This is a genomic window from Citrobacter sp. Cpo015, assembly GCF_030333035.1.
GTDB classification, from domain to species: domain Bacteria; phylum Pseudomonadota; class Gammaproteobacteria; order Enterobacterales; family Enterobacteriaceae; genus Citrobacter; species Citrobacter portucalensis.
This window is the reverse complement of the sequence record NZ_JAOWGS010000032.1, coordinates 1-57,671: the sequence shown is the minus strand read 5'-3', so window position 1 is coordinate 57,671 and position 57,671 is coordinate 1. Positions and strand designations below refer to the sequence as shown.

The window sequence follows — 57,671 nt, the reverse complement described above, 5'->3', positions numbered from 1 at the left end:
TATTTAAGCTATGCAACCGGTTTTATGTTCCTGGTATGTGGTTTCTATTCTATTTATAGCCTGTTTAGCTCAGGTAAAAAGCAATTGAAAGCCAAATTTACCTATGCCTTTTTTGCTATCGCGTGGTTACTGCTGGGTTACTGTTTCCTCGTGAATCCTGTGATAGGCATGAATTCACTGGCAATGGTATTTTGCTGCCTGTTTATTCTGGGGGGGATTTTTCGTATCGCCTCTGGGGTCAAGCTGTTCCGTAGTCCGGGTTATGGATGGAACATTTTTATTGGTATTTTTGACCTGCTTATTGCCGGCGTATGGCTGAATATGGATCCCGACAGATCGTATGTATTTACCTCAATTTTTATTGGTGTCGAGATGATCTTTAGTTCTTTAGCTTTTATCAGTCTGCGTAGAAATGCGACGCTGGTTAAAACTGATAAGCTCGCCGATAAAAATTAATGCTAACTCTGGAGCGCATAGTGAATATTAAAATGATGGTTTCTGCGGCTATTCTTGTGACCTCTGTTATGGCACCAATGACCCGTGCTTTGGCTACTCAGGCAACGGAAGCTGCGCCACAAGATATGACCTGTAAAGAATTTGTTGATATGAGTCAGCAATACAAGACGGCAATTGCCTTTGTGATTGTTAATAAAAATTCTGACTTTAAAGGCGATGATTATGTTCCCCTGCATGAGGTGGAAACGGAAGCTGTACCGAAAATGGTTAAAATGTGTCATCAGCATCCGAATACTAAACTGGGTGAACTGGCTGTAAATCTGAAAGGTTCCGGTCTGCACTATTGATTAACCGTTTTGATAGCCTGGCTTTTGTTAGAATTGACAACCTCTGTTCCTACCCTCAGTCGTTCCTTATAAAAAATCCGCGTAATTTACCCTGCTATCCACGAGAAACTCGCTGGATAGCCGTGCCCGCTAATAACCGTAGACCTGACAAACGAAGCCCCATCCCTGGAAATTTAATAATCTAAACCCAGGGATAGGGCAGGGGATCAGCGTCGAGCTTTAAATCGCGCTAACGTATTTTCAACGAGGACAAAGAACACGGGAACAAAATAGATTGCCAGTACCGTCGCGGCCAGCATCCCACCGATAACCCCCGTACCGACGGCATTTTGCGCACCAGAGCCCGCGCCGTTGCTTATTGCCAGTGGAATAACCCCCAGGATGAAGGCCAGTGAGGTCATCAGAATTGGACGTAAGCGCATTTGCGCGGCTTCCACCGCAGCCTCAAGCGGCGTTTTCCCTTCTTTCTGCATAATCTCGACGGCAAACTCGACGATCAGAATGGCGTTTTTAGCCGACAGCCCCATGGTGGTGAGCAGGCCGACCTGGAAATAAACATCATTGCTCAGGCCGCGCAGATCGGTAGCCAGCAAAGCGCCGACCACCCCGATTGGCACAACCAGCATCACCGAGAACGGGATCGACCAGCTTTCATACAGTGCCGCCAGCGCCAGAAACACGACGATCAGCGAAATGCCGTACAGCATTGGTGCCTGGTTTGTGGATAGCGCCTCCTGATAAGACAGACCGGTCCAGGCATAGCCGACGCCTGCGGGCAGTTTATTAATCAGCGATGCCATAAATTTCATCGCATCACCGCTGCTTTTCCCTTCAACCGGCTGGCCCAGAATTTCCATTGCTGGTTGGCCGTTGTAGCGTTCAAGGCGAGGAGAACCGTAGGTCCACTCGGTGGATGAGTAGGCGGAGAGCGGCGTCATGGAACCGGAGGCGTTACGTACGTACCAGTGGTTGATATTGTCCGGCAACATACGGAACGGCGTATCGGCCTGGACATACACTTTTTTTACGCGCCCCTGGTTCAGGAAATCATTGACATAGCGACTACCAAACGCGGTGGAGATGGTCTGATTAATATCCGATAACGCAACGCCCATAGCTTCAGCCTTTTTGGCGTTGACGTGAATGCGGAACATCGGTGTATCTTCCAGACCGTTCGGACGCACCCCGTCGACCTCACCGGATGACTGGTTGGCCAAAGCCAGAAGCTGGTTCCGCGCCTGCATCATTTTTTCATGCCCAAGATTACCGTTATCCAGCAGCTCCATATCAAACCCTGATGCGGTGCCCAATTCTGCGACCGCCGGTAAATTGAACGGATAAACGACGGCATTATTGATGGCGCTTAAGGCCATCATGGCCCGTCGAATAATGGCGGTAACCGAGTTTTCTTCGCCAACGCGTTCTGACCAGGGCTTCAGGCTGATAAACGCCAGACCGTTGTTTTGTCCCTGGCCGCTGAAACCAAATCCGCCGACGGTGAAAACAGAAGCAACGTTTTTCTGCTCTTTCGTCAGGTAGTAGTCGGTTATTTCCCCGAGCACTTTGCTGGTGTTCACCATCGTTGAACCCGAAGGCAATTGTGCCGTGGTCATGAATACCCCCTGATCTTCTTCAGGCAGAAACGAGGTCGGAGTGCGTAAAAACAGCACAATCATGCCCGCGCCAATGACTAAATAGACGACCATATAACGGCCTGTGCGACGTAGCAGTCTACGGGTGCTGTCCGTGTAGTGCTGAGTGCATTTCTCCATGAAGTGATTGAAACGGGTAAACAAAAAATGTGTGTTTTCCTTTTCTCCTTCGTGGGATTTCAACAACATAGCGCAAAGTGCAGGCGTCAGGCTCATTGCCACAAATACCGACAGCAGCATGGAGGAGATCAAGGTGATGGAAAACTGACGGAAAATTTCACCCGTTGCCCCGCTCATAAACGCCATCGGCATAAATACGGCGGATAACACGACGGCAATACCAACCAGCGCCCTCTGGAGCTGGCCCATTGCTTTATGCGTTGCCGCTTTTGGAGACAAGTGCTCTTCAGCAATAATACGTTCTACGTTCTCAACCACCACGATGGCATCATCGACCAACAGCCCTATCGCCAGCACCATGCCAAACATCGTGAGCGTGTTAATCGAAAAACCGGCGACGTCGAGTATTGCAAAGGTTCCGAGGATAACCACCGGAACGGCGATAGTGGGGATAAGCGTCGCACGGAAACTCTGCAAAAACAGATACATGACGAGGAATACCAGAATGATTGCCTCGATCAAAGTATGAAAAACACCCTGAATCGAAATCTCGATAAACGGCGTGGTGTCATAGGGATAAACGGTTTTCATACTGGCCGGAAACCAGGCCGATAATCTGTTCAGCTCTTGTTTGACCGCCTGGGACGTTGCCAGGGCATTGGCACCAGCGGCAAGTTTAATCGCAATCCCGGCGGCGGGTTTGCCGTTGTAACGTGCAACCGTTGCATAATTTTCCGCACCCAGCTCAATGCGCGCGACATCGCGCAGCAGAACCTGAGAACCATCTTGCTGAACTTTAAGGAAGATCTTGCCAAATTCATCGGTCGTTTGCAGACGCGTCTGGACGATTATCGACGCATTTAACTGCTGATCGGCTGACTGAGGCATACCCCCCAACTGCCCGCCAGATATCTGATTATTCTGCACTTTGAGCTGGGTAATGACGTCCTCGGGAGTGAGGTTATACTTGTCGAGCTTTTGTGGATCCAACCAGATGCGCATGGCGTATTGCGAACCGAATAACTGTACGCTCCCCACCCCGGCAGTGCGGCTTAGCGGATCTTTAATGTTCGAGGCTACATAGTCGGCAATATCATATTGGCTCAGGCTGTTATTATCAGAGATAAAACCGGCAACCATTAAGATATTGCTGCTGGATTTATCAACGCTGATCCCTTGCTGTTGTACTTCCTGTGGCAAGGAAGGCATCGCCAGCTGTAGTTTATTCTGTACCTGAACCTGCGCAATATCGGGTGACGTACCCGTTTTGAAGGTCAGGATAATCGAGGCATTACCTGCCGCATCGCTGGTGGATGACATATACATCAGGCCATCAAGACCATTCATATTCTGTTCAATCACCTGGGTGACGGAGTCTTCAACGGTCTTTGCGTCAGCCCCTGGGTAGGCAGCGCTGATGGTAATGGTTGGGGGCGCAATTTGTGGATATTGGGCGACAGGCAGGTTCATTATCGCGATACCGCCCGTAAACATCATGATAATAGCGAGCACCCAGGCGAAAACCGGGCGCTCAATAAAAAAGTTGGCCATGAAGAAAGTGTCCTTAATGCCTGAAATATTACTGTTCAGCTACCGTGTCAGGTGTGTTCAGTTTTGAAGGGAGGACCCGGGCTTTGATTCCCGGACGAATTCTTTGTAATCCGGACACAATGACCCGATCGCCAGGATGTAATCCCGCGGTCACTAACCATTGATTACCAACGGCCTTCACTGCGTTTATTTCACGCAGTTGCACTACGTTTTCCTGGTCAAGGATCAGCGCGGTGGCTTTTCCTTGCTCGTTATGCGTAATTCCTTGCTGGGGGACCATCAACACGTTTTGTTGACTACCTTCATCCAGCAACGCCGTGACATACATACCGGGTAAAATTTCACCTTCAGGATTGGGAAATACGGCGCGCAGGGTTACCGAACCGGTGGTCTCATCAACAGCGGGATCGGAAAACTCAAGCGTACCGGTATGGCGATAGGGCTTGCCGTTTTCCAGCATTAGCTCAACCGGAATTTTGCCTTGTTGCTGGGCGATTTGGCCGTTGGCTTTCTCTTCTTTCAGGCGTAAGAAGTCCTGTACTGACTGGGTTAAATCAACATAAATCGGATCTAATCTCTGAACGGTGACCAGCGCGTTTTCCTGATTGGCAGTAACCAGGGCACCCACGGTCACGGAAGATTTGCCGCTAATGCCATCAATGGGCGAGGTAACATTGGCGTATCGAAGATTGATGGTGGCTTGTTCAAGATCCGCTTTAGCGACGGCAACATTGGCTTGTGCTTCATTAAGCTGTGAACGCGTCGTGTCATAGTCCTGGCGGCTGACGTAATTAGATTTTATTAACGCTGACTGCCGATTGAGTGTCAGACGAACATTATTGGCGGTAGCCTGTGCCTTTGCCAACGCGCCTTTGGCTGAGTCCAGTCGTGCCTGCAGCGGGGCAGGATCAATTTGATACAGTGATTCTCCTTTGCTGACTTTATCGCCTTCAACAAAGTTGCGTTTTATGATGATCCCACCAACCTGAGGACGGATTTCGGCGATCTCGAACGCAAGCGCGCGACCCGGAAGTTCACTTTTAATATTTACTGAGGAGGGCGCTAAGGTAACAACGCCGACCTCGGGCTCCATGGCGGTTTTTACTGCAGGTTTATTATCGCAGGCGGTGATGATGACGCTACTAAAGAATAATGGTATCAACAGTAAGCATTTTCTGTTCATAGTAATCCCTGAATAATGTATAAACACAAATGTTCTTTTATTGCATGCAGGGTGGGGGAGTTGTCGGTAAATAACAAAAGATGGTCAGGCATGAGAAGGGTAAAGCCCATTTCTTCGCTAACAAATTAGCGGTTAAAAATTATATGTAACAGGAAGAATGCATGTTAAGCGAAGGATCTCATGAAGCAGGATGGCGCAATAAGATAAACGCGGGGTGATGAGAAGGGTTGTTTGCCAACACTTGACTCCGGAATATAGTCGCGCCATCTTACCTCTGGGATTATTTCACTAGTTCCGGAGTTACCTGAGTGACTGTATTGGCGTAGTAAGGCGCTCCCCACATCGGCTCAGGCCAGAATGCGCCGTAACCATAATCCCACATGTTATAGGTGGTGTTGACAGACTCAGTTAAATGCCAAACCTGGATTCCTTGTAAATCAACTTTAACAAAGTTGTACGGGACTTTGTTGATGAATCCTGACTCATCTCCTTGAATTGTTCCCAAAATGGTCACGAAATGGTTTCTGTAGTTTACCGGATCGAGGAAACCTTTCTGCTGGGCAAGAATACGTCCCTGATAGCTCGCGTCTATTTGTGGCTTAGCAGAGTCGTTCAGTGGCAAAACGGCGATTTCCAGCAACGTATCATTTTTGGTGTTAATCACATTGATGACTTTACCACCAAAGCGAGCCTGTTGACCGGTATATAAACCGGGCTGGTTATGCACGGAGATAAAGTTTTTTTGGATATCGGGTTGATTATTACCTTTGATATTCTCAGGAATGGAAGCACATGATGCCAGGGTGAAAGCAAGGGCAATAATCATCAACCCTTTTGTATTTTTCATTTTACTTTCCTGCTTAAAAAAGACAGGTCTATAGTAAACCTTTGCGTATTATTGTCAGCATGCGCATTGTTGATTATCTAATATTAATATAATTGTAGCTTATGGTAATAACGGATTGTATTTTATCTGGTCGCTGAATGAGGGCGATATTTTCAACGACCATAAAAGTAACGGCTGGCATCACGGTTTCACGTCACGCTGGCGGGAATGTAATAAAACAGATCGTCAATTTTTGCGGTGCTCATCACCCGACAGAATGACCGTTTTCATTACTCCCGTCACCCAGACGGTAAGCCAGCGCCACCACTAGCGACTGCACAAGGCACAGCGTCGCAGACTGGGATCGAAACGCGTCAACCTGCGCCTCTTTCACCACAAAGCAGAGATCGCTGAACGTGGCCAGCGGGCTTATCTGGCTGTCGGTAATCACGATCTGGCGCGCGCCGGCATTGGCCGCAGTTTCGCTGACCATCAGCGTTTCTTCCGCATAAGGCGAGAAGCTAATCGACACCACGATATCGTGCGCTTTGATGCGGTTAATCTGCTCGCGCAGCATTCCGCCCATTCCGTCGAGCAAAATAGGACGACACTCAAGATGGCTCAGGGCGTAGGTGAGATAGGCCGCTACGCTAAACGAACGACGCAGACCTGCAATGTAAATGGTGTCGGCTTCTGCCAGCAATTGTACGGCGCGTTCCAGCATTTCAGGTTCGGCACGGGCTGCCAGCTGCTGGAGCGCCTGGGTATTCGAACGGGCGAACTCCTGCAGGATATCGAGCGGGGTTTCCGGTACGGCTTCGCTTTCCATCTCACGGAACATGCGCGCGCGGTCGCTGTAGCTGGCGGTTTCCTCTACCAGGTTCATACGAAACAGCTGTTTCATTTCGTTGAAGCCGGTGAAGTCAAAGGCGTTGGCGAAGCGGATAAGCGTAGAGGGTGGCACTCCGGCACGTTCAGCAATGACGGCAACCGTATCAAAGGCCACGCTATTGGTATTATCCAGCACATAGCGGGACACCTGCTGCAGCCTCTTACTCAGGCTATCGTAGCGATCGCGGATTTGCTGCTGCAGCTCGTTCAGGCTGGTTGCTGTTGTCATTTTACCTCCTGGTACATAGTTTTATGATTCTAAACGCAAAACCGCGTCTTTGAAATGTCACTCATTCATCTGGCTGTAAAAACGAAACAAAAGCTTCAGGCTTGTCGTCCGCTGAAACGTTATGCCAGTGCACGCTAATCATGCGATTCCGCTTGTTAACATAAAAACCCATCCTTGATCACATTAATCATTATTTATTTTATTTCAACTTAAAATGGAATGTTTGTTTCATATATAGTACACAGATAACAGTGTTCAGGTAACAGTCACGTATCAACAGCGAGAGGTTAAGGATGGAGACAGTAGCGAATTTTATCCACGGCGAATGTGTCACCGGTTCAGGCCAGCGCGTTCAGGCAATCTTCAACCCGGCCACCGGCGAGCAGATCCGCCAGGTGGTGATGAGTACGACACAGGAAACCGAGCAGGCCATTGCGGCAGCGCACGACGCATTCCCCGGTTGGGCGCGCCATTCTCCGTTAAAACGTGCGCGAGTGATGTTCCGCTTTAAGGCGCTGTTGGAAGAAAACATGGAGAGGCTGGCTCGCATCATCAGCGAAGAGCATGGCAAGGTATTCTCTGACGCAGTTGGTGAACTGACCCGCGGCCTGGAAGTGGTGGAGTTTGCCTGTGGCATCCCACATCTGCAAAAGGGCGAACACTCAGCCAACGTAGGTACCGGCGTCGATAGCCATTCGCTGATGCAACCGCTCGGGGTTTGCGTCGGGATCACGCCGTTTAACTTTCCGGCAATGGTACCGATGTGGATGTTCCCCATCGCGCTGGCAACCGGGAATACTTTCGTGCTGAAACCCTCAGAAAAAGACCCTTCTCTCGCCCTGGCACTGGCGAAACTGCTGCAAGAAGCCGGATTGCCGGACGGCGTGTTCAACGTCGTGCAGGGGGACAAAGAGTCCGTTGACGTGCTGTTAACTGACCCGCGCGTGCAGGCCGTGAGTTTTGTCGGCTCTACGCCGATTGCGGAATACATTTATCAGACGGCATCCGCCCACGGTAAGCGTTGCCAGGCGTTAGGTGGCGCTAAAAATCACTGCATTTTAATGCCGGATGCCGACATGGATATGGCAACCAACGCCATTATGGGGGCCGCTTACGGCGCGGCGGGTGAACGCTGCATGGCGCTTTCGGTCGTGTTGGCGGTAGGAGACAAAACGGCAGATGAGCTGTGCTCGCGACTGGAAAAACAGATTGCGGCGCTGCGTGTCGGGCCTGGTCTTGACCAGACACCGGAAAATGAAATGGGGCCGCTTATCTCCTCTGTACATCGTAATAAAGTGCTCGGTTATATCGACAGTGGGGAATCGCAGGGGGCCAGCCTGCGCGTGGATGGTCGACGTTTTAGCGTTAAAGGCCATGAGCAGGGTTATTTTGTCGGGCCGACCCTGTTTGATAACGTCACGCCGGAGATGACCATCTATAAAGAAGAGATTTTTGGACCGGTGCTTTCTGTGGTGCGCGTAGCAGATTACAGCAGCGCGGTGGAACTGATTAACCGTCATGAATATGGTAATGGCACGGCAATTTTCACACGTGACGGCGGCTGTGCGCGTCGCTTCTGCGAAGAAGTGCAGGCGGGCATGGTGGGCGTAAACGTGCCAATTCCGGTGCCGATGGCGTTCCACAGTTTTGGCGGCTGGAAGCGGTCTATTTTTGGTGCGCTGAACGTTCATGGTAACGATGGCGTGCGCTTCTACACCCGGATGAAAACCGTCACCGCACGCTGGCCGGAGATGCTGCAGGACACAGGGGCCGCGTTCTCCATGCCAACGCTGGGCTGACAGGAGGGTTTATGAAAACCGAACGTATGACCATGGCTCAGGCGCTGGTCAAATTCCTTAATCAACAATATATCTGTGTCGATGGCGTGGAAACGCCCTTTGTCGAGGGCGTCGCCACCATCTTTGGTCACGGTAACGTGCTTGGCATTGGCCAGGCGCTGGAGCAGGCACCCGGTCATTTGCAGGTGATGCAGGGATGTAATGAACAGGGAATTGCGCACATGGCGACCGGGTTCGCCAAACAGCATCGGCGCCAGCGTATTTTTGCCGTGACGTCATCGGTTGGGCCGGGAGCGGCAAACATGGTGACCGCAGCGGCAACCGCGACGGCGAATCGTATTCCGCTGCTGCTGTTGCCTGGCGATGTCTACGCCAGTCGTCAGCCGGACCCGGTATTGCAGCAAATTGAGCAATACCATGATCTTGGCATCAGTACCAACGACTGCTTCTGCCCGGTCTCGCGTTACTGGGACCGGATTAACCGCCCGGAGCAGTTAATGAGCGCGATGCTAAACGCGATGCGAACGCTTACTGACCCCGCAGATACTGGTGCCGTAACTATTTGCCTGCCACAGGATGTGCAGGGGGAAGCCTGGGACTATCCGCAGAGCTTCTTTGCGCGCCGCGTTCATTTGATCGAACGTCGACCACCCGACCCGCAGCGTCTGGCAATGGCGCGGGCGCTGATTGCCCGCAAACGCCGTCCGCTGGTGGTATGCGGCGGCGGGGTACGATATTCCGGCGCGCATGAGGCGTTTCGTACGTTTGTTGAAACGCTGCAACTGCCGTTTGCCGAAACTCAGGCCGGAAAGGGATCGCTGGTTAGTGACCACCCACTTAACCTCGGAGGCATTGGGGTAACTGGAGGGATGGCAGCTAATCAGCTCGCACCGCAAGCCGATCTGGTGATCGGCATTGGTACGCGCCTCACCGACTTTACCACCGGTTCGAAAGCGCTGTTTTCTCATCCGGAGGTTGAGTTCCTGCTGCTGAACGTGGCGGAGTTTGACGCACTGAAGCTTGATGCCACTGCGCTTATCGCCGACGCCCGTACCGGGCTTACGGCATTAACTGAAACACTGAAAGACTACCGCAGCGATTGGGGGAAGGAGGTCGCGCAGGCGCAAGAGGCCTGGCGCGATGAGTGCCAACGTTTATGGGAGCGCGACTGGCGTCCCGATGACAAACCCGAAGTGGCTGGGCATCTTGACGCTCAGCTGGCTGAATATGGCGACACGCTAAACACCCGGTTGACCCAGACGAAGGTGCTGGGGCTTATCAATCAGCACATTGAAGATAACGCTATCGTCGTAGGGGCCGCCGGATCGCTACCTGGCGATTTACAGCGTATCTGGCAGGTCAAAACCCCGGACAGCTATCACCTGGAATACGGTTACTCCTGTATGGGCTATGAGATTGCGGCTGCTATTGGAGCCAGGCTGGCGAAGCCGCAGCAGCCGGTATATGCCATGGTGGGGGATGGCTCGTACATGATGCTGCATTCCGAGCTACAAACCGCCGTCCAGGAGGGGATAAAAGTCACTATCCTGCTGTTTGATAACGCCAGCTTCGGGTGTATTAACAACCTGCAGATGGGGCATGGGATGGGGAGCTTCGGTACGGAAAACCGTCACCGTAATCCGCAAACCGGACGGTTGGATGGGCCATTGGTGAAGGTCGATTTTGCTAAAAACGCGGAAAGCTACGGCTGTCGGGCATGGCGTGTACATGACGAGCAAAGCCTGCTGTCGGCGCTGGAAGCCTCGCGTGCGCATTCGGGGCCTGTGCTGCTGGATATCAAAGTTCTGCCGAAAACCATGACCCACGACTATGCCTCCTGGTGGCGCACTGGCGATGCGCAGGTGGCAGAATCTCCGTCGGTGCGAAAAGCGGCTGAGCAGACGTTTGAGCAGGTGAAAAACGCACGTCAGTACTAAAAGCGATTAATGCCGGATGGCGCTGCGCTTATTCGGCCTACAGCGGATTCTACCCCCAGTCCGGATAAGTCGTTAGCGCTGTCATCCGGTAACCTGCGACAACGAAATTTTCATTTCATTTTTCCTTTCTCTTCATCCATCGCCTCCTTCCTGAACGGAAGGGGGCCAATTCCTGCATCTTTCCTGTTGTTATGTTGTGATATTGATAACAGATTTTATCTCACTCATCTCAAAAGTGTTAACTTGAACCCAAAAACATAATTTTCACTATTTATAAAAATGAAATAAATGTTTTATTTAAAGGGTCGTTAGTTCATCGCATTCACCAACACCGGGAGCCGTTATGTTTAACATTGCTTTACTGGGCGCTGGCCGAATTGGCCAGGTACATGCAGCTAACATTGCCAGTCACAGTGCCACTACCCTCTGGTCCGTCGTCGACCCGAATCAGGAATTTGCCACCCGTCTTGCCACACAGTACCAGGCTCGTTTGCAAAGCCTGGATGAGGCGATGACGGACCCTAACGTTCACGCCGTGCTGATTGCCTCCGCGACCGATACCCACGCGGATCTGATTGAAATGGCCGCCCGCCACGGCAAAGCCATCTTCTGTGAAAAGCCGGTCCACCTGGATCTGGCCCGTGTACGCGACTGCCTGAAAGTAGTCAAAGAGTACGACGTACCGTTGTTTATCGGTTTCAACCGCCGCTTCGATCCACAGTTTCGCCGTGTGAAAACTGACGCACTGGCCGGGCGTATCGGAAAGCCGGAATCGCTGCTGATCATCTCCCGCGACCCGTCGCCGCCGCCTGCGGAATACGTGCGTGTGTCCGGCGGTATGTTCCGTGATATGACCATCCACGATTTTGATATGGCGCGCTTTATCATGGGCGAAGAGCCGGTTTCGGTGTATGCCCAGGGCAGCAATCTGGTGGATCCGGCGATTGGTGAAGCGGGCGATATCGATACCGCGTTCATCGTACTGAAATATGCCTCCGGCGCGATGGCGACCATCGTCAACAGCCGCCGTTCTTCTTACGGATACGATCAGCGCCTTGAGCTGCACGGCTCTGAAGGGCTGCTGTGCGCGGGCAACATTCTCGAAAATCAGGTGCAACACTACGCGAAGACCGGCAGCACCAGCGCGTTACCTGAACATTTCTTCCTGCAGCGTTATAAATCGGCCTATGCCGCGGAATGGGAACACTTTGTTGCGGTACTGCGCGGCGAAGCGGTCCCTGATTGCAGCGGGGATGATGGCGAGCGTGCGCTGTATCTGGCGGATAAAGCGCTGGAGTCACTGCATAGCCAACGTGAAGTTCTCCTCTGATTGTCACCACAACCTACCCTACACAGAGAGGCATAATAATGAAAAAACTGATCTTAGCTGTCCTCATCGCCATGACATCCGGGGCAGCCATTGCTGAAAATGAGCAAATTGTTTTCAGTACGCCAAACCTGGCGATGCCATTTGAAGTTCACATGCAGCGCACGGCGGTGAAAGCCGCAAAAGAGATGGGCGTGAATTTACAGGTCCTGGACGGGCAGGGTAGCTCGCCAAAACAGGTCGCTGACCTGGAAAACGCCATAACTCGTGGCGCACAGGGCTTTATTGTTTCACCGAACGATGTCAACGCGGTGTCCAGCGCGGTAGATGAAATTCAGGATGCGAAACTGCCCGTTGTTACCCTCGACCGCTCCGTTGACAGCCAGAAAAAAGTGCCGCACTTCGGCGCGAACAACTACAAGGGCGGTCAGGCGATTGGCGACTTTGTCAAAACCAAATTCCCTGACGGGGCAGACATTATTCTGCTGACCGGCCAGCCAGGCTCCTCCTCCAACATTGAACGTACTAAAGGCATTCGCGACAGCCTGAAGGCGGGTGGTGAAAAGTACAAGATCGTTGCCGATCAGACCGGTAACTGGATGCGTTCTGAAGGGATGCGCATTGTCGAAAGCGTTCTGCCTTCGTTGCCGAAGCGTCCGCAGGTGATCCTCTCCGCTAACGACGATATGGCGTTGGGCGCGATTGAAGCGTTACAGGGACAAGGACTGAAACCGGGTGAAGTTCTGGTCACGGGCTTCGATGCCGTGCCGGAAGCACTGGCGCGTGTGCGCGACGGCTGGCTGGCAGTGACGGCGGATCAGCGTCCTGGCTTTGCGGTGAAAACGGCCATGAGCCAGTTGGTGAATAACGTCCGTGAGAAGACTGCGATCACCGGGGCTGACTACCCGCCAACGCTTATCACCAAAGAGAACCTGCAGCAGGCCGAGCGTATTAGTGAGGCCGGTAACTGATATGTCCGCAGCCGCCGCGCAAGTGGCGGCTCTCTATGAGGAGGAGCAGACCGATGTCGCAACCCTTACTGAAAGTGACCGACCTGGCGAAAAGCTTTTCCGGCGTTTGGGCGCTGAGCAGCGCACAGCTGACCGTCGGAGCAGGCGAAATTCATGCGCTGTTAGGTGAGAACGGTGCCGGAAAATCGACCCTGCTGAAAGCGCTGGCGGGCGCACAGCCGCAAACACGCGGGGATATTTGGTTCAACGGCGAAACATTGCCGGTAGAAGACTCTCCGGTTGAGCGGCAGAACAAGGGCATTATCACGATTTATCAGGAATTTAATCTGCTGCCCAATATGACCGTCGCCGAGAATATGTTTCTCGGACGCGAACCGCGTAAACGCAATCTGATTGTTGACGAAAAGGCGGTAAATCAGGAAGCGCAGGTGATTCTGGATTACCTGCAACTGAACGTTGCGCCAACCACGGCCGTGGCCCGACTGAGCGTGGCGCAGCAGCAAATGGTGGAAATTGCGCGGGCGCTGACGCTGAACGCAAAGCTGATCATTATGGATGAACCTTCCGCCGCGCTGAGCGACAGCGAAGTAGAAAGCCTGCATCGTGTGGTGCGGGAACTTAAAGGGCGTGGCGTGAGCATTATCTACGTCACCCATCGCCTGCATGAAGTTTTTCAACTCTGCGATCAGTTCACCGTTTTCCAGGATGGACGATTCACCGGGAATGGCGCGGTTGCACAGACCACCGTAGAACAGCTGATCCGCCTGATGGTGGGGCGCGATGTGGCCTTTAATCGCCGTCCGGCCAGCGAAACTCACCATGAAGATAAACCTGTGCGTCTGGCGGTGAAGGGGCTTAGTCGCGAAAAACCGCCGCTGGATCCGCACGGTATCGCGCTGCACGACATTAGCTTCCACGTGCATGCTGGCGAAGTGTTAGGCATTGCCGGACTGGTGGGGGCCGGGCGCACCGAAGTGGCCCGCTGCCTGTTTGGCGCCGACGGTTTTACTTCCGGTAGCTTTGAACTTGATGGCGTGCCATATCAGCCGCGCGATCCGCTGTTTGCGCTGGATCAGGGGCTGGCGCTGGTACCGGAAGATCGTAAAAAAGAGGGCGCGGTGCTTGGGCTGTCGATCCGCGACAACCTGTCGCTCTCCAGCCTCTCGTCACTGCTGCACTGGCGCTGGTTCGTGAATACCCGCAAAGAGGATGCCCTTATCGAGTCATACCGCCAGGCGCTGCAGATCAAAATGGTCAACAGCGCGCAGGAGGTGCGCAAGCTCTCCGGTGGGAACCAGCAAAAAGTGATCCTCGCGCGCTGCATGGCGCTTAATCCTCGGGTGTTGATCGTGGATGAACCAACGCGCGGCATCGATGTTGGCACCAAATCAGAAGTCCATCAGGTGCTGTTTGATATGGCGAAAAAGGGCGTGGCGGTGATCGTGATCTCCTCCGATCTGCCGGAAGTCATGGCGGTTTCCGATCGGATCATCACGTTAAGTGAAGGCCGGGTGACTGGCGAGATCCACGGCGACGACGCTAATGAAGAGCGGCTAATGACGATGATGGCCATCAACCATAACGCCCTGAATGCGGCATAACGGAGTGATTCATGACGCAGATTATTTCTAAAACGCAGGTTCCTGCCAAACGCGGCGGACGTCTTGATCCCATTGCCTTTTTTGAGCGCTTTGGGGTACTGATTTTCATGATCCTGCTGCTGATTTTCTTTCAGTTGCAGAACAGCAATTTTCTTTCTGAACGCAATATTTTCAACATTCTGACCGAAGTCTCCATCTACGGGATCATGGCGGTGGGGATGACGTTTGTCATTCTGACCGCCGGGATCGATCTGTCGGTGGGCTCCATCCTGGCGGTCTGCGCCATGACCGCCGCGTATGTGATTAAGGGCGACAACTTCACCACCGTCGACCCGAATGCCTGGGGTGGCATGAGCTGGCTGATTGGCCTTGGTATCTGTATGGCGATGGGCACCGCGATTGGTTTTCTGCATGGCCTCGGCGTGACCCGCCTGCGTCTGCCGCCGTTTATCGTCACCCTCGGCGGGATGACGATCTGGCGCGGCCTGACGCTGGTGATTAACGACGGCGCACCAATTGCCGGTTTCGACGCGGGATACCGCTGGTGGGGACGCGGCGAACTGCTCGGTATCTCCATTCCAATCTGGATATTCGCGCTGGTGGCGGTAGGCGGTTATCTGGCGCTGCATAAAACCCGCTGGGGGCGCTTCGTGTACGCCATCGGCGGCAACCCGGAGGCGGCGCGTCTGGCTGGGGTTAACGTGAAGCGCGTGCTGGTGAGCGTCTACGTGTTAATTGGCTGTCTGGCAGGGCTGGCGGGCTTCATTCTCAGCGCGCGGTTGGGCAGTGCAGAAGCGGTTGCCGGGATCTCGTTTGAGCTGCGCGTTATCGCCTCGGTGGTCATTGGCGGTACCTCACTGATGGGCGGCTACGGGCGTATTGGCGGCACCATTATCGGCTCGATCATCATGGGCATCCTGATTAACGGTCTAGTGCTGATGAACGTCTCGGCTTACTACCAACAAATTATTACCGGCTTAATTATCGTTCTGGCGGTGGCGTTCGATACCTACGCCAAGAGCCGTCGCGGCGCATTGTGAGGATCATGATGAAAGAAGTTCGTATTGGATTGATTGGCACCGGGTATATCGGCAAGGCGCATGCCATCGCCTATGCCCAGGCCCCGACGGTGTTTAACCTGCGCGGCAAGCTGGTGCGCGAAATGGTGGCGGAAGTCTCTCCAGAGCTGGCCGCCGAGCGGGCGCAGGCGTTTGGCTTCAATCGCTCAACCGGAGACTGGCGTGCGCTGGTGGCTGACCCGGCCATTGATGTCGTGGATATCTGTTCTCCTAATCATCTGCACAAAGAGATGGCGCTGGAAGCGATTCGCCATGGCAAGCATGTGTATTCAGAAAAGCCGTTGGCGCTGAACGCCCACGACGCACGTGAAATGGTTGAGGCTGCACAGCGGGCAGGAGTGAAAACGCTGGTGGGGTTCAACTATATGAAGAACCCAACGGCGCAGCTGGCGAAAGAGATCATTGAGCGCGGAGAAATTGGTGAGGTGATCCATTTCTACGGCACCCACAACGAAGACTACATGGCCGATCCGCTTGCGCCGATCCACTGGCATTGTTTTAAAGAGACCGCCGGACTTGGTGCGCTTGGCGATCTGGCGGCGCATATCGTCAATATGGCGCAGTACCTGGTTGGGGATATTAAGCAGGTCTGCGGCGACCTGAAGATCGTGGTGCCACAGCGTCCGGCGAAAGTCGGTTCCTCGCAAATGGTGACGGTAGAAAACGAAGATCAGGCCCACGCGATGGTGCGCTTTGCGGGCGGTGCGCAAGGGGTGATTGAAACCTCGCGCGTTGCCTGTGGCCGCAAGATGGGGTTGTCGTATGTGATTACCGGGACCAAAGGAACCATCAGTTTTACTCAGGAGCGCATGGCTGAGCTGAAGCTCTATCTGCATGACGATCCGGTCAACCGCCAGGGGTTTCGCACTTTACTGGTTGGCCCGGCGCACCCGGACTACGGCGCGTTTTGCATGGGAGCCGGGCATGGTATCGGCTTTAACGACCAGAAAACAGTAGAAGTACGCGACCTGGTGGACGGCATTGCCGCCGATGCACCGATGTGGCCGGACTTTGAAGAGGGCTGGAAGGTGTCGCGCGTGCTTGACGCTATCGCACTCTCGCACCAGGAAGGCCGCTGGCTGAACGTGAACGACATTGTCTGAAGAGGTATCAACGTGGAAAAGCAGTTTGATGTGATATGCATGGGCCGCGTGGCGGTTGACCTCTACAGTCAGCAAATTGGCGCGCGCCTGGAAGATGTGTCGAGCTTTGCCAAATATCTTGGTGGTTCGTCCGGCAACGTGGCTTACGGCACGGCACGCCAGGGACTGCGTTCTTCAATGCTGGCGCGGGTTGGCGACGAACATATGGGCCGTTTCCTGCGTGAAGAATTAAACCAGGTAGGCTGCGATACCAGCCATCTGATCACTGATAAAGACCGCCTGACGGCGCTGGTGCTACTCGGCATTAAAGACCGGGACACCTTCCCACTGATTTTTTACCGTGATAACTGCGCGGATATGGCGATTACCGCCAGCGATGTTGATGAACAGTACATCGCTTCTGCTCGTTGTCTTGCCATCACCGGGACGCATCTTTCTCATCCGCAAACCCGCGAGGCGGTGTTGACGGCGCTCACTTACGCCCGGCGTCACGGCGTGCGTACGGCGCTGGATATCGACTATCGCCCGGTGCTGTGGGGACTTACTTCCTTAGGCGACGGCGAAACACGTTTTATCGCCGCCGATCAGGTCACCCGCCAGTTGCAGGAGGTGCTGCATCTTTTTGATGTAATTGTCGGCACTGAGGAGGAATTTCATATCGCGGGCGGCAGTACCGATACGCTGCAGGCGCTGTCGCAGGTTCGCGGCGTGAGTCACGCGACGCTGGTCTGCAAGCGCGGTGCGCTTGGCAGTTCGGTGTATACCGACGCGATCCCGGCCCGGCTGGACGATGGCCTGACGGTCACCGGCGTACGCGTAGAGGTGCTGAACGTGCTGGGGGCGGGGGATGCGTTTATGTCCGGCCTGCTGCGCGGCTATCTTAACGATGAAGGGTGGGAACAGGCGTGCCGCTATGCAAATGCCTGCGGCGCGCTGGTGGTATCACGTCACGGCTGTGCGCCGGCGATGCCGAGCAAAGTTGAGCTTGATGATTATCTTTCCCGCGCTGCAGAGGTTCCACGTCCGGATCTCGATCCGCATCTCAACCATTTACATCGCGTGACGACTCGCCGCCGCACATGGCCGGAACTGTGCGTGATGGCCTTTGATCACCGTAGCCAACTGGAAGAGATGGCGTTGCAGTGCGGCGCGTCTTTGAAGCGTATTCCGGCATTGAAACAGCTTATTTTGCAGGCCAGCCGTGAAGCGGCCAACAGCGCCGGGCTGGAGGGCAAGGCCGGGCTGCTGTGCGATGGTACGTTTGGTCAGGATGCGCTGAATGCGATAACCGGAGAGGGCTGGTGGATAGGTCGCCCTATCGAACTGCCGGGGTCGCGCCCGCTGGAGATGGAACACGGCAATATAGGCTCGCAGCTCATTAGTTGGCCGCAGGAACATGTGGTGAAGTGTCTGGTCTTTTTCCATCCGGAAGATGCCCACGCGTTGCGTCTGGAACAAGAACAAAAAATCGCTGAGGTGTACCGCGCCTGTTGCCAGTCCGGTCATGAGCTGCTGCTGGAGGTGATTTTACCGGCCAGTATGCCGCGCAGTGATGAACTGTATTTGCGCGCCATTTCCCGTTTCTACAACTTAGGGATCTACCCCGACTGGTGGAAACTCCCACCGCTGACTTCTGCTGGCTGGACGGCGTTGAGTGACATTATCGAACGGCGCGATCCGCACTGCCGTGGCGTGGTGATCCTGGGCCTGGACGCTCCGGCAGAGCAACTGCGTGCTGATTTTAAAGCGGCTGCGGGTCATGGGGTGGTGAAAGGTTTTGCCGTGGGACGCACGCTGTTCGGCGACGCTTCCCGCGCGTGGTTGAAACACGATATTGACGATGCGCAGCTGGTGGCGCGCATTAAAGATAACTACCTGCAGCTTATCGCCTGGTGGCGCGAGCGCGGACAAGCATAATTCAGGAGAAGATGATGACGGTACAATTAGGTATTAATCCACTGACATGGACGAATGACGATCTTCCTTCACTGGGCGCTGAGACGTCGCTTGATACGTGTCTGAGCGAGGGCAAAGAGGCTGGATTTGCTGGTTTCGAACTGGGCAACAAATTCCCGCGTGAGGCGCGACTGCTCGGCCCCATTTTGCAGCGCCACGACCTGCAACTGGTTTCCGGCTGGTACTCCGGACGTCTGCTGGAACGCAGCGTGGAGGAGGAGATTGCCGCTGTGCAATCGCACCTGACGTTACTGCGCGAACTGGGAGCGAAGGTGCTGGTCTTTGCCGAAGTCAGTGGCTGCATTCACGGCGAGCAGCAGACGCCGGTACATCTGCGTCCGCGCTTCCCGCAAGAGCGCTGGCAAGAGTACGGTGAAAAACTCACCGAGTTTGCGCGCTACACCCAGCAGCAGGGGGTACAGATTGCCTATCACCACCACATGGGAACGGTGATTGAATCTGCTGAAGATGTGGATAATCTGATGACGAATACCGGTGATGAAGTTGGCTTGTTGCTCGACACCGGGCATTTGACCTTTGCGGGTGCCGATCCGTTGGCTGTGGCGCAGCGCTGGGCATCACGTATCAACCATGTTCACTGCAAAGACGTACGTGCCGACGTGCTGGCGGATGTCAAAAACCGCAAAACCAGCTTCCTTGATGCGGTGCTGAGCGGCGTCTTTACCGTGCCGGGAGATGGCTGCGTTGACTATCCGCCAATCATGGCATTGCTGAAGGCGAACCAGTATCAGGGGTGGCTGGTGGTGGAGGCGGAGCAGGATCCAGCCATCGCGCATCCGCTGACGTATGCGCGTCTGGGCTATAACAACCTTAGCCGTCTGGCGCGGGATGCCGGGCTTATCTGAGGAGGTGATATGTCACGTTTATTATCACGCTGGCAGCAGCCGGACGAGCAAGGGTGTACGCAGTCAGTAACGCCGGAAAGCGCCGGTTGGGGATATGTTGGCTTTAGAGCGTATGAACTGGAGGAAGGGCAGCAGCTTACGCTGCCCGCCGTCAGCGAAGAACGTTGTCTGGTATTGGTTGCCGGACGCGCGACCGTCACCACGCCGGGCGCAACTTTTACGGATATCGGTGAGCGGATGAGCCCGTTTGAACGCATCAAACCGTGGGCGGTTTATGTCACTGCTGGTGAAACCATACAGGTTCAGGCGGTGACCAGACTGGAGCTGGCGGTCTGCGCTGCACCGGGGAAAGGCACGCACCCAACACGGCTGATCGCACCTAAGGATATCGACGGGGAAGCGCGCGGCAAAGGTCACAACCAGCGCTACGTGCACAACATCTTACCGGAAGATAAACCCGCAGATAGCCTGCTGGTGGTGGAGGTGTGGACCAACGAAGGTTGTACCAGTTCTTACCCAAGCCATAAGCATGACACCGATAATCCCCCGCAGGAAACCTATCTGGAGGAGACTTACTACCATCGCCTCAACCCGCCGCAGGGATTCTGTATGCAACGGGTGTACACCGACGACCGGTCGCTTGACGAGTGTATGGCAGTCTATAACCGCGACGTGGTGATGGTGCCGAAAGGGTATCACCCGGTGGCAACCCTGGCGGGATATGACAGTTACTACCTTAACGTGATGGCCGGCCCGGTTCGCAAATGGATGTTTACCTGGGAAGATGAACATGCGTGGATTAACAGGGATTATCCGGTTGATAAGTAAGGTCATGAATGGCTTTGTTAAAAGTGAGTCGTTTTTTTCCCTCCTTTTGATGAGTAAAAGGGGGAGGAATGGGATGACGGTTGGCGCTATTTAAGTGCTCATTATTCTCATAGCTCGCCTGGCCATGAGAATAATGCAAGCGTCGATATATTTGAGGTTATGGCAGTAGCCGGGGTGCTCTCGAAAACACCCCGGCTATCTTTTACTGAGGGCTAATTAGAAATGATATTTCAGTCCTAACGTTGCCGAGCTGTTGTTATAACCGTTGTCTCCCATCTGGACGCCCACATTACCCCACAGATTTAAATCTGGTGTAATCTGGCCTTCGACACCCAGTTTAATCTCTCCCAGATTGCGTGCACCTTCCTGGCTGATGCTAACGTCGTCCATTTTAGTGCTAAAACTGCGTGTATTATGGAGCCAGTTAGCTTCAATAAATGGCTGGAATTCGCGGCCTTTGCCCTCATCCATTTTATTAAAGCTTTTCAGGTAGGCTCTGGCTCCAAGACGGGTTTGAATATTACCGTTACCATTCATCTCGATACGCGTTCCGTTAGCTTCCCGATGGTCATCAGATTTGACCCCCATCCAGGTAACCTGCGCTTGCGGTTGAACATACCACTCATTAACGGTTCCTTTGCTGCCAGAGAATTCGCCAACTTTAAAGGTATATCCCGTTTCAACAGAAGCTGTCAGACCTTTGGATTTATAGGACTCAGAAGCCAGTCCTTCACCTTTGACATGGTTGTCAAACCATCCATATTGTGCCCAACCGTCGAGGTACAGGCCTTTATGGTCGGTGTTATCGGCAAACCATGTTGCATAAAGGCCAGTGCTATAGCCATTGACGCTACCTCGCGAGGTGTAACCCGTTGCTGATGAGCGGGTCTGATTATTGTCATGACCATACCCGGCCATGATCCCGAGACGCCAGCTATCATGCCCGTTGGTTGAGCCCTGCGCGATATCGCTGCCGAGCTGCATCACATAGCGATTACTTTGAGTACGTAATTGGCTGCTACCGTCATACCAACTTTGGTGGCCACCTGCCTGACGCATCCACATACCGGTGGTTTTCATCTCTCCGGTTGACACATCTGTGTACTGAGCTTTGCCCGAGCGATCGTGTAACTGCATGTTAAACATGGTGTTTACGGCAGCATGGTTCGCGGTATAGGTCCCTCCTTCCGGGCGAAGCATATGCTCTGTGGGCGAAACCGGTTTTTCGGGTTTTTCAGGCTTATTCAACTGACTGGTCAGATACCAGTGATTATTGTTAGCCCCCTGACCTCGAACCAATGAATAATCATACGCGCCCGCAGTGATACGCCCGCTCTGAGTAAAATCACCATCAGAACGGCCATCAACATGAATAAGCTCAATCCCCTCCAGAGTTTGTGAACCCTGGCCTCCTGCATTGGTGACACTTACTTGAGTATTGCCAGTGGTATCACCTTTTACAATAAGCTTATCGGTGACCGAACGGTCGTCCCCCAGAACCGTATCAAAATTAATAACACCATTGCCGCCGTGGTAATTTCCTTCAACAATCAGCTGATTGCCTGCGGACTGTCCAATATTCCCTAAAGATATCGCACCCTGGTTGGTGAGATCTCCGCCAACAGTAAAGTGGCCTGATGCTCCATTTCCGGCAACAAACAGTCCGGCATTATGGATACTGCCTAGTACCGTTCCCGCACCTGAAAGCATACCGGCAGAAGATATATTGACCTGCTGGCTCGCTAAGGTAACAGGTGCATCCTCCTGACCCAGCATCAGACCCCCTTGTTGAATATCAGTGGTGCCGGTATAGGTGGAATCTGCAGTCAGAGTGATAGTGCCCTGACCCTGCTTGATGACATTACCGCTGCCATCGACCTGGTTTTGCATGGTCCAGTCATCCAAGCTGTTAAGGATCATGTCACCCTGATTATGAATGGTCGCCTCCCCCAGATGTTCGGCGGCTGACGCCACTAATTGTGTGTTTTTATCCAGGTTAAGCTGGCCGCTAAATCCACTGTTATCCCCCTCAAGAGCGACGTTAGATTCGCTGAATGAAACTTCACCCTTACCGCTAAGGTTGTTGGACAAGTGTCCCTCAACGGCATTGAGATTGAGGTGGCCATCGGAAATAATCTCCCCGGTCCCCAATCCCTGAACATTATCCAGAGTGACCTCTGCGCCGGAAGCGATGGTCGTTGTTGCGCTTAAGGACGCATTATTGCCCTTCACGCTAAAGACACCGTTATCTATATTCAGATTACCGCTGCCGACCAATGCTCCTGCGGATGTTCCGCCGTTAGAAATCGTCAGGCTACCGCCATTAATATTCAGAACTGATCCCACCGCGCTGGTTAGCTGCCCAATCGTCTGGCTATGCCCATTCATATCCAAAACGGTCTCTTCTGCCATCTGCAGACCAGCTGTATGGCCCAGTACATTATCATTGAGCATCAGTAGATTACCGCTGCGCAAATCGGTCAGACCGGTGTAATCATTATTCAAACCTGACAGTGAAACTGTGTGGCCTTTCTGGCTGTCGAGCGCCAGATCCCCGGAGCCGGTCAGGCGGGAACTCAATTCCGCAGCCGCTCCGGTTTTTCCGTTGGCGTTCAGGATCAATGCATTCTGACCCTGTCCTTGTAATTCAATCTGTGTCAGACCGTAGCCCACATAAAGGCCGTCATGATTTTGCCCACTGGTCAGGCGATAGTCATACGTTCCCTTTGCTACAACCTGTCCGTCCTGGCTGATGTCATGCTGAACAGCATCTGTTATCGCGTTACCGTTCAGATCCTGTAGTTGCAGGTTTCCGGCATCTCCTGTTACAACGGTTGCTGAATTGGTGGAAACCAGCTTAATTTCCGCATTGGCGTCTTCCTGCTCCATTAAGGAGAGACCGGTATCAATACCCTGAGATATGGCGTCCACTACGCCCACAGGATTCACCTGGACAGCACCAGACCCAGTCAGGTCTAACTGATCTTTAACATTCACCATTTTGTCGGTTTGGTGTATGCCGGGGGTAATGTTACAAAACTCAATGGTACCGCCAGAAAAGGCCAGGCTTCCAATGGACTGTGTGCCAGTGCCCAGTGAAATTTCACTTCCTTTTCCTGCAATCAGCCCTGCTTTTGCAAGAGCATCGGTGTTGGTTCCCTGCAGGTTGAATGTCGTATTCTGTAACGCCAGTGCACCAGTGAACCCAGAGGTCGCTGTGCTATTTTTAAAAGAGAAAGCGTGATTTCCCGTATCGACACTCAGGATGCCGGACCCAGAAATCTTGTGGTTAAACAACCAGTCGCTGGTGCTATTGAGCTGCAGTTTCCCGGCAACGGATAACCCGGCAGAGCCCAGGTTTTTCTGATCGGACACGGTCGCAACGGCACCCGATTCAACATTGATCTTGCCTTTAAAGGCGCTGTTATCACCCATTAACGCCACATTTCCGGCGCCGACGGAGATAATACCGTTCCCCGTAATCTTATTGGTGAACTCCATGTCATCTTGAGCGTTCAGCAAGAGTTTGCCGCTATTGCTAATATCAGCGGTTCCCAGGTTCTGCGTAACCCCAAGGGTGGCATTCTTGGCAATTTTTACTTTGCCGCTAAATTTTGAGTTATCTCCGGACAAAAACGTTGTGCCATTAAGCGCATTGATATTACCCAGCCCCTCACTGCCGCTTGATATATCAGCTGTTATATTGGCGTTATCACTGGTGTGGTTCAGTGTTATTTTTTTATTGTCCGTACTAGCCCAAACGAATTCTATTTTCTTGGCGTCAATAATCCCAGCAGCTTTAGCTTTCTCTCCTTCTTGAGCGCCTAATGCTAATTCTGAGTTCGTACTCAAACTAATTTCTGGAGCAGAGATTTTACCCATATCAGATACCACTAAAGTGGTATTTGAGTCTTGGTTAAAATACCCCAGACTTAATTTCTCACTGGCGTTAATTTCTCCCTTGTTATTAACCGACAGGAATTGATCGCCACCGTAGCTCTTGAAAACACCCATGAAGAATGTTTGAGTATTTACCTGGCTACCTTCGCCGCTAATGTTTCCCCTTTCATAGGTAAGACGACTGGTCCCTTTAACATGAATCTTACCGCCATCAGACACGTTAAAATAACCGCCAGTTCGCCAGTTGTCTGATGCGCTGTCATATAAGTCGTCAGCATAGAGTTCGCTGCCTGCATTGGACACGTTAAGATAACCCGTACCTCTCAGCAGAACGTTTAGCTCACCATTGATACGCACTGTTCCTTGGGTAATATCCAGCCCACCACCTGATGTGAAGGTCAGGCGGGGGCGAGAGTCCGGCGCATTAATCACCAGGTTGGCGTTATCTTTTACATTGATATGGTAATTAATGGAGTGACTGTTTTGGCCAAAATCAATGGTGTTATCTGTGATGACATCAATATCATCAGCAAAAGCCATTGATGAGCATAGCGCTACAGCACCGGCTAATAACGCCCTGGACTTTTTTTTCGTGTTCTTCCTTCCCAGTTCGGAGCACACACACCAGCAATTACGGACTTTACTCCATTTTATTTGATATATTTTGTTCATAAACTCTCCGCAAAATAATCATAATAAAAATTTAACACTTTTGGGGTGAAATATTTATCGGGATACATTTTTGAGAGTGAAAATGTAGATCTCCGAATTGATGAGATATGTCACGTGTCATTAATGTGATGTAAACATCGATACCGGATACTCGATTCAAGTCTCCCTACGTAATTTGTCACGTGATAAATTAATTTTGATAATATAGCCATCTGGTTGGAAATATTTTACCTGAGGTTTTGTCGATATTTCCAGCCCCTTTATTATATTGCTGCTTGTTTTCAAATCAACGGGGGAAGGGGAGTCATCGAGAGTGAACTTAGCTTTGCTAAAGCTATTACAGTTCTGAGTCTTAGTGGGTAGAGGACGCGTGGACAATATATAGAAAGGGAGATAGCCGCCACGCTGCGGCTATCTCCTGTTTATATCCCGATCAGGAATTTGGTTGATGGTTCTCAACTACCCAGACGGTGAGTACTTTTTCCAACGTTTTATCTCCCGTCGTTGCCTTCGCTCTTACCCAACTTACACCGGCCGTATCCGTTCTCAGTTCAGAGTAAGCATTCCCTAACTTAAAGTTGGTTTTATCCGGCGTCATCGTAAAGGTTCCGCTGCCGGGTTTGGCTTTGCTGCCTGCGCTAAATTCGACACTGCCGTTTAACGGGTTACCGAATTTATCCTGCAACCGGGCCATAAAGCCTACCGGCTCAAGGTTGGCAACGGCATAGCCAGGATCCTGCTCCAGAGTGAGTACTGGATTCTGGGCATCGGCATTCAGCGTTATCGAAGCATTTGCCGAGACATTGCTACCGTGTTCAGCCAATGTGGCGGTCAGCGTGTAACGACCCGCCTTATTACCGTGGACATTTACAGTCGCAGTACCGGAACCATTGGTGGTGACAAGCGTATTGTCAATCACCAGAGGATCGCGTGGCGATGGGCCTGTAGCCGTAATTTTCAGCTTACGATTGCTGACGCTGTTCCCTGATGTATCGGTCAGATGCAGGGTAAACGCCACGTTATCCACATCACTGACTACGGCGGATGTAGTTGACGGTTCGATCGTCAACGCGGCATTTTGCAGATCTGATACCACCTCAATCGCCTTACTCGCCGTAACGCGTTTACCCTCTTTGATGAAGGTTGCCTGCAATTGATAGTGCCCAGCTTCTGCGGCAATAAAGGTTGTTGATGCCATTCCTTTCTCATCCAATGTCAGTTCGGACTGGCCCAGTTTTAATCCACTGGCAGGGGAACTGGTCAGGTGCACGTCACCACTAAATGGGTTGTTTTCACCGTCGACAACCTGTACCTGAATTTCATGTGCCGCTGATGCGTTTGCCACAATGCTCTCAGACGGTGCGGTCAAATTCAGCACTGCGCTGTTAATATCAGGTACGAATTCCAGGCCAACGCTTGAGGACTCAACGCTGTGCTGCCCATCTGTAACCCTGGCATTAACGGTGTAATGACCTGCCTTAACCGTAGTTAACGTTACCGTCGCGTAACCGTCTTTATTGGTGGTGATTTTGTCCGGGTACACGAGCCCTTGTGGCGTTACGATAAGCTCCACTTTCTGTCCTTCAACCGACGCGGCGGTATTGTTGAGCATGATCTCAAGCGTGGCACCATCGCGACCGTTTGCTGCAATATTGGTGATTGCGCCATTGTCTTTGGCCGTCAGAGACAATGTTGCCCCCTCCATTGCAGAGGCAAATGTTACGCTTAGCGATGAGCTGATGTTCCCCGCGCTTAGCGTAATATCATAAGTTCCCGGCGTTGAACTGGTCAGTGAGAATCTTGCTTCACCTTTGGCATCGGTCTTCACAACGTTCTCCCCATTCGCGATCTTAACCTGTGGCGGTAACGCCAGAGTGACCGTGTATCCGGACAGCGGGTTCCCATAACGGTCGGTCAGGGTAACGACCGCGACATTACTCTGTTTGCCATCCGCCAGCGCATTGTCCCTGGTCAGGTTAAAAGCCTGCACCACCGGCTGCGTTTTGTCGGCAATCCAGTTGGCTTGTTTTTCCAGTCCGGAGAAATCATGTTTTTGTGACGTCACACCAATGCGTGTCGCTTGAGCCAGTTCAGACGTTGCCTTAGCGCTGTACACGCCGTCTTTCTCTTCTACGGCAGTAAAACGGACTTCGCCGCTGGCTGAAACTGCATAAAAACGTAAGCTGTCGTCGCCGGTGATGGCATTCCCGTCTTTATCTTTTGCTTCTAACGCCAGGCTAATCGGGTGTCCAACGACCTGCTCCATGGGCATTACCGTGAATGTCGATTTTGCCGCCTCTGCGGAAACCGCTTTTAGTTTCACCGTCAGGGTTTCTGTTTTACCCAGGACTTTAGCGGTGATGCGTGCCGTCCCCGCCGTTAAACCCGGCGTCAGCGTGGCGGTATACACCCCGGAGCGGGTTTCCTGCACTTCACCAAGTTTTGGAGCCTGTGCTGAACGCTCACGATTTCTCTGTGCGTCAGGCGTAAACGCTAAAGACAACTCAATGTCATGTGCAAGCCCTGTTAACGGATTACCATTGGTATCTTTAAGCACCAGCGTAACCGGATGCTGTGACTTCCCGTCAGCCGCGATGATCGGTTGCTGCTCGCCGTTCAATGTAAAATCCATTGTGCCGACAGAGGCTGAACTCCCCGTCACCGTCACGTTCATCACCGCATAGTTAGAGACATTTCCTTTAACATCTCGCGCCGTTGCACCGATTTGCCAATGATTAGTGCCGCCTGGTGTATAAGCGGGTAACGTCAGTTGCCATGATGTGCCGCTACCGGAAATGCGTCCGCCAGCGGCGGTAAATGCGCTATCGTTCCACTCTACCGACTGAATGCCCCAGTGGGATTTATCCAGCGAAATAGTCACCGGAATAACGGCGCCACCTTCCCCCTGTACGCTTTCAGGCAGGCGGATTTTCAGAACCGATTTTTTGCGGTATTCCAGAACAATATTGTTATTTCGTTCGACAAAATCGTAGCGTCCGTGCTGAACTTCGCGCATTAACGCAACATTGTCGCTGTCCAACTGCTTCGCCAGCGGGATGCCGGGGCGATAGTTAATCTCTATGCCGAAGCGTGAATCATGAGTATTGCTCTGCCCCTGCTTGTGTTCAGCGGAAAGCGTAACTAGAGGAACCGGCGTATAGCTGATCCCGCCTGTAAAGGCGTACGGATTTTCCTGAAGATGATCGCTGCCAAAGAGGCCGACATTCTTGCCGTAATACTTTTCATATTTAAGCGATGCGCCCAGTTGCGGATACGATGGCAACCAACCTTGGGTATAGATATCCCAGCCATCCGCCGGACGTTCCTGATAATCATCCAGATCGTGGGAATCCTTCCATTTTGATAATCTTAAATAAGCATTTGCGCCTGCGCGTAAATAATCTCGCCAATACTCAACGCCTGCACCCATACGTGCGTGATGACGACTTAAATCGTAGTCATAAAATAAGTTTGCGCCCAGCATTGAATTATCCGCCGTGAAATAGCGATAACCCATGCCGATATTAGTTTGGGTTCTGTCATCGGTACGGTGAAGCGATGTCTGGCTAAATAAAACATGCTGCTTTGTATCAACCCACGGATAAAGGAAATCGAACGCCGAATCTTTCAACGAGAAAGCGTCATCGACGTTGAGTTGAATACGCGCATTACCGTACTTCTGTAGCCACTCTACCACCTCCTTCGTTGCCTGTGCTGAGACGGTATTGGCAGCAAAACTGCCCGCATGGCCGTTTTTAATACTTCTGCCAGCCTGCGCGGCGAGAGAAGACAGGCCGCGCAGTTCTTGCTGTTCTGCGGCGGCCTGCGATGCCTTAACGGCTGACGCATGGCTGATGGTTGGCGTGAAGCTAAGAAGGGCAGGATACAGAGCCTGCAAAGCGATTGTTGACCATGCGACAACCTTATTAACGGGGCCTGTTGCCCCATTGCTCCGCGAAATTTTCTTATTTGACATTTGTAACTCCAATATCAATTAAAAAAATCAAAGGTTATTCCATGTACTGAACGGGATGCGTAATATATGTATTTAGTAGGAAAATTCAAGAGTTATTCATGGAGAAGTTAACTGGATATTTTTACACTATGGGGCATTGTGGGCTGGCTAACGATGTCGAACGTTTAAATGACGAATGTATTTAAAAAATACATTTATTTTTATCGTGACGATTTTAAGCTTGTAGGGATATTATTTAACCATGGTCGTTCACTGTTAAATAAAAAGAGTTATCAGGAAATTAATCTGCCTGTTCGTATTCAGCTATCATCACGTTCTCCGGATCTAAGTCTGGAACGTGTCAACACTTTCAGGACGGGGCAATAGACACAAAAAAGCCCTCAGCTTGCGCTGAGGGCTTTCACCGGTGTTTGGTGGGCTGGCGGAGTCTGAATAAATTTCTTAATATATTAAATGTAAAGGATTTTTCCGTATTCAACTTTCAGTTGTGTACCTAAACGTGTACCAATTATGAAATGTCATAGTAATACGATCCCTCTTTAGAAATGTGCCACCTTTTTCATGTGGTCTTTTTTTCTTAAACAATGAGCATTGAAAAAAAGTTTTTTTGCATTTAACTGTTCACACTGTTCACCTCGTTATTTTTCTTTTTAATATCATAGTGATAAGTGGTGAATGGTTGGTGAAGAGTGAACAGTCGACTCTTCACCTTTGTGATTTTTTCTCGCTCTGGATGCGCCCGGTCAGGCGATGTGGTGGGGGGATAAAAAGTTTTTTTAGGTTTTACTGTTCACACTGTTCACCTTTTGTTTTTTTCCAATTATTTCATGGTGATAACGGGTGAATATACGGTGAAGGGTGAACAGTGGATTGTTCACCTTGCGGTAATAGTCAGAAAGAAAAAGACCGGCTCTTGCCGGTCTGAGGTTGGTTATGTCGCTGCGGGTTCGTCGCACTTCGGCAGCCAGTCGCCGTTGCTTTCATCCTTAAGCGTCAGGTTGGTCTGTGTACCCTGCTTGGTATGCCGCTTCTCATAATTCATCCCGTACTCTTTGAGCATCATCGGCAGCCCCAGCCCGAACATTTTCAGGCTGAGTACGTTCCTGTATCCGTTGGCCTCCATATAGACCAGATAGGCATGATAGAGATAGTTACGGGGCTGGCGCGGAATAATATTGGCATTCCCCATAAACATCCCGTTCGTCTGCGGCAGCGCCTCCAGATAGCCACAAAAATCAAATGCCGGGTCAGCGTCGCGTTTGATGCTGAGTGCCTCGTCGGAGTTCTGCTGCGACTGGAGCAGTGCGCGGGCGCTCATTGGATCGCTGAACTTCTGCATAAGCTGACGCACAATGACGGCCAGTTCGCGCGCAATTTTATCCCTGAGCTGCGGGTCGCGCTCCTCCGGCGCAATCTGCTCCGGGAAGTGAATAATCACCCGGCGACGTGACACGCCACCGCTGCGGTCGGTGAAGCGCATCGGGTTATTGTTCACGGCCAGAATCACCGCCGGAATATGCGTTGAATACGGGTTCTGATATTTCGGGTCAACCGATACCGCATCGCCGCCGGTGATGGCTTTAAGCCCGGCACCGTCGCCGCTCCATTTCTCCTGGTCAGGCAGGCGTATCAACGAGAAGCCAATCAGGGATGCACGTTTGCGGGGGTCTTCCAGCGTGTCGATGTCGGCCGACGTGGCGTTATCCTCCCCGGCGAGCAGGGTCGCAATTTCGGCGAGAATACTTTTCCCGCTGCCACCCGGCCCGGTCACTTCGAGAAAGAGCTGCCAGTCGTAACGGTTCGCCAGCACCATAAACAGGGCGGCCAGAATCACGTCGCGCTTTTCGGCATTACCGCTGGCTGCCCGGTCGAGCCAGCGCCAGAAGTTTGGCGCGTGTGTCTCCAGCGTTTCCCCCTCCACCGGTGGTGTAAAGTCGACATCGCACAGCGTACGCAACCAGTACGATTTATGGTGTGGACTGAATATGCCGGTGCTGGTATCAAGCACACCGTTACGGAAGCCAATCAGACGGCGTGCCGGTGTATCCTGCTGCGGAATAATCAGTTTCAGGGTCTCCACCACGGAGGCGATCCTCCCCGACGAGAACGGGGCACGCAGACGCTGGAACAGTCCGGCCACATCACGGGCAAAATCGGACGGCGGTATCACCTTCCAGATGCCATTTTCATAGCGGGACAGGAGCTGACCGTTCGCGTCCACAGCCAGCGCTTCGCCGTAATGATCATGCACCCGCATCGCCTTTTCGCTGGCGCTCATGGCGGTAAATTCAGCCTCGCTCATGGTATCGAACGGACTTTGCGCCGGTGGCCGGATAGCGTCATAAATGGCTTTGCGTGTCGCATCCTCGCCTTTTTGTTCAAATGCGTCATTCCAGTCACCGAACACCGGCGGCAGGGCAACCATGCCCTCACAGGCGTCTGCGGCCGCTGCGGCTTTGGTCTGGCCGTCGCCGTTCAGGTCGCGGTCGGCAGCAAGGACAATCTGACAGGCTGGATGTTTTTGACGGGCAAGGCTCGCCAGAGAAAGGAGGTTCACGGACGACAGCGCCACCATGACGGTTTCGCCGGTCAGGTGATGCACGGTGAGCGCGGTAGCATAACCCTCCGCGATCCACAGGCGTTTTCCCGCCTGTTTTTGCCCTTCGATGATATGGCATGCCCCTTTGACCTGACCTCCTTTCAGGGTGCGTTTGAGACCGTCTGAATTGATAAGCTGAAGGTTAACCAGCACGCCGCTATCATCATACAGCGGGACAACCAAATCACCGGCGCGGAACGTCACACCGCCAGTTTTATGCATGGTCGTCAGCGTCAGACATTCCCGACCGGGAAAGCCCTTGCCAGTCAGATAAGCGTTGCCAGTGGTCGTGTGGGTTTTCTCCATCAGTTTTGCGGCCAGCGTGGCCGCCGCTTTCCGGTCGGCCTCCGTTCCGGCTTCTGCGGCCGCAATCACCTCCGGGGCAACCGGCGACAGACTGCCGGTCACGGCGTTTACCTTCCCGGCGGCCTCAGAGGCTGATACACCGAACACCTTCTCGACCAGTTTCAGTCCGTCACCCGCGCCGCACTGGTTACAGAACCATGTGCCGCGCCCCTCTTTATCGTCAAAGCGGAAGCGGTCAGAGCCGCCGCACACCGGGCAGGACTGATGGCGGTTTTTAATGACCTTCACCCCCAGCGCCGGGAGAATGCGCGGCCAGTGGCCGCACGCCTGTTTCACGGTGTCCGTTACGTTCATTTTCATTGTGGTTGTCTCCCTCAGTGCAGTACCGGCGCGGTGATGTGACGGGCGCAAAGTTCATCCATCACGGCCAGCCCGAGAAAGGACAGCGACGGCGCGGCTTTGAGTGGACCGGCTTCCATTAAATCTTCGAGTAATGCACAGGCTATCTGGCGACCTTTTTCCTCGCCGTGCTGGCGCAGGTAGAAGCCCTCCAGCTCGTCAGCAATGGCATTTTCCAGCGCGTCGAGGGTGAGGTGCGGATAGCGGTGCTGATGGGTGCACAGGGTCAGCCAGGCACAGGCGACCGCGCGGCGGTATAGCGCAGCACGCAGAGCGGGGGATAATGCAGTTTTCATACGTTACCCTCCCCGGTCAGCCAGCGCTGGTTGCAGCGTTCGACCACACCGTCGAGCTGGGCGGTCATGAGGTAAATCACGGAGGTGAGCTGTAATTGTTGTGCGGGGTCACGGCGTACGGTGGTGCAGTCCTGCACCTGCATCAGTTCGCCGACAAGATGGCCGACGTTGCGCATATGCTCAAGGCATTCGAGGTCACGGGCGGTAATGGTGGTGTGTTTCATGCGTGCACCTCCAGAACCGGCAAACGGCCAGCGAACGAGAGGACGTAATCGCGAACGAGGGAAAGGCGTGCGGCGTGCTCATCACCGGCAACGGTGCGGAGCATGCAAATACGGGGTTTACGGTCTGCGCGACGAACGGCGGCAAACACAAAGACAAACTGCGGGTGTGACGGGGTGAGGGTCGTAGCCATAGTGGCAACCTCCAATGTTTGCATGTGACTGCTACCACTGGAAACGCCAATTTCACTGGTGGTAGCCCAGACGGGGTTGGCGTAACCGGCAACATTGGAAACCGGCGCTTCGTGAGAAGCCCCCGCCTGAGCCACCATTACACGAAGGATCCATAGACAGATAAATCTCTGGATCAAAAATGGATGCGCTGAGGCATAGACACAAAAAAAGACGCAAGGCGCGTCCGGTGTCGCCAATGTTGTAAACGGGACGCCAATCCCGGCTGCCGATTTTGCGACAGCGGGAAAACTATACCTGGAAACGGCGAACGGAAGCAAGCCAGAAAAAGGGGCTGTTTGCTGAACGGTCATCATCATGCGTCATAGCCCCGGTTACGTTCGGCAATGCGATCCGCCATCCATGCAGTGATTTCAGACTGCGCCCACGCCACATTTTTTCCGCCGAGGGAGATTTGTTTCGGGAAGGCTTCCCGGCTGATGAGGTCGTAAATTGTCGAGCGGGACAGGCCGCACAGATGCATCACTTCGGGCAGACGGATAAAGCGTTCGTGAACGGTATCAGAAACCGGCATCAGTGGCGCGGCAGGGGCAGAAGACGGGGAAGAAAAAGCGATGTGCATCGGGCTACCTCACAAAGTCCATACAGTGCCGGTCGTGTCCGTCCGGCTTCGGGTAGCTCCTTATTATGTCTATATTTTTCCTCAGGTCATGTGAGATTTTCGGGGAAACAAACATTGACTTTTCGCTCTGGCAAACAAAGGCAAACGCTGGCAAACATATGCAAATCACTGCATTACAATGCAGCAATTTCTATTGCTTTTAGTTATATATTTTTCATTTTTAATCGAAATAAAGTCTAAATGGTATAGCCAGAGCAAAACAGGAGGGTGAACAGTGGTGAACAGACGGTGAACAGTCAGACCCTCAACTGTTCACCCTTTAACTTACTGTATTATTTGTATTTTTATTTAAGGTGAACAGTGGTGAATAGTTATAAGTAAAAAAACAAACGGTGAGTAAGGTTATCCTGCGACCTTTCTCTGGCCAGCCGGTTTTTAAGGTCTGTTTGTGCCAGCACTCTGACAACGGCAATGAATCGTGTTGTTGTGCAGGAGGCGTCAGAATCATTTCAGGTTGAACACACGGAGAGCCTGAACATGAAACCCGAACTCATTATCAAAGCCATGCAGACCGTTATCAGTAAACAGGATGAAGGCGCGGAACAACGTATTGCCGGTGCGCTGGCCGCACTTAACGAAGCAAAAGACGCACACACGGCCAGCATGGGTAAACTCAGCGACATTGAGGCTTCCATTCAGCGTTGTGAGCAGGAACGACAGACCGCCCTCAGTGAAAGCGCACAGGCCGAACAGGACTGGCGCAGCCGCTTTCGAACTCTGCGCGGCAACCTCACTCCTGAACTGAAAGCTGAACACAGTAAACGTATCGCCAGCCGCGAACTGGCTGATGAGTTCACCGGTCTGATTACCGAGCTGGAGAAAGACAAAAGTCTCGCCATGCTTGGCGCATGCTCCTCCGGTACGGCTTATATCAGCGCCCATGAAAAAGCATTCACCACTTACGCCAACAGCGAATGGAAGAAGGCGTTAGCCGGTATCAGCCCCGCACTGTTACGTGCCTTCCTGTTGCGTATACGGTCGCTGGAAATGAGCGGAGAAACCTCATCGCGTGCGACCGCGACACGTGAGCTTGGTGATGCCCTGAATCTGCAGTCAGCCCTGTATCATTTTGATATGGAGCAGGAGCCGGTCCTGTCTGTAACTGGCATGAATCGCCCGGTCATAACCGGGGTTGATATGGCGCTGTTAAGAAGCCCGGCCAGACGGATGAAGCTTGCCGCTGAACTGGCTGCAAAATCCCACGAACAGGCAGAGGGCTGAATTATGTTTCACTGTCCGTTCTGCAAAAAGACCGCGCACGTCCGTACCAGCCGTTATCTGTCGGAAAACGTCAAACAGCGTTATCACCAGTGTACCAATATCGAATGTTCGGCCACTTTCCGCACCATCGAGTCGGTTGACGGTGTGATACGTGCCGCACCGGAGAAACCTGACCCCACCCCGGTGACGCCACTGCCGCCGCGTAAAGTACAGGGCTGCTACAGCTCGCCGTTCCGGCATTAATCAGGAGAGAGACACGTGACCACTATGACAATACAGCAGGCCTTTGAGGCCTGTCAGGCGAACAAAAACACCTGGCTGAAACGTAAAGCCGAACTGGCTGACCTTGAACTTGAATACCGTGAACAGCTCCTTGCCGGTGACGAACAAATCCCGCGAAGAATGCAGGATTTGCGCGACAATATCGACGTGAAAAAATGGGAGATTAATCAGGCCGCCGGTCGCTATATCCGCTCACATGAGGAGGTGCAGCACATCAGCATCCGCAACCGGCTCTATGACTTTATGCAGCAGCACGGCGCGGAGCTGGCCGCCACGCTGGCGCCTGAACTGATGGGGTATAATGAACAGCTTCCCGCAGTAAAACAGAGCGCCATGCAGCATTCGGTTGATTATCTGCGTGAAGCCCTGTCAGTGTGGCTGGCCGCAGGTGACAAAATTAATTATTCCGTGCAGGACAGCGACATTTTAACGGCCATCGGATTCAGGCCTGATGCGGCTTCGCGGGATGATAATCGAGAGAAATTCACCCCGGCACAGAACCTGATTTACACCCGCCGACGTGCAGAACTGGTCGCACGGTAGCACGCGAAAAAATCCCCGAAAATTCCGCTATTTTTCCTGAAAAAAGCCATGCATCCATAAGGTGCATGGTTTTGCATGCAAATCCCCGTATTTTATTTCCCCCACCACGCCAGTACCGGCGCGGCCTGAGCCGGTTCATGCACCTGCATTAAAAGTGACCTCTTAAGCGGGCAGGCGTGGCGGGGAGAGCATTGCGCGCTCGGTGCTCGTAAAATTATCTCAAAGCATGGTTTTATGATCAGTTGTCGAATGCTGATGTTTTAAGCACAATGAGATGTGTCTGATTAATATGAGCTTTATGGTATATGGATAATCTCGATAAGCTGAGACAGATAGATTGGAAAAAATTGGTCATTACAGACCATTCTTGGATTCAGAGTCAGTTAGTTGGAAGAGCCCCATCAGTAGAGAGGAAAATAACTTCTCGATTATTCACGATTCCATTTAGTGGAGTGATACAAGAGGCTCACTCACTAATTGAGTCATTAGCAGATTCGATCGAACATTACGTCTTTGATAAAGCGACGATAGATACTATGCGGCAAAATGGGCAGATACCATTTAGAAAAGCTGCTCAATTTTTCGGTGACACAAATCCAATAAAAGATGGAAAGTATGGAGAGTTAATTCTTTACATTCTTTCAGAAGCTATCTTAAACACACCTATGGTTTCTCATAAAATAACAACTCTCAGTAATTTGAACGACCAGGTTAAAGGTGGTGATGGTATTTTTTTTGGTAAATATAGAGACAACATATCTATACTTATTGGTGAGTCAAAAATATATAAAAGTTTCAGTGGCGCTTTAGATAGTGCATTTGATTCGTTAGATCGTTTTTCAAAAAATTACTCAAGTGGCGCTCTTTCTCATGAGTTGTTTATTGCAAGAAATAACATAAGCAATAATTTTAATTTTGAGACAATGGAGTTGATCTATCAAGCTTTTACTCCGGGGACTAAAATATACTCTGAGTGTATTAAGACTCATCCGGTTTTATTGATATTTGAGGATGATGAGATAAAGGAGATAGAGAATAATGCTCTAACTAAGTTAGATGCTGAGAATTTATTTGAAAAATGGTTATCGAATAAAAGAGAACAAATAAAGTCTGCAATTGAGGATAAGCTAAATAAATATCCAAATGTTAAACCATGCTACCTAGATTTTTTTCTTATTCCCATGAGCGATGTGGGTAATTTTAAAAAATCATTATATCGTTCTATCCATGGCATTGACTACAAACCATAAACTCAAGGAGTGCTAATGAATAGCGGGATTGCAGCAGAGGCATTAAACCATATTGATTTTAAGCGTGTTTTTGATGCGTTGATTAGAAATTTGTTTCTAAAAAATAGAGATAGGAGTAATAGTGTTACCATAGATATAAAAGATATTAGAAGGGCAACATGGTTAGCTTCCTTGGGATCTTTGGGGGATGAGAATGAAAAGAGTATAGCAAATGCTTTTGGTAGTCTTCTCTATCTATATGATCCTGACAATGAACTTTTTTTGAAAACATGTTATATTCTACAATCGCGCTCAGGCAATCTTGTTTCATCAAGACATTTAAATGGATTATATAAAGAAAACGAAAAATTAAATAGTTTTGGCACATCTCTTGACTTTGAATTAGCAACTCATAGATTTGATTTGGGTAAGGATTTTGATGGTGAAACTATATTTTTCACTCATTATCAAAAGTCATTATGGGAGAAATTGGAATCGGGTAAAAACATTGCAGTTTCTGCACCGACCTCTGCGGGTAAATCATTTGTAATAAAAAGATTTATCTTTGAGATAATTCAAAATAATAAAGCAGAGTTTTTTGTCTACGTTGTGCCATCCAAAGCATTAATTAACCAAGTAAGTAATGAGCTCTCTAAAGAATTAAAAGAAAGTGCATTGGTATTAACTACATATAGAGAGGTTGAATGCTCTGATAAAAATATAGTGTATGTACTTACTCCGGAACGATGCATGAGATTATTACAAGAGAAAAATAATCATGCTCCTTTGTTGGTTTTTTTTGATGAAATACAGAATATTGAAGATGGTACGAGAGGAAGTGTATATGAGAATGTGATTTATAGGATGACAACGAGATGGAAAGATTCGCAATTTATAATGGCTGGCCCTTATATTGAAAATCTTCATCTCTCTTTACGTGAGATAATTGATATAGATCTACTTGAGCATAAAACAGTAGCAACTCCGGTGTTACAGCTTAAGACAGTGTTGACAGTTTTTAAAAAATCACAAAATGTAAAGTATAAAATCATCAGCCCCACAGGGAGTGTTGTTCAGGGGGATTATGATATAGGTAGGGCTTTATATAGTAAACTATCGGCTTCAAGAGGGCAGGCATTAAAATATTTAACATCAGTATTTCATGAAGATGAACAAAATATAATTTTTTCTCCCAAAAAAAACATGGCTGAAGGGTGGGCTTTATCTATATCGGGGGATGATGAAGTTAATTCTGAACTTGTTGATAATGAAAAGATTAAAAATCTTTGCTCTTTTTTAGAAAGTGAAATTCATCCATTGTATTCATTAGTCAGATGCATCAAAAAGGGAGTGGCATTTCACCATGGTGGCTTACTAGATGTGGCTAGATTGGAAATTGAAGACCTATTTTCATCAGGAGTGGTTAAAAATCTCGTTTGTACGTCAACCTTATTACAAGGGGTGAATTTACCTGCCGACAGAATTGTTGTCATTTCACCGAAAATAGGAAACTACAATCTCTCACAATTTGAATTTTTGAATCTTATAGGTCGTGCTGGGCGTATTAATACTTCTTTGTATGGTGAGATATTTTGTATTGAGCTATGTGATGAGGAGTGGGCAGAAGAACGCATCAAAAATGAAGATAAAAAAGAAATTGTGTCTTCTGTTTTGAATAAATTAAATGAAAATGTTGCATCAGTAATTAACTATATAGACTTGAGTGGTCAACAGATACTTGATAGCGATGGTGATTATAAGCTCTATCCGTTGGTATCGTATCTAAGGGGGCAATATCTAGTCGACAAAAAACACTATATTAAAATCATAAACAACTCAAAATTAAATAAAGAACAAATTGGGATTTTAGAACAAAAATTAGAAGGCTTTTCTAAAAAAATATCTATTCCTGATGATTTATTAGCAAGGAATCCTTTCGTTGATCCATTGCTATTGAGTGAGTTTTTTGAACTGATAAAGTCACAGGGCGTTTCTGAGTGGATGATTTCAAAATATCCTGGAGGAAAGAGAGAGACACGACCATTGGATGATGAATTCAAAAACATGAATTATTACAATCAATATAAAAGTATAATCTCTCGTATGAATGATATTTTTAATATTGTGCAGGAAGTTAATTATAAAGATGATGGGAAATCTTGGCGCTATAAGTATCCAGTAAGCATAAGTAAGTTAGCCTACGATTCTCATAATTGGATGCAAGGTCATAACTACAAGTTTTTCATTGATAATATGGTTAAGGATAAGTTAACTAAGAAAGGGTTAGAAATAAACAATAAAAATATTGATAGAATTACTAATTTTGTAACGGCTCATATTAATACAAACTTGAATTTCATTTTAGTTAAATATTTATCTCTTTGGGCTGATGTTGTTGGATGTTTAATGTCAGAAGATGAAAGAGAAAAATGCAAATTTTTCTTGAATCTACCATCCATGCTAGAAATGGGAAGTTATGACCCTCTAGTTCTTGAGATTATGAGTTTCGGTATTAATAGATCCACTGCTATTGAGTTGACAAAAAAACAAAGGATACGTGATGGGCAATCAGTTGAATCATATTTAAGAACTTATAACATAGCTAAGTTATCTAGCCTCCATCGGAAATATTTAGAAAAAGCTGGTTTTGGTTCTATTAAATAATTAACTAGGCAGGATGTAAGTCCTGCCATGAACTAATTTATTACTCTCTCTCCCCACCAATTCATAAGGTCTTTACGTTGCTCAAGATACGTTGAGCGATTATATGCTTTCCGTACTTCGTTTTTATCACTGTGAGCTAAAGATGTTTCGATTACATCGGCATTGAATCCTGCTTCATTCATTGCTGTGCTTGCTATTGAGCGAAGACCATGTGCAACTAACTTACCACCATAGCCAATCCGTTTTAAAGCTGCATTTGCCGTTTGGCTGTTCATTGGCTGCTTTGGATCGTTACGACTTGGAAAAACGTATTCGCGGTGCCTGCTGATAGGCTTCATGATTTCAAGAATATCTAGCGCTTGGGGCGATAAGGGAACAATATGTTCACGCTTAGCCTTCATCCGTTCGGCCGGGATTGTCCAGAGCTTTGCATCGAGATCAATCTCAGCCCATCGAGCACCCGAAGCCTCAGATGGACGTACAAGGGTCAATAGTTGCCACTCAATCAGACAGCGAGTCGGTACAGACAAATTTGACATAACTAAAGAACGCATTAGCCTAGGCAATTCTTCTGGCCGTAGCGTAGGCATATTTTGCTTTTTGGGCTTCTCAAAGGCCATACCTACACCTGATGCTGGGTTAGCATCAATTAGGCCGGTGTTAACCGCATAAATCATTATTTCGTTAATACGCTGCACTAGGCGGCGAACTGTCTCCAGTGCCCCTCGTGCTTTGATTGGCTCAAGTGCTTCAACAATCGTTCTGGCCTTTATCTCCTGAACGGGTATCGAGCCAATAGCGGGGAAAACGTCTTTATCTAAAGAGCGCCAGATGTCTTTTGCATAATCTTCTGTGACGTTTCTACTTTTAATCTGGAACCAGTTAGCGGCTACAGTTGAGAAAATACTGTCTAACTCAATCTGGCGTTGTTCTGACGCTTGCTCCTGTTGCTGTTGTGGATCCATGCCTTGCGCGAGCGTGGTTAAGTGCTGGTCGCGTATTTGACGAGCTGCTGCGAGCGTAAGGGCAGGGTATGAACCGAGACTCAGATTCGTTCGACTTTTGCTTACCGGACGTTGGTATCGGAAGCGCCAGAGCTTTTTGCCAGATGTCTTTACTAGCAGGAACAGGCCGTCACCATCATGCAGAGTGAAGTCTTTTTCTCGGGGCTTAGCTTTAAGGATCTCGTTGTTAGTGAGGGGGCGTGTGATACGCGCCATGTCTGGATTCCTTCCATAATTGGTACACGTTTAATGGACCACAGTATAGCGTGTACCTAAACGTGTACCAATTTTCTCTGGATTTAGCCGGATGTTCTCGGACAACGACAGACACAAAAAAGCCCGCAGGGCTTGTGCTGTGCGGGCTTTCTGTACTTCACCGGACGTATCCGGATCATGATTTGGTGGAGCTGGCGGGAGTTGAACCCGCGCCCGAAATAATATAACTACATGTTTTTATTGGTATTTGTGTTGGTGTTGAGGTGTGCGTATCTTTTATCGCCACTTTTTTATAAAGATATTAGTGAGTTTTATGGATGATCCTTTATGAAAATTTCGTAATTGTGCTTTCCAACGAGATATTTCATTTCAACTCTGGTTCTGTAGAATGCTGTCTTTATTTCATCTTCATAATAATTAAATAATATTTTTAATAACTCTGATGTAAGCATATGTAAGTGTTTTGATAACTTTGTTGTATTACTTTTAGAGTCTGCGGATAATAGCTCTGTAAATGAGGATGTAATATTTAATGTAACTTTTGACGAAGAATGTATCCAACTACAAGCCTGCTTATATTGTTGGTGCATATAAACCCAGTTTTCATTTGTATTTGTTATTTTTAGATTTTCAAAGTCAACTGTTCTTACTGTGATATCGAAGTCACCACCATTATCTATTTTTTGTAATGATATGCGAGCAAGATGCTCAACCATTGAACGAATATTAAGATGAAAATATCTCTCTCGTTTATGAATAATCGCTATTATAGAGTTTAAAACATCATAAATAATACATTTCACAAATCTTTTATAGCTAAGCGCTGGGTGTGAATTATGAATAAATTCAAGGAAAAGTACATGTTTAAATGATGCGGTAAGGTTATTTTCAGTGCAAGTATCCACCCCAAGCTCTTTTATTTTAGCTATAAATTTCTTAGCATCATCCCTAAAGCCATGTGGATCTCTTTGAAGTATCATTTCTTATCTTTCCGTAAAAGCGCCTTAATCCAAGTATTAACATCTTTGTTGGCATCACTTCTCTTGCTTTTGTAAGAAAATATATCATCTGGATCCCAAAAATGTATATATTGGTTTGTTGAAAAATAATGAGCCACCAATGATACAGATTTTTTCATTTCTTTTTTATCCATCTTTACTAACCTGCGTGATAAGCGCGCACAAAGTAAGGTCCTTGAACGGACAACATATTCAAGGAAATTTAAATCAAAAATCTCTTTAACGAATTTACCTGCGTCTTCATTTTTTACAAATATTTCTTTTGAATAAATTGCAATCGTAAGTAATCCAATAAATTCTTCTTTGGATGATATTCTTTTATTAACTAATGCTTTAATTACTTCCAAGTCATTATTGTAATTGTTCATTAATCACCCCAATTAGCTATACGCTAGCAATTCTGGTTAAAAATTCTTCACAGATACCTTTAATATATCTTCTTGACGATTTATAGCTTGATGCAACATTACCTTTCCCACCAACCATTAAATCCTGAACAAAATTTAATTTATTGCTGAAAAAATACAGTTCGTTGAAAGGCTCTGTTCCTTCGAATGAGTCTTGCAGTTTTTTTGTTTTCAAAGAAAGATTTTCAAGAGTATTAGTATATATAAAACCTAAGTGTTTTATATTGGGGTGGTCATAATTTTCTTGTATGTTCTCAATAACACTTAAAAGACTAGTTGCCCCTAATATTGAATAGTGATCAATTTTTACTGGGACAATATAATAGTCAGAGGCAACTAAAGCAGCATCAGTAAACAATGATATTGTCGGCGGACTGTCAATTAAAATAAAATCATACACTTCTCGTAACTTATTGTCTTCTATGAATTTTTTTAATTTATGCAATCGTGCTGCTGGTTGCTCAATATCAAAAATAGTGTTGATATCTCCAAAAATCATATCTAAATTTGGAGACATTTTAATAATTATTTCAGCAGGAGTTACTTGCTGAACCTTTCCAGTTAAGGATGATTTTGTCTCAAATATTCTACGAATTGTTTTCGTGTTAACCAAGTGGTCACTAATATATTCAGATACTCGATTGTATTTACTTAATATAGATTGAGTTGCATTGAATTGAGGATCAATATCTATAATTAATACTTTTTTATCTAAGTAATTAGCAAGATACTCTGCTATTCCTACACATAAGGTTGTTTTACCAACACCACCTTTCATATTAATGAAACTAATTACCGGAGTAGTCATACATTCCCTTTTATGCTTTGCACAAATTGTAGAAAAAAGAACCACATAAACAAAATTGATCTCTTGCAACCCATTCTATACCACTTTTAATCGTAACTTAATACTGGACTTTTATCAGGATAATTGCAGTGTGTTTGGGATGGATTTCATAAGCTTTTACTCCGAGCTCATCTTAATGTTAACGCAATAAATGTATATAAAACAATTGATTAGGTTGATGTGCTTAAACTTGGTAATTGCCCTCAACCTAAAATTAATTTGGAATAAACTTAACGGTTTGACTGATTTTTAGGCATTGAAAGGGATGATTGATTATCATAATCCTTCAAGTACCGTCCATAGTGACGAAATAGCATTTCAGGTCCTTTATGACCCATTTGTGTAGCAAGCCAGAAAAGATTTATGCCGCGACTTATTAGGCGAGTGGCAAAGGTATGACGTGTCTGGTATGGATTCCGATATCTTACACCCGCCTTCTTAAGTGTCGGAACCCAAGCTTTTTTCCTGATTGCATCAGCATTAGCCCATGCCTTTCCTGTCTTAGGATCCTCGAAGATAGTTTCATCTTTCATGAAAGTGAACAGTTTCTGGCTGGCTAGAGCTGCCAATGCCTCTTCTGTCAGTTCTACTTTCCTCGTACCGGCTTTTGTTTTTGTTCCTTTGATGACGCCAACTACACTGGCATTTTGAACGTGTGCAGTCTTCCCTACAAAGTCGATATCACGCCAACGAAGAGCACACAATTCGGAACTACGCAGCCCAGTTTGTATCGCGAACCGGAAAAGATTCTCCCACTGCTTATTGCCAGCAGCAGAGAGCAAAGCATCAACTTCTGCTGGTGATAGCGGATCAACCACATAACTACTTTCTGCCTCTGATTTATCACTTTGGTATCGTGAGGCGGTTACCAGTGATACAGGGTTAATCGGAAGCACACCATCCGTCACCGCTTCATCCAAAGCTGAGCGTAGGAAGGAAAGTTGGTTTCGGATAGTCTTCAATGTTGTTTTCTGGCTCTGGATCCATGTTTTCAATGCGGCCGGCGTCAACTCACTAGCGGGAAAAATATGAAGTGATGACAGCGCGCTTCGGCACTTCTTATATCCGCCAATTGTTGAAGGGGATAGTTTCCTCGTTTCGCATATCACCAGATACTCGTCCAGGTACATCTTCACCGTTTTGCCTGCGGCAGCGTAGCCGAAAATTTTTAACCGGGTAGAACGGGGAAAGTATTCCGCATAAACAAATGTTCCCCTTTCGATCTTGTTGTGGATTTCGCCGAGTGTGCGCTCGGCGTATTTGATGTTTTTAGGGATTACGTCCAGATTAGAAAGGGGCTCACGGCATTTAACCCCTTTATAAGTGAAAGTAATATTGATGGTTTCGCCGTTGCGGTGTTTCCTGATGGTTACGCCGCGCGGGAGCTTAGGCGATTCTGTCGTGCCCATTTTGCAACCTCACTAAGATCAATCCATCTTTCCTTAACGCCGTCGACCTTTAGCACCTGAACCCCTTCACGCCATACTCCACGTTGCACACGTTTGTTGATGGCATCCGGGGTTTCGCCAGTCTCTTTGCAATAAGTTGAGATGGGAACACAATCGAGGCTCAGCATATATTTCTCCATTACCCCGGCTGCACCCGGGGATAATTTTAGCTGTTGCTGGTGGTTGGGATTAGTTTCTGCCAAATCGCTGAAACATATTTCGCCTGGTGGCGGGCATCAGCCAGTGCGTTATGTGCAACCCCATCGAATGGCATATCTCGCTTTGGATCGAAACCCACAACTCTGCCTAATGTGACGATGGTTCTGACGTCGTGATCGTTCCAAAATTGCCACGGACAAACCTGGCCGGCGCGCTCATATGCGCCGCGCAATATAACGTTGTCGAAAGTAGCTCCATTGCCCCAAACCTTTAAATATTTTGGGTTATCAGAATGCCGATTAATGAAATGGCTCAGTTCAGATAGGGCAGACGATATCGGCATCGCATCATCCACACAGATTGCTGATCGTGCTTCTGAGCTTTGTCTTAACCACCACAGAATAGTGTCACCATCTGGCACCGCTCCCTGCTCCATAGCGCTTTCAAGGTTAACGGCGGTGTAAAACTCCTGACCCAATTCACCGCTTTGCGGATCGAAGAATACGGCACCAATGGAGACGATAGGGGCATTCGGTTTTTTGCCCATAGACTCAAGGTCGATCATTAAATTGTTCACGTTAAATATTCTCCTGTTTTGGTGCTGCTTTAAGCATTGCGGCGCGGCAGGCGTTCCATCCCCTGACTTCAGCGATTGCAGCTACAGCGTCTATGGCATGCATTTTCGACGCTTCTGGCATCGGTTTTTCATCCGGCACTACTGGCGCTGGCTGCGGGGCGGACCAGAGCTTATTGACGCCATCCGGCAGATTATTAAAATCAAACGTACAGCCCGGAATCCTGCCAGCCTGAATCCAGTCGTCTCCGTCAACCTCGATGAAAAATACTGGCTCTGCGTTCCTCGATGCTAGCACCTCATCAATCACATTCAACATATCAGCGAGAATGTAAGCTCTGTTCCCGCCGTTTGAGTACTGGGTATCATGCTGCAGGTGTTCGCGTATCTGGTGCAGGCGATCGAGTGATAAAGGACCAAGCGCCGGGTGGATTGTGCTTTTAGTCATTCCATGCCTCCAGCTCGTTCTGGATTTCCTCGTCGACTTCGTCATTGGTGGCGTCTTCGTTCAGGTAGTCGCGCGCCTCTTTGAGATACTGTTCACGGTGTTCGTGGTACCAGGCAGAGAACTCCGGCGACCATCCGCGATTAGCCCCCTGAAAATCTACCATCGCGTTATCCTCTGCCATACGGTCGACCATGGAATAAGCGGTTGTCATGGCGCATTCCCGGATGTAACTGCGAAGGTGGTGCTTACGCCAGTACGGACTGTGTTTTGAGTCGCAGCGGCTTTTAAATTCGACAGTCCAGCGACGGATGCAACGTGCGTTCAGTGATTTACTCATTGTGCTGCTCCCTGTCTGGCTCTATTCAATAGCTGGTTAAACATCATGGTTAGGCTGTTACTGCACCCAAACGGCATATCGTTAACACGGTATGTTGGAATGCCCTTGCGAACACCTGACTTCACGATCCGGCCGGTGCCATAGAGTTGCGATAATGCGCCAGCGACCGCGGGTGTCTTTTTGTTCATACCTTTGGCGATTTCACCGCTGGTGGTATTCGGATGAGACTGGAGATATTCAAATACGGTCATGGCGTTTTACCTTTACGTTCCTGTTCCAATTGCACCAGAGACTCTTTTAATGCTGCGAACGTAGCTTCCAGTCTGGTGGCGACTTCGCGCATAAGCGGTGCATGCTTCGGTGGCAGTTCAGCAACGGAGGCAAAAGCCTCCGCAACGAGTTCTTTTACCTTCATGCGGCGCATTGGCGCAGCTCCACCAGTTCGTTAAAGCGGTTCATGAACAGGCCATAGGCTTGACCAGGACGGAGAGGGATAACCTGAACGAGATCAGAGCAGGGAATACCTTCGAGAATTTCCCACTTCGAACCGTCATCGATTTCCAGATCACGGCGCTCGGTAGCTAACATGGTTAGATCGGCATATTTCACGACAGCAGCTTGTTCAAGAGAGATACCGAATTTAAAGCGGATAAGCCCATCAATATAAGTTTCCATACGCTGGTAGTCAGGCAGCAAGGCTTTGAGCGGGGCTGGAATATCCTGGCAATATGCCTCCGCAGCGTCGTGCATCAGCGCTTCAAAGGCGAACTCTGGCGGCACAATCTGGCTTACAAGCACAGAGTGCTGGGCTACGCTGTAGAACTCTGGCAGATGCCCAGCGAATCGACAGATGTTGGAAAGAGCAGTCGCGATATCCTCAACATCGATATCGTCGATTGTGGCGGTCAGGTAGTTAAATTTTTTACCGGATAATGTCTGAATGTAGCTCATGGTTTTCTCCATATTAGCGCGCTGCACCGCGCAGATTTTGGTTGCACGAATCCCTCGCCGGGTGGCGATAATTAATGGAATTACGCTTCAATAAATCCCCGCGGCGCCGGGGATTTAATGCAGAGCAATTAGGCTTTAAAGTTACCGATGAAAGTTTCCACTGATTCACCGTCGAACTTGCTGATCAGCAAATCGCGGAATTCGTTGGCGATCTCTTCTTCCTGGGCTTCAAGTTGGACGATGCGCAGAACAAAGCAGGGTTCATCGCTGGTAAGCAGGCTGTTACGCAAGCTAAAGCGACGTTCGCCCAGGCCTTCATACGGTACACATTTGAACTCGAACGCCACCGGCATTACGTCTTTGCTGCTTGCTTCGACGCTTTGCATGAGCGATCTTTTACCCGCGAAATCGCCAGTTTCATGATCCTGCTGGGTTGCCTGTTGGATAGTGATACGACGAACAGCTTGAGCAGCCTGAGAAATCTGCATTGTCTTACCATCAGCATCAAACGCCAGCAGGTAATCGCTCCAGTCTTCCAGCCATTCAGCGATTTGTTTTTGCTTCAGACGTTGGCCATCGATCTGCAGTAACGCGCGGAACGGGGCGGTTTTTTTCAGGGTGATTGAAGCAACGTTATCAGCGTGACCGGGATTATCCAGGGTGCCGATGTTGAACACTGAACGGGCGGTCATGTTGTCAGCGTCAATGAAGCAACGAGCTGGCTCACTGTCGCTGGCGTAACCTTTAGAATAACGTGTGAAGTCGTCAATACTGGTTGTGGTCATTGCGCCACGAAAGCGGAAACGCTCCAGAGAAAAGCGCTCGAGGCTTTCAACGCCAGTACCCTCTGGCAGTAATGCGGTCGGGCAAGCCAGGCCATGAATATCATTCAGGTGATAACCGGAAAGAACCAGGTCTTTGACCTGCTTGAAGGTACCGCTGTCTAACTGAGACATAAAAATTCCTTAAAGATAGATGTAGAAAAACTGAAACTATGGGCTATCAAGCGCGGCTTATTTCGCCGCACGTAACTTTCCGTCCGGATCCCCGCCGAGGGTAAACAAGTTGCCCTGGTCTTCCTGCAGGATGGTGAGCTTCCCGCCTTTGTTGACCCACATCGGGGTTTCGGTTGTGTCCTCCTCGGAGGCTTTACCACGCGGTGTCGGGGTGCTGTAGTTCAGCTTGTGCTTGATCTTGACGCGCTTCTCTTCAACGGAATTACCCATGCGCTCAAAATCAAATGTGAGGACTACTTTGCCTTTGTTGCCGTTATTCAGAACGCCAAGCGCGGTGGTATTAAGTGCTGCCGCGATTTTGTTCATGAACACGCCGGCATCCAGTTCGCCAAGAAAATCTGGCACTACGGTCATGCGGTCATTACTCATGGTTTTACCCTCGTTAAGGCGGCTGCCACCGCCGAACTTTCTCCATACACAACAGAGAAGGGCACCTGCATTGGTCGGCGGCTTGCAGAGACCGCTTTCTTTTTGCCCGGGTGGATTGGGTTATGAGCCCGTCGCCCGGTGATGCCCTTTTCTGTTGTGCCCTGAAAAAGGCTGGCGGTTACCGGGCAAGTGGGAAAACACCGGGCCGCCAGAACAGGGAGTTACTTGTTATTGCTTTGGCCTGCTTTTAACCACATCAAGCGCGGTGGTAGGTATCTTCGGGCGGGGCGCTGGCGACCAACCAGCTACAACCCCTACGGTATTTACACTCCACGCCGTGGGTTAACGGCTCCGTATCGTGGCTGAGTTTCTGTTGCTGGTGGTCAAGCCAGCTTCGCAACCCCTCCCGAAGACACCTGTCAGCGAATCATCCGGTTATTCATACGCCACCGGCGGCTACTTCGTGGGCGTCCTGCCTGTTCGCTATGGAGTAGACAATAAAATTAAATTGCGAATAACGCAAGTAAATAATTGCGAATTGCGCAATATTAGGAGCATAAAAAAACCGCCATAAAGGCGGTTTCAACATTGATATGTAGCGTCAGGCGTGACGTTTGAATGATTGAGATTGGCTTATCATTACTTTCCCGAAGATGTAAAAACGGTGTTCGTTGGTCTTGTCCACGGACCATTCTCTATATTTTGGGTTATCCGATATCACCAACAACTTATCAGGTATCATCTGTAATCGTTTGACGTAAATTTTATCATCAAAACCAAATACATAGATTCCATCGCCATCGAACTCATGAATAGAGATATCAACGAAGAGAAGATCACCAGGCTCGATCGTCTCAGCCATACTGTCGCCTCGAACGTTGATTACCTTTACTTGATCTGCCGTTCTTCCGCCGAACATCGCTAGCGCACGTTCATTGTTGTATTCGATTGACCTGATGACATCAATGATGTCACTGCCTTGAATAAAGCCGCCACCAGCACTGGCACTAACATCAAGAATCTCCACTCTAAACACAGATCCATCTCCAGAATGTGGGTTACTACCACTGTATTCACATACAGTAGTTTTATTTCCACCTGGAGTAAATAGATCAGCAACGCTAACGCCTAAAGCTTGAGCATATTTGCTAAGTGATTGTTCAGTAAATGACTTCTGCTTGCCAGTTTCTACACGCGAGATGTTAGCTCCGTCGACACCAACGGCTTCAGCAAGATCAGCGATTTTTAGACCCTTCGCAGTGCGAAGTTCTCTTATGCGGTTTCCTATGTTCATGCGTCTATTACATGTTTTTTTTGCGTGATGTGCAAAGCAACTTGCGCAAGTCGTATGTTCCAATTAATATGCGTTTTACGCAATTAAAGGAGGGTATATGCAATCACCGTTACGAATCTTGCGTAAATCGCAAGGTATGACTCTTTCCTATGTAGCAAAAGGGGTTGATATCGACCCGGGAAATCTAAGTCGGATAGAGCGAGGGCAGCAAATTGCTTCCTTGGATATTGCTGAACGCCTAGTCCGTTTCTTCTCAGGAAAAATCAATGAGCTAGAAATCCTTTATCCACATCGCTATTCGAACTGTACAGGCGCGAGTACAGACATAAAACCACAGGAATAAGGGGTTAACCGTGGGTAACGAACCTATTTGGAAAGTCGAACGTCAGCCAGCCTGGCTGGTGGCGGCGATAAAAAAAACGATCACCGATCTTTCTGGTGGTTATGCCGAGGCGGCGGAATGGTTGGGCGTGACAGAGAACGCATTGTTCAACCGCCTTCGTGTTGACGGAGACCAAATCTTCCCGCTGGGCTGGGCAATGGTTTTACAACGTGCTGGTGGTTCAACTCATATTGCTGATGCCGTTGCGCGCCATTCTCAGGGCGTATTTGTACCGCTGGCAGACGTTGATGATCTGGATAACGCCGATATAAACCAGCGCCTGATGGAGTCCATTGAATGGATAGGTCGTCATTCTAATTTTGTACGTAAAGCCACGGCTGATGGGGTAATTGACGCAGATGAGCGTGCTCAGATTGAGGAAAACAGCTATCAGGTTATCGCGAAGTTCCAGGAGCACGTAACGCTTCTTTATCGAGTTTTTTGTGTCGCTGAAAAGAGTGACGCCCGCGAGTGTGCAGCTCCGGGCGCCTTGGCGAACAACTCTTCGAGTATGGAGAAATAATCCGCATGAGCAGTTTAACGGCTTTTAACCGTCTACCGCAACTAAGGATGATCCCGGTTTCGGGTACTCCGTTGTTTCGGTATGAACGCAGATTATCAAACCGCTGGGTTCCGTGTAACCACAGTAGGACGGTTTCAATTGTGGGGGTCTACAACCGGAGGGAAAAACGCCTGTGCGCGAACTTAACCGAAGGTTCAAAGACCACCGCGGAGTGCCAGTCCGTGTTATTCGCTGGGAGCCAGAAACACAGCGCGTTATCTATCTGCGTGATGGCTACCCGCACGAATGCTTCAGCCCACTTGAGCAGTTCAGGCGGAAATTCAGGGAAATGAATAAATCGAGTAGTGTAAGCAATGAGAATCACTACCTAAATCAACCTGAAGGAAAAGACCATGACTGAAGCAGATATCGTTTTTGATTACAAATTTAACAGCCCATTACATCGTTTAATTATGTTGTTTATCCAAGTAAGCGGAAGTGGTGATGGGGGTAAAGAAAAGCTTATTTCTGATAAGAGATTTACAGACGTGTGCTGTTGCAGCTCAGCAGATTTTATAAGCGCTATCAATTACCTGACCGAAAACGGCTTTCTTTTGAGGAAAAATTACGGGATGCAGTTCGGTGAGTCTACCAGCGGTTATGTCATTACTGTGCCGGATTGGTTAAGGAAGGAACCATGGGAACATTGATTCAGTTACTTGATCGTCCAATTGCTTACAACCCGGCTTTTGCCAAGCTGAGAGTTGGCAAAGTTAAAGCTGGCCCGGTTGCGGCTGTTTTTCTTTCGCAGATGGTCTACTGGCATAACCGTATGGATGGCGGCTGGATGTATAAGACCCAGGCAGACATTGCCAGCGAGACTGCATTAACCCGTGATGAACAGGAAACGGCTCGCAAACGTCTGATACAGCTTGGCGTTCTGGAAGAAGATCGCCGTGGTGTCCCAGCAACGATGCACTACCGCATTAATCCTGAACGCCTGGAAGCGCTGCTGCTCGAAACTACGCAGTCAGTGAAGAAGGCCGTACCTCAGAACAAAACCAGATTGCGGAACATCCAGAATGTGGAAATGCCGCAATCTGGATTGGTGCAGTCCCGCAAACTAGATTGCGGTGATTCCGCAAACAAGAATGTGGAAACCCCGCAAACAAGTATGGGACAACCCAACGAACAAGCCTGCGGGGATCCCACAAACTTTCATACAGGAGATTACACAGAGAATACTCAGGAGAGTACACAGGATAAAAAAACTTCTTGTCCGGTTGCGCAGCAACCAGACCCTGAAGTTGTGATTACCGACCAGGCAATTTTGGTTCTGACCCATTTGAACCAGATCAGCGGATCCCGGTATCAGAAATCAAAAACATCCCTGGAGAACATCCGCGCCCGACTGCGTGAGGGATACAGCGTTGCAGACCTGCAACTGGTTATCGACCTGAAGCATGAGCACTGGCACGAGAACGACGAGCAGTATCAGTACATGCGGCCGGAAACGCTGTTTGGCCCGAAGAAGTTCGAGAGCTATCTGCAAAGCGCTACCCGCTGGGAGCAGAAGGGACGGCCTAAACGCGCTGACTGGGGGGCGAAAAAGCGCGATGTGATGGCATTTGGTCCGGTTGATACAACGATTCCAGAGGGGTTCAGAGGATGACGTTAAACAAATATTGCCAGTCTCTGGCGGCACTACGTAGCCAACCAGCCCACGAATTGAAAGAAGTTGGCGATCAGTGGCGAACACCGGATCTGCTTTTTTGGGGGATCAACGCGCTATTTGGTCCATTAGTTCTGGACTTGTTTGCTGACGCCGACAACGCGAAATGCCCAGCATGGTACACCGCCGAAGATAACGCGCTGACGCAGGACTGGTCTGAACGTCTGGCAGAACTGGGTGGCGCTGGCTATGGCAACCCACCGTATAGCCGTTCGCAGTACCATGAGAAACAGGCGATCACTGGTATGACGCACATCATGAAATACGCAGCAGCCCAGCGCGAGAAGGGCGGTCGCTATGTATTCCTCATAAAAGCCGCGCCGAGTGAAACGTGGTGGCCGGAAGATGCCGATCACATTGTATTCATTCGCGGACGCATTGGGTTCGATCTGCCTGTGTGGTTTGTACCTGCTGACGAAAAACAGAAACCCACCAGCGCGTTTTTTGCCGGTGCTATAGCTGTCTTCGATAAGTCATGGCGTGGCGAGCGTTTCAGCTACATCAGCCGTACCGAACTGGAGGAAAAAGGAAAGGCGTTCATGTCACTGGTCGAATTTGCCGCGGGAAAGGTTCATCCACCAGCCACCACGGTTCCAGAGCAAGAAGAACCCATTGTAGCGCCAGCAGTATTACCTGATGTGGATTCGCGTATCTGGCCGCTTGAGGTTGGTCTGGTGTTCAACCAGGTTGAGGGGGCGGATTCTCTGGATGCATCGCAGCAGAACAAGCTGAAAGCGAACATTAACCAGCTGTGGCTGGAGCGCATGCCAACCAGCGAAATCATTACTACTGCTGGTGGACTGGTCAGCGGCATGCGGCGGGAGGTTGCATGAGACTGGTACTCCCGTTCCCTCCGAGCGTGAACACTTACTGGCGCGCCCCTAACAAGGGGCCGCTGGCCGGTCGTCACCTCATTAGCGCTGATGGCCGTAAATACCAGAGCGCTGCCTGCGTGGCGATCATTGAGCAATTACGACGTCTCCCGAAGCCATCGACTGAACTGGCCGCGGTAGAAATCACTCTGTACCCGCCGGATGCGCGCCGCCGGGATATCGATAATTACAACAAAGCCCTGTTTGACGCGCTGACACATGCGGGTGTCTGGGAAGACGACAGCCAGATTAAGCGCATGCTGGTGGAATGGGGACCCGTTGTGCCGAAAGGTCGGGTAGAGATAACGATCAGCAGATATGAACCGGCGGGTGCAGCCGCCTGATATGGAGAAAAGTATGAGCCAGTTAATCGTGAATGGTGTTGTAACAATGTCCAGCCGTGATATTGCGGATCTGGTTCAGAGTAAACACAGTGACGTGAAACGCTCGGCTGAGCGTCTTGTTGCTGCGGGAATTTTAACCGCGCCGTTGGCGCAGTTCGATTTTGAGCATAACGGTAATGTTTACCAGGAGTATCGTTTTAACAAACGCGACTCTCTGGTGATTGTTGCCAGACTGTCACCTGAATTTACCGCCGCGGTTGTCGATCGCTGGCAGGAACTGGAAGAAGGGCAGAGTGTCAGTATTCCCCGCTCATTGCCGGAAGCGCTTCGACTTGCTGCTGATTTAGCCGAGCAGAAAGAGCAACTGACCATCCAGCTGGCAGCCGCGGCGCCAAAAGTGGAGTTTGTTGATCGTTATTGCTCTGCAAAAGGCTCCATGTCATTCCGGCAGGTAGCCAAATTGCTTAACGCAAAAGAAACTGAGTTTCGTCTGTTCCTTATTGAACGCAATATTCTGTATCGCCTCGGCGGCACACTTACCCCCATGGCGCAGCACATTTCCGTGGGAAGATTTGAAGTTAAGACGGGAACATCGAGCACATCCAATCACGCATTCAGCCAGACGCGCTTCACTGCCAAGGGAGTACGCTGGATTGGTGGTTTGTGGGCTGAACATATTGCAGGGGGGCAGGCGGCGTGAGGGCTTTGTTAACTCCTGAAGTCGCCCATCGCATGGGGATTGTGTTGTTTCGTCCCGGCGCGGAACTGATGCACCTCTTTATGCGCGGTCGCGTTCTGCTCGAGCCTGAACCAGAAGAAATGGCGTCATTCAGTACAGGAGCTGTTCCCGCCGCCATTCAGCCGCTGGCTGATGATCCGGTAATGCGGCAGGTCTTCGGGAATGAGCGGGTTATTCAGCGTGCCGGAGGGCTTCCTTCCCTTGAACAATGGTTGAGTAATCGGTTTGAATGCCAGTGGCCACATTCATCGTGGCACGACAAGAACTTCACAACAATGCGGCACCCACCAGGAAGTATTCGCCTGTGCTGGCAATGCGATCACACTTTGTCGGGGCAGCATACCGAACAGCTTGCAGGTATAGCGGCAGGAAACCTGGTATCCTGGATTCTGGAAGTCATTCGGCGTGATTCTGGTTTTCCCGAGTCGCATATTCTGACGCTTCCGGAACTGTGCTGGTGGATGGTCAGAAACGACCTGGCTGATGTTATTCCGGAAATCGTTGCGCACAAGGGGCTACGCCTTCCGGATGAGAAGCTCCGCTCTGTCATGAGGGAAAGCGACATAGTGCCTTCCTCGTCAGCAACCAGCCTCGTGCAGGAGAAGGCGAAGAAGATCCTCACGCTCTCTGTTGATCCGGAGTCGCCAGAGTCTTTTATGCTCAGGCCAAAACGTCGCCGCTGGATAAATGAGACGTACACCCGCTGGGTTAAAACACAACCCTGTGAGTGTTGCCGACGGCCAGCAGATGATCCGCACCATATCGTAGGGCACGGTATGGGGGGGACAGCAACAAAAGCCCATGACCTCTTCGTGATCCCTCTGTGCAGAGAGTGCCACGACGAGTTACACGCCGATGTACCGGCATTCGAGCAGAAGCATGGTACGCAGCTTGAGCTGCTACTGCGTTTTATGGATCGGGTTCTGGCGATAGGCGTAATTGCGACAGCTTAAGAAGTATGGAGACCGTATGAATCTGGACAATGTTTTAAAGTTTTTTGCGCCTAAAGGCATGCACATCTCAGATACCAGCAGAGCGACAGCAAGTGAACAACTTACTGTGACTGATGTAATGGCTGCACTGGGGATGACTCAGGCTGATGCAGGCATCGGGCTGGCTATGTTTCTGGGTAAAGCTGGTATCAGCAGCCAGGACAGGGAGGCGTCAATAGCTTGGCTAACGGAGTACGCGAAAGAGCATGCGCCCATGGCGATTCGCAAAGCATCAGGGAAAAAGTTTCTCCTCTGCATGCGTATCCTTGCCCGGTTTGCCTATAACGATTATTCATCATCAGCAGCTGATAGCGTGGCATGCCCAAAATGTAGTGGTAAAGGGTTGCTTACAACCACTAAAACCGTGACGAAAAGCCATTACACAATGCGTTTACCGCAATGGGCAAAAGATCTTAAGCAATCACCTTCTGACTTTGAGGTGAAGCGTGAAGTAACAGACATCAATCAAGCGTTATGCCCTCGATGTCACGGTACCGGAAAGTTAAGTAAGCGTTGTCAGTGTGGTGGAACAGGCAAGACGGTTGACCGTAAAGCGACAGAAATTCAGGGTGTACCAGTTTACAAAGAGTGTAGGCGTTGCGAAGGGCGCGGGTACAGCAGGCCAAAATCCTCGGTTGCCTATCGCGGTATCTTCTCGGAGTTACCGAGCCTGCCTGACCGTACCTGGCGTTATAGCTGGAAACCATTTTATGAAAGCCTGGTGACGAAGTGTTTTCAGGAGGAGAGCTATACGAACTCTCAATTAAATCGAGTTACTAAAAGTGATGATTTCATGAATATCGCGTAATTTGACGTCACAATGTTTGCAATGTTGCCATTTTTGTGTATATTTGACACTAATAATGGGCATTGTATGTTCAATGTTAGGAAACCCGCCATTCAGCGGGTTTTTTGCTATGATACTTCCAACATTTTTTTCTGGGGGTTTTATGGCTTGGCAAGGAATTCCATTTAAATTTATCGGCGAAAATTATAATTCGTTGGATTTAGCTGTTAATAAAATACCGGATATAGTATTAAAGAGTGACCCAGATTACACGACGGTTATTATTACTGGTGTTGTTTCTCTCGTTGCAGGTATTATACCAGCAGGCATTGCTATATACACATTCGTCAAAAACACTAGAACAATTAAAGATGAGCGTGTTGCTCAGCAATCTTTTTTAAAAGCTGAACGTGAAGAGCAGCAACGATTTTTACAAGAAGAAAGGGCATCTCAAGTATCTTCAATGGAAAAAGACAGGGAAACTCAGAGAGATATAGCTGAGCAAAATTTTAACATGCAAGTATTATCTGCAAACCGGCAGGCGTGGATAAATACTCTTAGAGATTTACTTTCAGAATATATGGCATTGGCGCCTGATCTGCTTAGAGTGCAATATGAATTTAATAATCGCGTCAATGAACATAATCTCAAATCATCAAATATAAAGAAAGTTTTCGCAGTGCATGATAAAGTAGAAGAGCAATCGCAGTTAGCAAATGCGAGTATGCGGCTTAATACTGCAATAGAAATACTAAACTCTAAAAAAGAAAAAGAACGTTTGTTAAAAGCGAAAATTAAATTGATGTTGAATCCCTCAGAAAATTGGTATGCACAGATAACAACTATATTTAATCGTGTTACTATTATAAATAATTCTCTAAACAGAACGAGAATGGATTCTTTTGAAGAAAAAAACGTCGAAATGATCGATGCAGTTGAAGAATTAGTTACGTTCTCACAAAAATTGTTAAAGTATGAATGGGAACGGGTAAAAAAGGGTGTGTGATTAATTTTTGTACCACGCCGATGTATAGGGACTTATCCACATCTAGGCTGCCATTCGGCGGCCTTTTTCATTTCAAGCTTACGGGAATCATCCGCTACGTGCTTTGTTGATAAATCCAGCCCGTAAAGCCTGACCCTTTAATCACACATAACACCTTCCGAAAAATCGGAGGTAGGGCTATGACCAGAATGAGCACCATATACAGCAGACTTTCATATGGAACAGGAGCCACGCTGACCGGCTGCGGTGTATCAGCGAAGGCATATGCCGAAACAGCTAAAACAGCAAAAGAGGTGTCCTGGATGTTGGCCGACAGAATTGC

At 49.6% G+C, this 57,671-nt stretch carries 54 protein-coding genes and 1 pseudogene (1 of these 55 running past the window's edge); 29 read left to right on the top strand and 26 right to left on the bottom strand.

Translation table 11 applies throughout. The features are described 5' to 3' along the window. Both OGY67_RS12790 and OGY67_RS12785 read left to right on the top strand, forming a co-directional pair. Positions 1 to 456 carry the 3' portion of a DUF308 domain-containing protein gene (locus OGY67_RS12790; protein WP_003826082.1) on the top strand. 141 nt of this gene lie to the left of the window's left edge, so the window shows 456 of its 597 coding nt (coding positions 142-597); its start codon lies beyond the left edge, outside the window; the stop codon is at positions 454 to 456. Continuing rightward, positions 456 to 803, top strand: coding sequence for an HdeA/HdeB family chaperone (locus OGY67_RS12785; RefSeq protein ID WP_020996283.1), 348 nt, complete (start codon positions 456 to 458; stop codon positions 801 to 803). Before OGY67_RS12790 ends, OGY67_RS12785 begins: the two co-directional genes overlap by 1 nt. A gap of 206 nt (positions 804 to 1,009) precedes the next feature. On the opposite strand, the gene OGY67_RS12780 is transcribed toward OGY67_RS12785, so the two are convergent. The 4 genes from OGY67_RS12780 to OGY67_RS12765 all read right to left on the bottom strand — a co-directional run bounded on the left by OGY67_RS12780 (position 1,010) and on the right by OGY67_RS12765 (position 7,255). Then, on the bottom strand, positions 1,010 to 4,126 hold the full coding sequence (locus tag OGY67_RS12780; protein ID WP_213752834.1) for an efflux RND transporter permease subunit: 3,117 nt from the start codon (positions 4,124 to 4,126) through the stop codon (positions 1,010 to 1,012). 28 nt (positions 4,127 to 4,154) lie between these two features. Beyond that, positions 4,155 to 5,309, bottom strand: a complete 1,155-nt coding sequence (locus OGY67_RS12775) for an efflux RND transporter periplasmic adaptor subunit (RefSeq protein WP_008785564.1) — start codon at positions 5,307 to 5,309, stop codon at positions 4,155 to 4,157. A gap of 280 nt (positions 5,310 to 5,589) precedes the next feature. Next, on the bottom strand, positions 5,590 to 6,156 hold the full coding sequence (locus OGY67_RS12770) for a Slp family lipoprotein (protein WP_003826090.1): 567 nt from the start codon (positions 6,154 to 6,156) through the stop codon (positions 5,590 to 5,592). 244 nt (positions 6,157 to 6,400) lie between these two features. Continuing rightward, complete coding sequence (locus tag OGY67_RS12765) at positions 6,401 to 7,255, bottom strand: MurR/RpiR family transcriptional regulator (protein ID WP_008785563.1); 855 nt, start codon at positions 7,253 to 7,255, stop codon at positions 6,401 to 6,403. Between the two features lie 293 nt (positions 7,256 to 7,548). Between OGY67_RS12765 and OGY67_RS12760 the strand changes: the two genes are divergently transcribed. The 10 genes from OGY67_RS12760 to iolB all read left to right on the top strand — a co-directional run bounded on the left by OGY67_RS12760 (position 7,549) and on the right by iolB (position 20,722). Beyond that, positions 7,549 to 9,054 carry a CoA-acylating methylmalonate-semialdehyde dehydrogenase gene (locus OGY67_RS12760; protein ID WP_003839780.1) on the top strand — a complete coding sequence of 502 codons (1,506 nt, stop codon included), beginning with the start codon at positions 7,549 to 7,551 and terminating at the stop codon, positions 9,052 to 9,054. Positions 9,055 to 9,065: 11 nt separating this feature from the next. Continuing rightward, a complete protein-coding gene (gene iolD, locus OGY67_RS12755; protein ID WP_286574027.1) occupies positions 9,066 to 10,991 on the top strand; it encodes a 3D-(3,5/4)-trihydroxycyclohexane-1,2-dione acylhydrolase (decyclizing) in 1,926 nt (641 codons plus the stop codon). A 343-nt stretch (positions 10,992 to 11,334) separates the two neighbouring features. Continuing rightward, positions 11,335 to 12,321, top strand: coding sequence for an inositol 2-dehydrogenase (gene iolG, locus OGY67_RS12750; protein WP_286574026.1), 987 nt, complete (start codon positions 11,335 to 11,337; stop codon positions 12,319 to 12,321). 38 nt (positions 12,322 to 12,359) lie between these two features. After that, positions 12,360 to 13,289, top strand: a complete 930-nt coding sequence (locus tag OGY67_RS12745) for a sugar ABC transporter substrate-binding protein (protein ID WP_003839787.1) — start codon at positions 12,360 to 12,362, stop codon at positions 13,287 to 13,289. 53 nt (positions 13,290 to 13,342) lie between these two features. Then, positions 13,343 to 14,890, top strand: coding sequence for a sugar ABC transporter ATP-binding protein (locus tag OGY67_RS12740; RefSeq protein ID WP_003839789.1), 1,548 nt, complete (start codon positions 13,343 to 13,345; stop codon positions 14,888 to 14,890). Positions 14,891 to 14,901: 11 nt separating this feature from the next. After that, positions 14,902 to 15,930 (top strand): ABC transporter permease, encoded by a 1,029-nt coding sequence (locus tag OGY67_RS12735; RefSeq protein ID WP_003826102.1) that lies wholly within the window; start codon positions 14,902 to 14,904, stop codon positions 15,928 to 15,930. A gap of 8 nt (positions 15,931 to 15,938) precedes the next feature. Next, positions 15,939 to 17,072 carry a Gfo/Idh/MocA family protein gene (locus tag OGY67_RS12730; protein WP_048236587.1) on the top strand — a complete coding sequence of 378 codons (1,134 nt, stop codon included), beginning with the start codon at positions 15,939 to 15,941 and terminating at the stop codon, positions 17,070 to 17,072. 12 nt (positions 17,073 to 17,084) lie between these two features. Next, positions 17,085 to 18,989 (top strand): bifunctional 5-dehydro-2-deoxygluconokinase/5-dehydro-2-deoxyphosphogluconate aldolase, encoded by a 1,905-nt coding sequence (locus OGY67_RS12725; RefSeq protein ID WP_286574025.1) that lies wholly within the window; start codon positions 17,085 to 17,087, stop codon positions 18,987 to 18,989. 14 nt (positions 18,990 to 19,003) lie between these two features. After that, entirely contained in the window at positions 19,004 to 19,894 is an 891-nt protein-coding gene (gene iolE / locus OGY67_RS12720) for a myo-inosose-2 dehydratase (protein ID WP_060683363.1), read from the top strand. 9 nt (positions 19,895 to 19,903) lie between these two features. Continuing rightward, a complete protein-coding gene (iolB, locus tag OGY67_RS12715; protein WP_153752437.1) occupies positions 19,904 to 20,722 on the top strand; it encodes a 5-deoxy-glucuronate isomerase in 819 nt (272 codons plus the stop codon). Between the two features lie 216 nt (positions 20,723 to 20,938). On the opposite strand, the gene OGY67_RS12710 is transcribed toward iolB, so the two are convergent. The 7 genes from OGY67_RS12710 to OGY67_RS12680 all read right to left on the bottom strand — a co-directional run bounded on the left by OGY67_RS12710 (position 20,939) and on the right by OGY67_RS12680 (position 33,905). Continuing rightward, positions 20,939 to 25,294: an autotransporter outer membrane beta-barrel domain-containing protein gene (locus OGY67_RS12710; protein ID WP_286574024.1), complete on the bottom strand. Its 4,356-nt coding sequence runs from the start codon at positions 25,292 to 25,294 to the stop codon at positions 20,939 to 20,941. 433 nt (positions 25,295 to 25,727) lie between these two features. Then, complete coding sequence (locus OGY67_RS12705) at positions 25,728 to 29,270, bottom strand: inverse autotransporter beta domain-containing protein (RefSeq protein ID WP_286574023.1); 3,543 nt, start codon at positions 29,268 to 29,270, stop codon at positions 25,728 to 25,730. Between the two features lie 931 nt (positions 29,271 to 30,201). Beyond that, positions 30,202 to 32,535: a primase-helicase zinc-binding domain-containing protein gene (locus tag OGY67_RS12700; protein ID WP_117030763.1), complete on the bottom strand. Its 2,334-nt coding sequence runs from the start codon at positions 32,533 to 32,535 to the stop codon at positions 30,202 to 30,204. Between the two features lie 14 nt (positions 32,536 to 32,549). Continuing rightward, positions 32,550 to 32,870 carry a DUF5375 domain-containing protein gene (locus tag OGY67_RS12695; protein ID WP_024154762.1) on the bottom strand — a complete coding sequence of 107 codons (321 nt, stop codon included), beginning with the start codon at positions 32,868 to 32,870 and terminating at the stop codon, positions 32,550 to 32,552. Further along, positions 32,867 to 33,094 carry a hypothetical protein gene (locus OGY67_RS12690; protein ID WP_024154761.1) on the bottom strand — a complete coding sequence of 76 codons (228 nt, stop codon included), beginning with the start codon at positions 33,092 to 33,094 and terminating at the stop codon, positions 32,867 to 32,869. Before OGY67_RS12690 ends, OGY67_RS12695 begins: the two co-directional genes overlap by 4 nt. After that, on the bottom strand, positions 33,091 to 33,642 hold the full coding sequence (locus tag OGY67_RS12685) for a host cell division inhibitor Icd-like protein (RefSeq protein WP_096884164.1): 552 nt from the start codon (positions 33,640 to 33,642) through the stop codon (positions 33,091 to 33,093). The genes OGY67_RS12690 and OGY67_RS12685 overlap by 4 nt, the downstream gene beginning before the upstream one ends. Further along, on the bottom strand, positions 33,639 to 33,905 hold the full coding sequence (locus OGY67_RS12680; RefSeq protein WP_000546674.1) for a helix-turn-helix transcriptional regulator: 267 nt from the start codon (positions 33,903 to 33,905) through the stop codon (positions 33,639 to 33,641). The genes OGY67_RS12685 and OGY67_RS12680 overlap by 4 nt, the downstream gene beginning before the upstream one ends. A 537-nt stretch (positions 33,906 to 34,442) precedes the next feature. Here OGY67_RS12680 and sid point away from each other — a divergent pair. From sid to OGY67_RS12655, 5 genes are all read left to right on the top strand, one after another. Further along, entirely contained in the window at positions 34,443 to 35,186 is a 744-nt protein-coding gene (gene sid, locus OGY67_RS12675) for a capsid size-determining scaffold Sid (protein WP_181575835.1), read from the top strand. 3 nt (positions 35,187 to 35,189) lie between these two features. After that, the gene (locus tag OGY67_RS12670; protein WP_096884162.1) at positions 35,190 to 35,429 is read left to right on the top strand and encodes an STY4826 family bacteriophage gene regulatory protein; all 240 of its coding nucleotides are present in this window, start codon (positions 35,190 to 35,192) and stop codon (positions 35,427 to 35,429) included. Positions 35,430 to 35,444: 15 nt separating this feature from the next. Beyond that, entirely contained in the window at positions 35,445 to 36,011 is a 567-nt protein-coding gene (locus tag OGY67_RS12665) for a phage polarity suppression protein (RefSeq protein ID WP_162001247.1), read from the top strand. Positions 36,012 to 36,316: 305 nt separating this feature from the next. Beyond that, positions 36,317 to 37,261, top strand: a complete 945-nt coding sequence (locus OGY67_RS12660; protein WP_152924332.1) for a HamA C-terminal domain-containing protein — start codon at positions 36,317 to 36,319, stop codon at positions 37,259 to 37,261. 15 nt (positions 37,262 to 37,276) lie between these two features. Then, positions 37,277 to 39,904: a DEAD/DEAH box helicase gene (locus OGY67_RS12655; protein ID WP_152924331.1), complete on the top strand. Its 2,628-nt coding sequence runs from the start codon at positions 37,277 to 37,279 to the stop codon at positions 39,902 to 39,904. 32 nt (positions 39,905 to 39,936) lie between these two features. Here the strand turns inward: OGY67_RS12655 and OGY67_RS12650 are convergent, their stop codons facing one another. The 15 genes from OGY67_RS12650 to OGY67_RS12580 all read right to left on the bottom strand — a co-directional run bounded on the left by OGY67_RS12650 (position 39,937) and on the right by OGY67_RS12580 (position 49,993). After that, entirely contained in the window at positions 39,937 to 41,124 is a 1,188-nt protein-coding gene (locus OGY67_RS12650) for an integrase domain-containing protein (RefSeq protein ID WP_152924330.1), read from the bottom strand. A gap of 311 nt (positions 41,125 to 41,435) precedes the next feature. Then, on the bottom strand, positions 41,436 to 42,104 hold the full coding sequence (locus tag OGY67_RS12645) for a hypothetical protein (protein ID WP_247752467.1): 669 nt from the start codon (positions 42,102 to 42,104) through the stop codon (positions 41,436 to 41,438). Further along, positions 42,101 to 42,511: a hypothetical protein gene (locus tag OGY67_RS12640; RefSeq protein ID WP_213760539.1), complete on the bottom strand. Its 411-nt coding sequence runs from the start codon at positions 42,509 to 42,511 to the stop codon at positions 42,101 to 42,103. The genes OGY67_RS12645 and OGY67_RS12640 overlap by 4 nt, the downstream gene beginning before the upstream one ends. A 16-nt stretch (positions 42,512 to 42,527) precedes the next feature. Then, positions 42,528 to 43,358 carry a ParA family protein gene (locus OGY67_RS12635; RefSeq protein WP_213760540.1) on the bottom strand — a complete coding sequence of 277 codons (831 nt, stop codon included), beginning with the start codon at positions 43,356 to 43,358 and terminating at the stop codon, positions 42,528 to 42,530. Positions 43,359 to 43,627: 269 nt separating this feature from the next. Beyond that, positions 43,628 to 44,806 carry a site-specific integrase gene (locus OGY67_RS12630; RefSeq protein WP_286574022.1) on the bottom strand — a complete coding sequence of 393 codons (1,179 nt, stop codon included), beginning with the start codon at positions 44,804 to 44,806 and terminating at the stop codon, positions 43,628 to 43,630. Continuing rightward, the gene (locus tag OGY67_RS12625; RefSeq protein WP_024135505.1) at positions 44,767 to 44,973 is read right to left on the bottom strand and encodes a hypothetical protein; all 207 of its coding nucleotides are present in this window, start codon (positions 44,971 to 44,973) and stop codon (positions 44,767 to 44,769) included. Before OGY67_RS12625 ends, OGY67_RS12630 begins: the two co-directional genes overlap by 40 nt. A 38-nt stretch (positions 44,974 to 45,011) precedes the next feature. Continuing rightward, on the bottom strand, positions 45,012 to 45,581 hold the full coding sequence (locus OGY67_RS12620; protein ID WP_065554929.1) for a 3'-5' exonuclease: 570 nt from the start codon (positions 45,579 to 45,581) through the stop codon (positions 45,012 to 45,014). A 1-nt stretch (position 45,582) separates the two neighbouring features. Continuing rightward, the gene (locus OGY67_RS12615) at positions 45,583 to 46,026 is read right to left on the bottom strand and encodes a hypothetical protein (RefSeq protein ID WP_286574021.1); all 444 of its coding nucleotides are present in this window, start codon (positions 46,024 to 46,026) and stop codon (positions 45,583 to 45,585) included. Next, a complete protein-coding gene (locus tag OGY67_RS12610; protein WP_286574020.1) occupies positions 46,019 to 46,363 on the bottom strand; it encodes a hypothetical protein in 345 nt (114 codons plus the stop codon). The genes OGY67_RS12615 and OGY67_RS12610 overlap by 8 nt, the downstream gene beginning before the upstream one ends. Continuing rightward, on the bottom strand, positions 46,360 to 46,614 hold the full coding sequence (locus OGY67_RS12605) for a hypothetical protein (protein WP_249457593.1): 255 nt from the start codon (positions 46,612 to 46,614) through the stop codon (positions 46,360 to 46,362). Before OGY67_RS12605 ends, OGY67_RS12610 begins: the two co-directional genes overlap by 4 nt. Next, the gene (locus OGY67_RS12600) at positions 46,611 to 46,787 is read right to left on the bottom strand and encodes a hypothetical protein (RefSeq protein ID WP_001253787.1); all 177 of its coding nucleotides are present in this window, start codon (positions 46,785 to 46,787) and stop codon (positions 46,611 to 46,613) included. Before OGY67_RS12600 ends, OGY67_RS12605 begins: the two co-directional genes overlap by 4 nt. Continuing rightward, positions 46,775 to 47,314 (bottom strand): hypothetical protein, encoded by a 540-nt coding sequence (locus OGY67_RS12595; RefSeq protein ID WP_046669975.1) that lies wholly within the window; start codon positions 47,312 to 47,314, stop codon positions 46,775 to 46,777. Before OGY67_RS12595 ends, OGY67_RS12600 begins: the two co-directional genes overlap by 13 nt. 128 nt (positions 47,315 to 47,442) lie before the next feature. Next, on the bottom strand, positions 47,443 to 48,270 hold the full coding sequence (locus OGY67_RS12590; protein ID WP_275182851.1) for a YfdQ family protein: 828 nt from the start codon (positions 48,268 to 48,270) through the stop codon (positions 47,443 to 47,445). 57 nt (positions 48,271 to 48,327) lie between these two features. Beyond that, positions 48,328 to 48,699, bottom strand: coding sequence for a YfdP family phage-associated protein (locus OGY67_RS12585; protein ID WP_044691226.1), 372 nt, complete (start codon positions 48,697 to 48,699; stop codon positions 48,328 to 48,330). Between the two features lie 601 nt (positions 48,700 to 49,300). Further along, entirely contained in the window at positions 49,301 to 49,993 is a 693-nt protein-coding gene (locus OGY67_RS12580) for an XRE family transcriptional regulator (RefSeq protein WP_060854491.1), read from the bottom strand. 97 nt (positions 49,994 to 50,090) lie between these two features. Between OGY67_RS12580 and OGY67_RS12575 the strand changes: the two genes are divergently transcribed. From OGY67_RS12575 to OGY67_RS23720, 12 genes and pseudogenes are all read left to right on the top strand, one after another. Further along, entirely contained in the window at positions 50,091 to 50,336 is a 246-nt protein-coding gene (locus OGY67_RS12575) for a helix-turn-helix domain-containing protein (RefSeq protein ID WP_061381731.1), read from the top strand. Between the two features lie 10 nt (positions 50,337 to 50,346). Beyond that, positions 50,347 to 50,898, top strand: coding sequence for a YmfL family putative regulatory protein (locus OGY67_RS12570; RefSeq protein WP_227408914.1), 552 nt, complete (start codon positions 50,347 to 50,349; stop codon positions 50,896 to 50,898). Positions 50,899 to 51,070: 172 nt separating this feature from the next. Next, positions 51,071 to 51,298, top strand: coding sequence for a DUF4222 domain-containing protein (locus tag OGY67_RS12565; protein WP_286574019.1), 228 nt, complete (start codon positions 51,071 to 51,073; stop codon positions 51,296 to 51,298). Beyond that, positions 51,291 to 51,587, top strand: coding sequence for a hypothetical protein (locus OGY67_RS12560; RefSeq protein WP_286574018.1), 297 nt, complete (start codon positions 51,291 to 51,293; stop codon positions 51,585 to 51,587). Before OGY67_RS12565 ends, OGY67_RS12560 begins: the two co-directional genes overlap by 8 nt. Continuing rightward, entirely contained in the window at positions 51,575 to 52,549 is a 975-nt protein-coding gene (locus tag OGY67_RS12555) for a conserved phage C-terminal domain-containing protein (protein ID WP_286574017.1), read from the top strand. Before OGY67_RS12560 ends, OGY67_RS12555 begins: the two co-directional genes overlap by 13 nt. Further along, complete coding sequence (locus tag OGY67_RS12550) at positions 52,546 to 53,442, top strand: phage N-6-adenine-methyltransferase (protein ID WP_286574016.1); 897 nt, start codon at positions 52,546 to 52,548, stop codon at positions 53,440 to 53,442. Before OGY67_RS12555 ends, OGY67_RS12550 begins: the two co-directional genes overlap by 4 nt. Next, positions 53,439 to 53,825, top strand: coding sequence for a RusA family crossover junction endodeoxyribonuclease (locus OGY67_RS12545; protein WP_174332470.1), 387 nt, complete (start codon positions 53,439 to 53,441; stop codon positions 53,823 to 53,825). Before OGY67_RS12550 ends, OGY67_RS12545 begins: the two co-directional genes overlap by 4 nt. A 13-nt stretch (positions 53,826 to 53,838) precedes the next feature. Next, positions 53,839 to 54,525: a phage antirepressor KilAC domain-containing protein gene (locus OGY67_RS12540; RefSeq protein WP_286574015.1), complete on the top strand. Its 687-nt coding sequence runs from the start codon at positions 53,839 to 53,841 to the stop codon at positions 54,523 to 54,525. Next, positions 54,522 to 55,517, top strand: coding sequence for a DUF968 domain-containing protein (locus tag OGY67_RS12535; RefSeq protein WP_286574014.1), 996 nt, complete (start codon positions 54,522 to 54,524; stop codon positions 55,515 to 55,517). The genes OGY67_RS12540 and OGY67_RS12535 overlap by 4 nt, the downstream gene beginning before the upstream one ends. Positions 55,518 to 55,533: 16 nt before the next feature. After that, positions 55,534 to 56,364 carry an antitermination protein gene (locus OGY67_RS12530; protein ID WP_286574013.1) on the top strand — a complete coding sequence of 277 codons (831 nt, stop codon included), beginning with the start codon at positions 55,534 to 55,536 and terminating at the stop codon, positions 56,362 to 56,364. 142 nt (positions 56,365 to 56,506) lie between these two features. Then, positions 56,507 to 57,349, top strand: a complete 843-nt coding sequence (locus OGY67_RS12525) for a hypothetical protein (protein ID WP_286574012.1) — start codon at positions 56,507 to 56,509, stop codon at positions 57,347 to 57,349. A 179-nt stretch (positions 57,350 to 57,528) separates the two neighbouring features. After that, positions 57,529 to 57,671: pseudogene (locus OGY67_RS23720) on the top strand (holin); the annotation flags it as partial.

What these genes read in the sequence shown, in the direction of transcription:
- OGY67_RS12550 (WP_286574016.1), top strand. Translation starts at nt 52,546, where the DNA reads ATGACGTTAAACAAATATTGCCAGTCTCTGGCGGCACTACGTAGCCAA.
- OGY67_RS12525 (WP_286574012.1), top strand. Translation starts at nt 56,507, where the DNA reads ATGGCTTGGCAAGGAATTCCATTTAAATTTATCGGCGAAAATTATAAT.
- OGY67_RS12775 (WP_008785564.1), bottom strand. Translation starts at nt 5,309, where the DNA reads ATGAACAGAAAATGCTTACTGTTGATACCATTATTCTTTAGTAGCGTC.
- OGY67_RS12690 (WP_024154761.1), bottom strand. Translation starts at nt 33,094, where the DNA reads ATGAAACACACCACCATTACCGCCCGTGACCTCGAATGCCTTGAGCAT.
- OGY67_RS12735 (WP_003826102.1), top strand. Translation starts at nt 14,902, where the DNA reads ATGACGCAGATTATTTCTAAAACGCAGGTTCCTGCCAAACGCGGCGGA.
- OGY67_RS12710 (WP_286574024.1), bottom strand. Translation starts at nt 25,294, where the DNA reads ATGAACAAAATATATCAAATAAAATGGAGTAAAGTCCGTAATTGCTGG.
- iolD (WP_286574027.1), top strand. Translation starts at nt 9,066, where the DNA reads ATGAAAACCGAACGTATGACCATGGCTCAGGCGCTGGTCAAATTCCTT.
- OGY67_RS12640 (WP_213760539.1), bottom strand. Translation starts at nt 42,511, where the DNA reads ATGAACAATTACAATAATGACTTGGAAGTAATTAAAGCATTAGTTAAT.
- OGY67_RS12730 (WP_048236587.1), top strand. Translation starts at nt 15,939, where the DNA reads ATGAAAGAAGTTCGTATTGGATTGATTGGCACCGGGTATATCGGCAAG.
- OGY67_RS12780 (WP_213752834.1), bottom strand. Translation starts at nt 4,126, where the DNA reads ATGGCCAACTTTTTTATTGAGCGCCCGGTTTTCGCCTGGGTGCTCGCT.
- OGY67_RS12685 (WP_096884164.1), bottom strand. Translation starts at nt 33,642, where the DNA reads ATGATGATGACCGTTCAGCAAACAGCCCCTTTTTCTGGCTTGCTTCCG.
- OGY67_RS12625 (WP_024135505.1), bottom strand. Translation starts at nt 44,973, where the DNA reads ATGCTGAGCCTCGATTGTGTTCCCATCTCAACTTATTGCAAAGAGACT.
- OGY67_RS12545 (WP_174332470.1), top strand. Translation starts at nt 53,439, where the DNA reads ATGAGACTGGTACTCCCGTTCCCTCCGAGCGTGAACACTTACTGGCGC.
- OGY67_RS12615 (WP_286574021.1), bottom strand. Translation starts at nt 46,026, where the DNA reads ATGACTAAAAGCACAATCCACCCGGCGCTTGGTCCTTTATCACTCGAT.
- OGY67_RS12530 (WP_286574013.1), top strand. Translation starts at nt 55,534, where the DNA reads ATGAATCTGGACAATGTTTTAAAGTTTTTTGCGCCTAAAGGCATGCAC.
- OGY67_RS12695 (WP_024154762.1), bottom strand. Translation starts at nt 32,870, where the DNA reads ATGAAAACTGCATTATCCCCCGCTCTGCGTGCTGCGCTATACCGCCGC.
- OGY67_RS12575 (WP_061381731.1), top strand. Translation starts at nt 50,091, where the DNA reads ATGCAATCACCGTTACGAATCTTGCGTAAATCGCAAGGTATGACTCTT.
- OGY67_RS12555 (WP_286574017.1), top strand. Translation starts at nt 51,575, where the DNA reads ATGGGAACATTGATTCAGTTACTTGATCGTCCAATTGCTTACAACCCG.
- OGY67_RS12655 (WP_152924331.1), top strand. Translation starts at nt 37,277, where the DNA reads ATGAATAGCGGGATTGCAGCAGAGGCATTAAACCATATTGATTTTAAG.
- OGY67_RS12745 (WP_003839787.1), top strand. Translation starts at nt 12,360, where the DNA reads ATGAAAAAACTGATCTTAGCTGTCCTCATCGCCATGACATCCGGGGCA.
- OGY67_RS12635 (WP_213760540.1), bottom strand. Translation starts at nt 43,358, where the DNA reads ATGACTACTCCGGTAATTAGTTTCATTAATATGAAAGGTGGTGTTGGT.
- OGY67_RS12705 (WP_286574023.1), bottom strand. Translation starts at nt 29,270, where the DNA reads ATGTCAAATAAGAAAATTTCGCGGAGCAATGGGGCAACAGGCCCCGTT.
- OGY67_RS12590 (WP_275182851.1), bottom strand. Translation starts at nt 48,270, where the DNA reads ATGTCTCAGTTAGACAGCGGTACCTTCAAGCAGGTCAAAGACCTGGTT.
- iolB (WP_153752437.1), top strand. Translation starts at nt 19,904, where the DNA reads ATGTCACGTTTATTATCACGCTGGCAGCAGCCGGACGAGCAAGGGTGT.
- OGY67_RS12605 (WP_249457593.1), bottom strand. Translation starts at nt 46,614, where the DNA reads ATGACCGTATTTGAATATCTCCAGTCTCATCCGAATACCACCAGCGGT.
- OGY67_RS12660 (WP_152924332.1), top strand. Translation starts at nt 36,317, where the DNA reads ATGGATAATCTCGATAAGCTGAGACAGATAGATTGGAAAAAATTGGTC.
- iolG (WP_286574026.1), top strand. Translation starts at nt 11,335, where the DNA reads ATGTTTAACATTGCTTTACTGGGCGCTGGCCGAATTGGCCAGGTACAT.
- iolE (WP_060683363.1), top strand. Translation starts at nt 19,004, where the DNA reads ATGACGGTACAATTAGGTATTAATCCACTGACATGGACGAATGACGAT.
- OGY67_RS12770 (WP_003826090.1), bottom strand. Translation starts at nt 6,156, where the DNA reads ATGAAAAATACAAAAGGGTTGATGATTATTGCCCTTGCTTTCACCCTG.
- OGY67_RS12580 (WP_060854491.1), bottom strand. Translation starts at nt 49,993, where the DNA reads ATGAACATAGGAAACCGCATAAGAGAACTTCGCACTGCGAAGGGTCTA.
- OGY67_RS12585 (WP_044691226.1), bottom strand. Translation starts at nt 48,699, where the DNA reads ATGAGTAATGACCGCATGACCGTAGTGCCAGATTTTCTTGGCGAACTG.
- OGY67_RS12740 (WP_003839789.1), top strand. Translation starts at nt 13,343, where the DNA reads ATGTCGCAACCCTTACTGAAAGTGACCGACCTGGCGAAAAGCTTTTCC.
- OGY67_RS12760 (WP_003839780.1), top strand. Translation starts at nt 7,549, where the DNA reads ATGGAGACAGTAGCGAATTTTATCCACGGCGAATGTGTCACCGGTTCA.
- OGY67_RS12765 (WP_008785563.1), bottom strand. Translation starts at nt 7,255, where the DNA reads ATGACAACAGCAACCAGCCTGAACGAGCTGCAGCAGCAAATCCGCGAT.
- OGY67_RS12645 (WP_247752467.1), bottom strand. Translation starts at nt 42,104, where the DNA reads ATGATACTTCAAAGAGATCCACATGGCTTTAGGGATGATGCTAAGAAA.
- OGY67_RS12650 (WP_152924330.1), bottom strand. Translation starts at nt 41,124, where the DNA reads ATGGCGCGTATCACACGCCCCCTCACTAACAACGAGATCCTTAAAGCT.
- OGY67_RS12595 (WP_046669975.1), bottom strand. Translation starts at nt 47,314, where the DNA reads ATGAGCTACATTCAGACATTATCCGGTAAAAAATTTAACTACCTGACC.
- OGY67_RS12560 (WP_286574018.1), top strand. Translation starts at nt 51,291, where the DNA reads ATGACTGAAGCAGATATCGTTTTTGATTACAAATTTAACAGCCCATTA.
- sid (WP_181575835.1), top strand. Translation starts at nt 34,443, where the DNA reads ATGAAACCCGAACTCATTATCAAAGCCATGCAGACCGTTATCAGTAAA.
- OGY67_RS12785 (WP_020996283.1), top strand. Translation starts at nt 456, where the DNA reads ATGCTAACTCTGGAGCGCATAGTGAATATTAAAATGATGGTTTCTGCG.
- OGY67_RS12680 (WP_000546674.1), bottom strand. Translation starts at nt 33,905, where the DNA reads ATGCACATCGCTTTTTCTTCCCCGTCTTCTGCCCCTGCCGCGCCACTG.
- OGY67_RS12600 (WP_001253787.1), bottom strand. Translation starts at nt 46,787, where the DNA reads ATGCGCCGCATGAAGGTAAAAGAACTCGTTGCGGAGGCTTTTGCCTCC.
- OGY67_RS12670 (WP_096884162.1), top strand. Translation starts at nt 35,190, where the DNA reads ATGTTTCACTGTCCGTTCTGCAAAAAGACCGCGCACGTCCGTACCAGC.
- OGY67_RS12700 (WP_117030763.1), bottom strand. Translation starts at nt 32,535, where the DNA reads ATGAAAATGAACGTAACGGACACCGTGAAACAGGCGTGCGGCCACTGG.
- OGY67_RS12630 (WP_286574022.1), bottom strand. Translation starts at nt 44,806, where the DNA reads ATGGGCACGACAGAATCGCCTAAGCTCCCGCGCGGCGTAACCATCAGG.
- OGY67_RS12610 (WP_286574020.1), bottom strand. Translation starts at nt 46,363, where the DNA reads ATGAGTAAATCACTGAACGCACGTTGCATCCGTCGCTGGACTGTCGAA.
- OGY67_RS12540 (WP_286574015.1), top strand. Translation starts at nt 53,839, where the DNA reads ATGAGCCAGTTAATCGTGAATGGTGTTGTAACAATGTCCAGCCGTGAT.